At 30.9% G+C, this 57671-nt stretch carries 41 protein-coding genes, 15 pseudogenes and 1 other annotated feature (1 of these 57 only partly in view); all 56 genes and pseudogenes read right to left on the reverse strand.

Annotation, left to right across the window (positions count from 1 at the left end; translation table 11 throughout):
• Positions 1-237 precede the first annotated feature (237 nt).
• Positions 238-1220 (reverse strand): annotated as a pseudogene (locus AGR56_RS03795) (D-isomer specific 2-hydroxyacid dehydrogenase family protein).
• A gap of 137 nt (positions 1221-1357) precedes the next feature.
• Complete coding sequence (locus AGR56_RS03800; RefSeq protein ID WP_053241196.1) at positions 1358-2092, reverse strand: ABC transporter permease; 735 nt, start codon at positions 2090-2092, stop codon at positions 1358-1360.
• Entirely contained in the window at positions 2085-3005 is a 921-nt protein-coding gene (locus AGR56_RS03805) for an ABC transporter ATP-binding protein (RefSeq protein ID WP_053241197.1), read from the reverse strand. Before AGR56_RS03805 ends, AGR56_RS03800 begins: the two co-directional genes overlap by 8 nt.
• A 102-nt stretch (positions 3006-3107) precedes the next feature.
• Positions 3108-4022 carry a HAMP domain-containing sensor histidine kinase gene (locus AGR56_RS03810; RefSeq protein ID WP_084756858.1) on the reverse strand — a complete coding sequence of 305 codons (915 nt, stop codon included), beginning with the start codon at positions 4020-4022 and terminating at the stop codon, positions 3108-3110.
• A gap of 18 nt (positions 4023-4040) precedes the next feature.
• Positions 4041-4736, reverse strand: coding sequence for a response regulator transcription factor (locus AGR56_RS03815; RefSeq protein ID WP_053241198.1), 696 nt, complete (start codon positions 4734-4736; stop codon positions 4041-4043).
• 144 nt (positions 4737-4880) lie between these two features.
• A pseudogene (locus tag AGR56_RS03820) lies at positions 4881-5968 on the reverse strand (dipeptide epimerase).
• 13 nt (positions 5969-5981) lie between these two features.
• Entirely contained in the window at positions 5982-6833 is an 852-nt protein-coding gene (locus tag AGR56_RS03825; protein WP_053241199.1) for a MurR/RpiR family transcriptional regulator, read from the reverse strand.
• A gap of 153 nt (positions 6834-6986) precedes the next feature.
• Positions 6987-7708, reverse strand: a pseudogene (locus AGR56_RS03830) (serine hydrolase).
• A gap of 84 nt (positions 7709-7792) precedes the next feature.
• A complete protein-coding gene (locus AGR56_RS03835) occupies positions 7793-8938 on the reverse strand; it encodes a DUF1343 domain-containing protein (RefSeq protein ID WP_053241200.1) in 1146 nt (381 codons plus the stop codon).
• Positions 8939-9346, reverse strand: a complete 408-nt coding sequence (locus AGR56_RS21290) for a GNAT family N-acetyltransferase (protein WP_242851299.1) — start codon at positions 9344-9346, stop codon at positions 8939-8941.
• Positions 9347-9479: 133 nt separating this feature from the next.
• Complete coding sequence (locus AGR56_RS21295) at positions 9480-9890, reverse strand: GNAT family N-acetyltransferase (protein ID WP_242851300.1); 411 nt, start codon at positions 9888-9890, stop codon at positions 9480-9482.
• Complete coding sequence (locus AGR56_RS03845) at positions 9891-10811, reverse strand: N-acetylglucosamine kinase (RefSeq protein WP_053241201.1); 921 nt, start codon at positions 10809-10811, stop codon at positions 9891-9893. It lies immediately after the preceding gene.
• A gap of 17 nt (positions 10812-10828) precedes the next feature.
• Positions 10829-11131, reverse strand: a complete 303-nt coding sequence (locus tag AGR56_RS21300) for a hypothetical protein (RefSeq protein WP_242851301.1) — start codon at positions 11129-11131, stop codon at positions 10829-10831.
• A gap of 35 nt (positions 11132-11166) precedes the next feature.
• Positions 11167-12270: a glycoside hydrolase family 3 protein gene (locus tag AGR56_RS03850; RefSeq protein WP_347460512.1), complete on the reverse strand. Its 1104-nt coding sequence runs from the start codon at positions 12268-12270 to the stop codon at positions 11167-11169.
• A gap of 255 nt (positions 12271-12525) precedes the next feature.
• Positions 12526-12951, reverse strand: a complete 426-nt coding sequence (locus tag AGR56_RS21305; protein WP_242851302.1) for a serine hydrolase — start codon at positions 12949-12951, stop codon at positions 12526-12528.
• Positions 12882-13505 (reverse strand): serine hydrolase domain-containing protein, encoded by a 624-nt coding sequence (locus AGR56_RS21310; protein WP_242851303.1) that lies wholly within the window; start codon positions 13503-13505, stop codon positions 12882-12884. Before AGR56_RS21310 ends, AGR56_RS21305 begins: the two co-directional genes overlap by 70 nt.
• Positions 13506-13709: 204 nt before the next feature.
• Positions 13710-14675 (reverse strand): oligopeptide/dipeptide ABC transporter ATP-binding protein, encoded by a 966-nt coding sequence (locus AGR56_RS03865; RefSeq protein WP_053241203.1) that lies wholly within the window; start codon positions 14673-14675, stop codon positions 13710-13712.
• A pseudogene (locus AGR56_RS03870) lies at positions 14676-15652 on the reverse strand (ABC transporter ATP-binding protein).
• Between the two features lie 11 nt (positions 15653-15663).
• Positions 15664-16584 (reverse strand): oligopeptide ABC transporter permease, encoded by a 921-nt coding sequence (opp4C, locus tag AGR56_RS03875; protein ID WP_053241204.1) that lies wholly within the window; start codon positions 16582-16584, stop codon positions 15664-15666.
• Positions 16585-16596: 12 nt separating this feature from the next.
• Positions 16597-17565 (reverse strand): ABC transporter permease, encoded by a 969-nt coding sequence (locus AGR56_RS03880; protein WP_053241205.1) that lies wholly within the window; start codon positions 17563-17565, stop codon positions 16597-16599.
• Positions 17566-17702: 137 nt separating this feature from the next.
• Complete coding sequence (locus AGR56_RS03885) at positions 17703-19412, reverse strand: ABC transporter substrate-binding protein (protein ID WP_053241206.1); 1710 nt, start codon at positions 19410-19412, stop codon at positions 17703-17705.
• A gap of 45 nt (positions 19413-19457) precedes the next feature.
• A pseudogene (locus AGR56_RS03890) lies at positions 19458-20000 on the reverse strand (N-acetylmuramic acid 6-phosphate etherase); the annotation flags it as partial.
• Complete coding sequence (locus AGR56_RS03895) at positions 19897-20739, reverse strand: cache domain-containing protein (RefSeq protein WP_084756860.1); 843 nt, start codon at positions 20737-20739, stop codon at positions 19897-19899. The gene AGR56_RS03895 and the pseudogene AGR56_RS03890, both read right to left, overlap by 104 nt.
• Before the next feature lie 154 nt (positions 20740-20893).
• Positions 20894-22594, reverse strand: coding sequence for an ATP-binding protein (locus AGR56_RS03900; protein WP_053241208.1), 1701 nt, complete (start codon positions 22592-22594; stop codon positions 20894-20896).
• A 1-nt stretch (position 22595) separates the two neighbouring features.
• Positions 22596-23294: a response regulator transcription factor gene (locus AGR56_RS03905; protein ID WP_053241209.1), complete on the reverse strand. Its 699-nt coding sequence runs from the start codon at positions 23292-23294 to the stop codon at positions 22596-22598.
• Between the two features lie 17 nt (positions 23295-23311).
• Entirely contained in the window at positions 23312-23779 is a 468-nt protein-coding gene (gene pgeF / locus AGR56_RS03910; protein WP_347460513.1) for a peptidoglycan editing factor PgeF, read from the reverse strand.
• The gene (locus AGR56_RS23235) at positions 23779-24015 is read right to left on the reverse strand and encodes a hypothetical protein (protein ID WP_347460387.1); all 237 of its coding nucleotides are present in this window, start codon (positions 24013-24015) and stop codon (positions 23779-23781) included. Before AGR56_RS23235 ends, pgeF begins: the two co-directional genes overlap by 1 nt.
• Before the next feature lie 154 nt (positions 24016-24169).
• Positions 24170-24634, reverse strand: a complete 465-nt coding sequence (gene nrdR, locus AGR56_RS03915; protein WP_053241210.1) for a transcriptional regulator NrdR — start codon at positions 24632-24634, stop codon at positions 24170-24172.
• A 61-nt stretch (positions 24635-24695) separates the two neighbouring features.
• Positions 24696-24948 (reverse strand): annotated as a pseudogene (locus tag AGR56_RS03920) (YlmC/YmxH family sporulation protein).
• 139 nt (positions 24949-25087) lie between these two features.
• Positions 25088-25862 (reverse strand): annotated as a pseudogene (gene sigG, locus AGR56_RS03925) (RNA polymerase sporulation sigma factor SigG).
• A 71-nt stretch (positions 25863-25933) separates the two neighbouring features.
• A pseudogene (sigE, locus tag AGR56_RS03930) lies at positions 25934-26641 on the reverse strand (RNA polymerase sporulation sigma factor SigE).
• 13 nt (positions 26642-26654) lie between these two features.
• Positions 26655-27453 (reverse strand): annotated as a pseudogene (gene spoIIGA / locus AGR56_RS23240) (sigma-E processing peptidase SpoIIGA).
• A 291-nt stretch (positions 27454-27744) separates the two neighbouring features.
• Positions 27745-28832: pseudogene (gene ftsZ, locus AGR56_RS03940) on the reverse strand (cell division protein FtsZ).
• A gap of 16 nt (positions 28833-28848) precedes the next feature.
• Positions 28849-30108 carry a cell division protein FtsA gene (gene ftsA / locus AGR56_RS03945; protein ID WP_053241211.1) on the reverse strand — a complete coding sequence of 420 codons (1260 nt, stop codon included), beginning with the start codon at positions 30106-30108 and terminating at the stop codon, positions 28849-28851.
• A 286-nt stretch (positions 30109-30394) separates the two neighbouring features.
• Positions 30395-31673 (reverse strand): annotated as a pseudogene (locus AGR56_RS03950) (glycosyltransferase family 2 protein).
• Between the two features lie 183 nt (positions 31674-31856).
• On the reverse strand, positions 31857-32915 hold the full coding sequence (locus AGR56_RS03955; RefSeq protein WP_053241212.1) for a type IV pilus twitching motility protein PilT: 1059 nt from the start codon (positions 32913-32915) through the stop codon (positions 31857-31859).
• Between the two features lie 156 nt (positions 32916-33071).
• Entirely contained in the window at positions 33072-33785 is a 714-nt protein-coding gene (gene sigK / locus AGR56_RS03960; protein ID WP_157055657.1) for an RNA polymerase sporulation sigma factor SigK, read from the reverse strand.
• An 88-nt stretch (positions 33786-33873) separates the two neighbouring features.
• The gene (locus AGR56_RS03965) at positions 33874-35487 is read right to left on the reverse strand and encodes a penicillin-binding transpeptidase domain-containing protein (protein WP_053241213.1); all 1614 of its coding nucleotides are present in this window, start codon (positions 35485-35487) and stop codon (positions 33874-33876) included.
• Positions 35488-35551: 64 nt separating this feature from the next.
• On the reverse strand, positions 35552-36769 hold the full coding sequence (locus AGR56_RS03970; RefSeq protein ID WP_053241214.1) for a U32 family peptidase: 1218 nt from the start codon (positions 36767-36769) through the stop codon (positions 35552-35554).
• Positions 36762-37413, reverse strand: a pseudogene (locus AGR56_RS03975) (O-methyltransferase). The gene AGR56_RS03970 and the pseudogene AGR56_RS03975 overlap by 8 nt, the downstream one beginning before the upstream one ends.
• 16 nt (positions 37414-37429) lie before the next feature.
• On the reverse strand, positions 37430-38449 hold the full coding sequence (mltG, locus tag AGR56_RS03980) for an endolytic transglycosylase MltG (protein ID WP_053241215.1): 1020 nt from the start codon (positions 38447-38449) through the stop codon (positions 37430-37432).
• Positions 38450-38476: 27 nt separating this feature from the next.
• Positions 38477-40297, reverse strand: a complete 1821-nt coding sequence (gene typA, locus AGR56_RS03985) for a translational GTPase TypA (RefSeq protein ID WP_053241216.1) — start codon at positions 40295-40297, stop codon at positions 38477-38479.
• A 135-nt stretch (positions 40298-40432) separates the two neighbouring features.
• Positions 40433-42124, reverse strand: coding sequence for a ribonuclease J (locus AGR56_RS03990; RefSeq protein WP_053241217.1), 1692 nt, complete (start codon positions 42122-42124; stop codon positions 40433-40435).
• Positions 42125-42154: 30 nt separating this feature from the next.
• Complete coding sequence (locus tag AGR56_RS03995) at positions 42155-42610, reverse strand: Fur family transcriptional regulator (RefSeq protein ID WP_053241218.1); 456 nt, start codon at positions 42608-42610, stop codon at positions 42155-42157.
• A gap of 37 nt (positions 42611-42647) precedes the next feature.
• Positions 42648-42911, reverse strand: a complete 264-nt coding sequence (locus AGR56_RS04000; RefSeq protein WP_053241219.1) for a DUF1292 domain-containing protein — start codon at positions 42909-42911, stop codon at positions 42648-42650.
• 53 nt (positions 42912-42964) lie between these two features.
• On the reverse strand, positions 42965-43387 hold the full coding sequence (gene ruvX / locus AGR56_RS04005) for a Holliday junction resolvase RuvX (protein ID WP_053241220.1): 423 nt from the start codon (positions 43385-43387) through the stop codon (positions 42965-42967).
• A gap of 111 nt (positions 43388-43498) precedes the next feature.
• Positions 43499-43756: an IreB family regulatory phosphoprotein gene (locus tag AGR56_RS04010; RefSeq protein ID WP_053241221.1), complete on the reverse strand. Its 258-nt coding sequence runs from the start codon at positions 43754-43756 to the stop codon at positions 43499-43501.
• A 79-nt stretch (positions 43757-43835) separates the two neighbouring features.
• Positions 43836-46476, reverse strand: a pseudogene (alaS, locus tag AGR56_RS04015) (alanine--tRNA ligase).
• A 63-nt stretch (positions 46477-46539) separates the two neighbouring features.
• Positions 46540-46709, reverse strand: a binding site (T-box leader).
• 67 nt (positions 46710-46776) lie between these two features.
• Positions 46777-47673: pseudogene (locus tag AGR56_RS21325) on the reverse strand (AI-2E family transporter).
• 34 nt (positions 47674-47707) lie between these two features.
• Positions 47708-48286, reverse strand: a complete 579-nt coding sequence (locus AGR56_RS20660) for a PRC-barrel domain-containing protein (RefSeq protein WP_198149930.1) — start codon at positions 48284-48286, stop codon at positions 47708-47710.
• Positions 48287-48620: 334 nt separating this feature from the next.
• Positions 48621-49052 carry an Rrf2 family transcriptional regulator gene (locus AGR56_RS04030; RefSeq protein ID WP_053241222.1) on the reverse strand — a complete coding sequence of 144 codons (432 nt, stop codon included), beginning with the start codon at positions 49050-49052 and terminating at the stop codon, positions 48621-48623.
• A gap of 329 nt (positions 49053-49381) precedes the next feature.
• Positions 49382-50818: a glutamate synthase subunit beta gene (locus tag AGR56_RS04035; protein WP_053241223.1), complete on the reverse strand. Its 1437-nt coding sequence runs from the start codon at positions 50816-50818 to the stop codon at positions 49382-49384.
• Between the two features lie 14 nt (positions 50819-50832).
• A pseudogene (gene gltB / locus AGR56_RS04040) lies at positions 50833-55353 on the reverse strand (glutamate synthase large subunit).
• A 191-nt stretch (positions 55354-55544) separates the two neighbouring features.
• Positions 55545-56015, reverse strand: a complete 471-nt coding sequence (locus AGR56_RS21330; protein ID WP_242851305.1) for a helicase C-terminal domain-containing protein — start codon at positions 56013-56015, stop codon at positions 55545-55547.
• Positions 56012-56236, reverse strand: coding sequence for a hypothetical protein (locus tag AGR56_RS21335; protein WP_347460388.1), 225 nt, complete (start codon positions 56234-56236; stop codon positions 56012-56014). The genes AGR56_RS21330 and AGR56_RS21335 overlap by 4 nt, the downstream gene beginning before the upstream one ends.
• Positions 56223-57671 carry the 3' portion of a PD-(D/E)XK nuclease family protein gene (locus AGR56_RS04045; protein WP_242851306.1) on the reverse strand. It continues 210 nt past the right edge of the window, so the window shows 1449 of its 1659 coding nt (coding positions 211-1659); its start codon lies off the right edge, out of view; the stop codon is at positions 56223-56225. The genes AGR56_RS21335 and AGR56_RS04045 overlap by 14 nt, the downstream gene beginning before the upstream one ends.

Raw genomic sequence — 57671 nt, forward strand, 5'->3', positions numbered from 1 at the left:
GTATTCTTGTAACAAAGGTATCCTAATATGTAAATAAAAGCATATAAGCATAACTAAAAAGAGGCTGTCGCACTAAAAAAATTTCGAAGCAATCATAATAGTGAAGTTAAAACCCTTCACTTTAATTAGTTCGCAATTTTTTATATTCAGTGCAACAGCCTCTTTTATATTGGATAAACAACCCAGAACTCAAAAATTGTAAATTTCAAATTCCACATTGTCTATCTATACAATATGCTAATACCTTATTTCCCAAGGGTTTTCTTTACCCTCAATAAATGAAATACAACTTAGTATAGAGTTTTCTACCATATCACTTACTGCCTGATCTGTATAAAATGCAGTATGTGGAGTGACAATTACATTAGGATAAGATTTCAAAATCGCAAGCTGTCTGTTGTCAAGTATCTCGCATTTTAAATCATTATAATAAAGATTTGTTTCATGCTCAATAACATCTAAAGCTGCACCACCAATCTTTTTACTTTCAATGGCATCGATAAAATCATCTGTATTTATAAGTGAACCTCTAGCTGTATTTATAATAAATACACTATCTTTCATTTTCTTTATTGACTCTTTATTTATAAGATGATAATTATCCTCTGTTGCTGGGGCATGCATAGTAATAACATCGCTATTTTTAAACAATTCATCTAAAGAAACATAATCCACATATTTCTTCATTTTTTCGTTTTCATATATGTCGTAAGCTATTATTTTACAATCAAATCCACTTAAATTTTTAATTACAGTTTGTCCAATTCTTCCTGTTCCAATAACCCCTATAGTTAAATTATGTAATTCTTTGCCTTGAACGCCTATTAAAGAATAATCCTGTACTCTACTTCTCTCCATAATAGGTTTCATTTTTCTTGTAGCCATAAGAATAAGCATAGTGGTGTAATCAGCAACACTCCTTGGAGAATATGTAACATTTCCAATATGCATCCCCAATTCCTTAGCTTTCTTAATATCAATATGATCGTATCCTATTGTTCTTGTTGATATGAATTTAACCCCAATTTCATAAAATTTTTGCATTAATTCAGCATTAATAGGTGTAGTTATAATACTTAAAGCATCAAACCCCTTTGCCAAATTTACAGTTTCTAAATTTGGTGCTTCCTCCGTAAGTGTTAAATCTACATTATACTTTTCTTTAAATTTGTTAAAATATTCTGTCTCATCTGACCTATGCTATATGCCAATATTTTCATGGTCTAAGCCCCCTTCTTATAAATATAACTAATACGTAATAGTTGTCAATTCTATTATATCACCTTTTTAATGAATAAATCTTAATTTATTCTATTAAAGCCAAGGTTTTAAATAAGCTTCTCTGTTTTAATGCACATCATTTTTTACACTTTTTTATACTCAAAATTATGCCTAAAATAAAGGTTATAATTAAAACAATTTCTCCAAGTGAATAATTAGTGTAAGTTCGTCCATCTAAGTGAGGACCCAATATAGTTGGAACTGTCCATGGAAATAAAGTATTAAACGGAGTATTTAATATTAAAAGATTAACACAAATTGAAGCAACTCCAAGTATTAAAGAAGGAATCATGCTTTTATTGTAAATGCTTAAAAATGCCATTATAGGAACCAATGCAAAATGCATGATAATCATAAGCACATATGCTTTGCCATATGCAAGTAAAATATTTGCAGTAAGCGGTTCATGTTTTATAATAATTCCCGAAGTCATCAATAAAACAAATGAAGTTATAGTAGTAATTGAAATCAAAATTAACATTACAATCAATTTTCCAATAAAAAATTGAACTCGGCTTATTGGATATGTGAACATAACATTCACTGTATTTTCGCCATATTCTCTTGAAAATATAAATCCAGCTATTAAAGCAAAAAATCCAACTGCCATAAGTAAATTAAAAAATGTAGCAGCATTTGAAACATATTCATTCCAATCAACTATTGGATATTTTTTATTAAATGCATACATAGAAAATATTAAAGCATCTGGCAAAATAGCACACAATGGAATGCACCATAAAATCTTACACTTTTTTAATTTTATAAATTCTGTACTGATAACAGCTGGCAAACTCCAAACCTTATTCATTTTTGTCACCTCCAACCAAGTTAAGGAAATAACTTTCAAGACTATCTCTCATTAATAATATTTCTTTAACCTCAATGCCATTTTGTATAAGCGTTTTATTTATATTGGAAGTTTCATTAAGCTTCTCATAAATTTTAATTTCTCCAGCCTTTGATATTAAATAATCTTTTATACCTAGCTTTTGCTCCAATATAACAACAGTTTCCCTATCATTAGCAACTTTTAAATCTATATAATGCCTGTTCTTCTTCTTTAAAGTTTCCGAATCCACCTCTTCTAAAAGTTTCCCTTTATGCATTATGCCAAGTCTTGTGGCAAGCTGCTGGACTTCACTTAAAATATGACTTGATATTAAAACAGTTATGTGCCTTTTTTTAGATAAATCAAGTATAAGATTTCGTATTTCCATTATTCCCATTGGATCTAATCCATTGGTAGGTTCATCCAATACTAAAAATTCTGGATTATGCAAAAGTGCTCTTGCAATTCCAAGCCTTTGCTTCATTCCAAGTGAAAAATCCTTTGCCCTTTTATTTGCCGCTTCTGTAAGCCCTACAATTTCAAGCACTTCTTTTATGCAGTTTTCCTCTGGAATACCCATAAGCTTTCTATGAATATTTAAATTTTCTACAGCAGTTAAATTACCATAAAAACCAGGGAACTCTATTATTGATCCAACTCTTGCTAAAATATGCTTTTTGCCTTCCGTTAATTTCTCACCAAATAGTTCAACGCTCCCGTTTGTTGGTTTTATAAGTCCCAAAATCATTCTCATTATAGTTGTTTTGCCTGCACCATTTTCACCCAAAAGTCCATAAATATCACCCTTTAATATATTCATGTTTAAATTATCAGCTGCTGTATTTTCTTTATACTGCTTAGTTAAATTACACGTTTTAAGTACACTCTCCAACTTTAAAGCCTCCCAACTTTAATTCTTTTGCCTTATTACATAAAAGATAATATAACTTAACTTTTAAGCAGCTTTTACAAAAACCTTACAAAAGTCTTAAATCTAATATAACGGCAGTGAAAAGGAAAAGGTAGTTTTCTCATTGCTGCAAACCGAAACTTCTCCATTTAACTTTTCTACAAGACTTTTAACTATAGCAAGCCCCAGTCCACTTCCTTTAACTTCTTCGTTTCTTGAAGGTTCTGCTGTGTAAAGCCTATCAAAAACATATGATATATCCTTTTGTGGAATGTTTTTCCCCATATTCCATATCTCAATCCAGGCATTAAGTTTTTCCTTCCGCATTCTTATGCCAATAACTTTTCCATCTGCTCCGTATCTAAATGCATTGTTCAAAAGATTAGAAAGTATTCTATCAACAGCCTTTACATCCGCTAAAACAAATAAATCCTCTTTAGGCAGCTCAATACTAGGCTCAATCCCCCTATTTACAAATTCTTGATAAAAGCTAGCTATAGCTTCTTTAACTGTATCTGTTAAATTAACTTTTTCTTTCTTAATAGCTATGTCTCCAGCATCCAGCTTTGACATTTGAAAAAAATCTTCAAGAAGCAAATATAATTTTTTAGCTTTTGAGTATGCTATCCCCCAATATTTGTTTTTTTCTTCTAAGCTTAAGTTCTCATCTTTTTTTACAGCCTCTAAATATCCTAGTACCGAAGTTAATGGTGTTCTTAAATCATGTGATATATTAGCTATCATTCTTTTTCTTGATTCTTCAAGATATTCTTTCTTATCATAAATTTCTTGAAATTCTTCCATAATTGCATTCATATTAATTCCTAGTTCTTTTATCCTCCTGTCACCTGAATAAAAACGCAGCCTGGCATTAAAATTTCCTTTTCTTATAAGGCTCAAAGTTTTATTAATCTCGTTTATTTGACTTGAAATATAAATATCTCTTAAAATTAAAATCATACAAATAATTCCTATCAAAATTGATATACATATATTCAAAATTTAAGCTTCCCCCTTTTAATCACTTAATTTATATCCTATACCCCAAACAGTTTTTATATATTCATGCTTCTCTGTATTTTTATTTATTTTATTTCTAAGACGGCTTATATGAACCATAACCGTATTTTCATCAGTCATATATTCTTCCTGCCAAACAACATTAAAAATTTGTGATTTAGTAAATACTTTATCTGGATATTGCATAAAAAGCTTCAATATTTCAAATTCTTTTGCAGTAAGCGTAATATCTATACCCTTGACTGTTAACTTATATGTACTTAAATTCAATATAAGTTCTTCATACTCCAAAATTTCATTTTCTTTAACTTCACCCTTATTAAATTCTATATACCTTCTTAACTGTGCTTTAACCCGGGCTAACAATTCTCCTATTTCAAATGGTTTAGTCATATAATCATCGGCTCCAAGTTCTAAACCAAATATTTTATCAGTTTGTTCATCCTTTGCTGAAAGTATAATAACCGGAATTGTATACTTATTTCTTATTTTTAAAAGAACCTCTCCGCCACTTAACTTTGGCAGCATTAAGTCTAAAATTACTAATTGATATTCTTCATTTTCTAATTTTTCCACAGCTTGTACCCCATCGAAACTGCATTCTACATTGTAGCCTTCTTTTTTTAAATAACTTGAAATCAGATAATTGATTTCCTTATCATCCTCAGCAACCAAAATATTAACTTTAATCACGTTATCCCTTCATTTCTTAAGTAAAATATTATATTTTATATTCTATTCTTACTTTGTATTACATTCAATATAAAAATATCGCAGAATAATAATATCTTCTAATACTATTATCCTGCGATTACTGTTATTATTAAAAAACTAAAGTTAAAAACTACTATCACTCAGCAATTTTTCAATTCCAAGTCCAGGTCCTTCATTTAACGTAATGCCGCTGTTATTATAAATTGCTCCTCCCACAACATCATCTCTGCTGCATAAAACCGGGCCATCAAGATCAATTTTTGTTATTACTTTTTTAGCCGCTGCAAGATGAACCGCAGCAGTAACACTGACTTTTCCCTCAAGCATGCATCCAAGCATACATTCCATTCCATAAACTTCTGCTAATGAACATATCTTTAATGCATTGTATATTCCACCAGTCTTCATAAGCTTTATATTTATTAAATCTGATGCTCTCATTTCCATTACCTTTGCTGCATCCTTTGGCGAAAATACACTCTCATCCGCCATAACTGGAGTATCTACATTATCTGTAACCAGCTTTAGTCCCTCTAAATTTGAAGCTATCACGGGCTGTTCTACAAGTTCTATATCCACAGCTGCATCTTCAATTTTTCTAAGTGTCCTTACAGCTTCTTTAGGCTCCCAGCTTGATTTGCATCTATTCTAAGCTTAACATCATAGCCAACAGCTTTTCTTATAGCCTTCATTCTTTCTATATCAAGCTTTGAATCCTTTCCAACTTTTATTTTCAAAGTTTTATATCCAAGTTTTACAGCTTCTATGCTATCCCTAGTCATTTCTTCTGGGGAATTAACACTTATTGTAATATCAGTTTCAAGCTTATTTCTGCAGCCCCCAAGAAGCTTATATAATGGTGCTTTATAAAGTTGTCCATATAAATCATAAAGTGCAATATCTACTGCTGCTTTGGCACTCGTGTTTCTTACAATGCAGGAATTTAATTTTAAAAGTATACCTTCTAAATTTTCAATATCCATTCCAACTATAGCTTTTTTTATATAACTTTTTATGGCACCTTCTATGGATTCTGTTGTGTCGCCAGTTACAAGTGCTGTAGATGCTGCACTTCCAAAACCAATGTTTCCTGTATCTGTAATTATCTTAATAATGACATCATCTACGCTATTTACACTTCTAATAGCCGTTTTAAATGGCTTTTTTAACGGCACAGACATATGTCCTATAACTATATCTTTAATAATCACACTACGCACTTCCTTATCGTATTCTTTTCATTCTTGTCGACATCCTTGTATTTTCAAGAAACTCTTTTACATCCTCAAACATACATCCAGCTACTGAAGTAAATAATATGTCTATAACATTTAATTGAGCTATTCTTGAAGACATGGCTCCACTTCTAAATGTGATTTCTGGAGACAAGACAAATAAATTTATGTCACATAAATTACTTATAGAATTGCTTCCAAACTTAGTTACACTTATTGTAGTTGCCCCTGCATTTTTAGCAACCTCAATAGATTCAAAAGTATCCCTTGTTTCACCAGAATATGAAATAGCAACAGCAACATCATCTTTTTTAAGGTTCGATGCAAATTCCATTTGTAGATGTGTATCAGAAGTGGCTCTCACATTTTTGTTTATTCTTGTGAACTTTTGAAATGCGTCTAAAGCTACTATATAAGATGCACCTACACCATAAAAATCTATTTTATCAGCTTTTGAAATAACTCTAATAGCTTCTTCTAAAGATTTCTTCGATAAAACCTCCATAGTATTATCTATAGATTTTTTATTATTATAGCTTATGTTTTTTATTATAGTATCTATGCTGTCTTGCGGATTTATATCAGTATACATATCTTCATCTTTATTAACTGTTACAGTATCTTTCGCTATAGTTATCCTAAACTCTTTATAACCCTTGTAGCCTAAAATTTTACAAAGCCTTACTACGGCCGATTGAGAAGAATTACTTTTATCAGCAAGATCTTTTATTGATAGATCAGATATTTCCTTGGGATTAGTTAAAATATAATTAGCTATTTTCTTTTCTGATGGATTTAAATCGTTAATTATCTCTTTTACACGAATTAGACTCCCGTACATCAAATTATCCTCACTTTTGCTCTTATTTTTAGTCTTTATTTTAAATAAGCATTGGTTTCTACTCTTGTTTAAAACAAAGTTTCATCATAAATCTTTATTAAAATTCTTTTAAAAAATAGTTTGCTTTTTACAACAATAATATCATGTTTTAATTCACAATGCACTATAAAAAAAGCCATATACAAGCTTTGAAAGCTTTCCTATAATATCCTTTGAAATATAATTAAATTCCGAATTTCGTACAAATATACCTAGTATATATTCGTTATCATTAATATTAAAAATTCCAATGTCATGATTCAAATTATCTAAATCTCCAGTTTTGTGAGCACACTTAACATCACTTGGTAAATACCTTAGCAGCATTTCATGATCAGTATTTTCACTCAAAATTTTTATCATTAAGTTGCACATCTCTCTGTCTAATATTTCATGGTTATAAATTTTTTGAAATAAAATCAGCATATCAGAAGCACTTGTAAGGTTTTCTCTACCACTTTTTACTGCAACTACATCCATCATTTTTCTTTTTAAAATAGTAGTTTTTAATCCTATCTTTTTAGCGTAGTCATTTATTTTTTCCATTCCAAGCAAATCTATGAGTATATTTGAAGCAGTGTTATCACTGGATATTATCATGAGAGTTAAAATATCAATAAATTCATAAGTACTGTTTTCAAGACATGTTATTATACTATAAGGAGTTCTATCAGAAGCTTTTACCCTAATTTTCTCATGTAAATCATGTACACCGTTAATAACTTGATTTAAGCTTCTGCCATTATAATTACTTTTATTGTGCTTGCAGAGGGAAAAGTTTCATTTTCATTAATGTATACGTAATTTGAAGTATTTTTGAGATCTAAAAAAACCACAGAAACATTTTCTTTTCTTAAATTTATAAACCTTTGTATACTCTCCTTTAAGCTTTTAATTTCATACAACTTACATCACTCTCTCTAATATAAATGATACCTTTTCTTTAATTTTTTGAACTTTACAACTTCTTCCTGCCACTGCTTATATATCTTATTAACATCTATTTCATTTTTCCTAAGAATGCTATCTCCAGCTAACAAATCAATTCCATATACTAGTTTTTTTCCTTCAAATGTAATAAACTGAAACTTATTTTTGCTTTCCTGTTTTATAATCTTATAAAGAAAAAGTGCTGTTTTAACAGGCTTATATGTTTTTCTGTCCGTCACATGAATTTGCACTCCTTCACAAAGTTTACCTGCATATTTTGAAAAAGTTGGGGTAAAAAATATTGGTCTAAATTTAACACCGTCAAGTTTTAATTCATTCATTATATTTGCAATTTTAAAGCCATCAAGCCATGGTGTTCCAATAATTTCAAAGGGTCTAGTTGTTCCCCTTCCTTCTGAAATATTTGTTCCTTCAAAAATGCAAGTTCCAGGGTAAACTACAGCTGTATCAACAGTTGGCATATTAGGTGATGGCATTATAAAACTTAGTCCAGTAGCTTCATAATACATTTCCCTTCTCCAATTCTTCATAGGAATAACCTTTAATTTACAGCCTATTAAAAACTCTTCGTTAAAAAGCTTAGCTGTTTCTCCTATTGTAAGACCATATCTTTGAGGAATTGGATATCGACCAACAAAAGAGCTGTAATTTTTATTCAAAATATTACCTTCAACATCATTTCCATTGATTGGGTTGGGTCTATCAAATACAACAAATTCCTTATTAAACTCCTCACAGCTTTCCATAGCATACGACATAGTATAAAGGTATGTGTAAAATCTTGCGCCCACATCTTGAATATCAAAAGTAAGTACATCAACATTTTTAAGTATTTCTTTAGATGGCCTTTTGTTTTTTCCATACAAGCTGTACACCTTTATTCCAGTTTTTAAATCAATATAACTTTCAACTTCTTTTCCTGCCTGTATATCCCCTCTTATCCCATGTTCTGGTGAATAAAGTGTTGTTAAATTTGTACTTTTCCTTAAAATATCTATTGTGCTTTTAAATTCACTATTATATCCGGTATTATTAGTAATGAGACCAATTCTTTTATCTTTAAAAATGCCTATATACTCATTTATATTATCTATACCAGTTTTAACTTTTTCCATTTACAATACCTCTTTAGATGCCTTTTTATATTGCTTCCAGGGCATAAAATTAAACTTTCCATAAAAATCAAGCAAATCTCTATCAACCCAATCTATAACCATTTTATTTACATGCCTTTTTTGTAATATTTCAAGTGATTTGCAGAGTATAAGCATACCAAGCCCACGTTTTCTATAATCCTTATCTACTCCTATAGGGCCTAATCCACCATAATTTCCACCAAGAAGTCCTCTCCAGTATATAGACGGTCCAATAAATTTGCTTTTGTTGTCATATATATGTGCAAAGCCAATTACAGTGTTTTTGTCTTTTAAGACCACTACATCCCTATCTTCCATTCCTATATCAAAGAATTCCATAAATTCCTCATACCATCTTCCAGAAAAATTTTTTTCTAAAAGAGCCATAAGACTTTTTCTATCATCAAATTTTAAAATATTTACTTTGTAACCTTCAAAATCGCTTAAAGCTTTAAATTTTATTTTAGATATATCACATATTAAATCATAAAAACTATCTTCTATTTTATAATTTCTTTTCTTAAAAAACTCTTCCGAAACTAAACATTCTAGAGGAATTCCAGGAAAAAAAGTGATAAGTATCGCTGCCTAAACGTATTATTTTAACTCCTAAATTAATTAAATCTCTTTCTGCCATATCCAAAAGTTTGGTTCCTATTCCTCGATTTCTATAATTTATATCTACAATTATCGAATTTATATATCCTATTTCATCATTTGGATTTAATTTGCCGCTTTTATAGCTCCACTGTTTATATATTACAAAACCTATTAAAATTTCATTTTCAAAAACACCTAATATATTTTTGCTTTGTTTGTCATTTTCATAGTTCTGCTGAAAAAGTTTTAAATCCATGGGATATATAGCTTCCATATTTGTATTCCACAATTTTACAACATTCCTTAAATCATGAACTTTTTCAAACTCCATTTAATCACTCTCACCTCTTGCTATAAGTACAGCTCCAAAAGCAGAATCATTTTTCATAGGTATTACACTAATTTTAGGATAAAATTCATTTACGTTGTTTTTAAATTCGTCATATAAATATTTAATATTGTTAATAGCTCCTCCTGCCGTTGTCAAAAATATACTTGTATTACCCATATTAAGCCTATTTATAACTGCTTTCACACTTAAAAATAGTTCCTTTGCCGCATATTTAAGTATTTTTTTAGCCACCTCATCTCCTAACTCATATGTGTTAGCTACGACCTTTGTAAGACTGGCTATTTCCTTCTTTCCAGCACCACTTCTATATATATAGTCTATTAAATCCTCATGATATTTTAAATTGAAATGCTCTAATACGCTGCTTTCAAGAATAGTTTTTGGTCCTCTGCCATCATAACTTTTAAGTGCTGACTTTATTGCATTTATCCCTATATCATATCCGCTTCCTTCATCACCTATAATATGTCCCCAACCGCCTGAACGGCAGCTCTTTCCTTCTTCTGTTCTACCATAACAAATAGACCCTGTTCCGCTTATAACTATAATACCACTTCTTTTGCCAATACCGCCTGCCAACGCCACTTCAGCATCATTAACTACTATAACCTTTCCGTTATATCTCATATCTTTTATCATATTTTCTATTATGATTTTATCTTCATCTCTATCAGCTCCTGCAGCACCAATACAAATTGCACTGCATTCACCCAAAGATGCTCCTATGCTTCTTATTCCTTCATATATTAAATCCCGAAATGCTTTTTTAACCTCTTCCTCCGCTGCAGAATTTATATTTGATGGTCCTTTAGTACCTTCTGCAAGAATATTTCCATTCAAATCAGAAAGTTTCATATGAGTTTTAGTTCCTCCACCATCTATTCCTATTACATATTTCATAAACTCACCTCAATCACTTATAGTTTAACTGGCGATACACCTTCTGCCTTTATTTTACCTGTTAAAACTTTAATAGTGCTTTCTATTGATAATTCAGTATATTCATAGGCATTTATATAAGTAGAAATTTCTTTAAAACACAAAATGTCATATGGATTTCTGAGAGAAACCAACACTACGTTAGGATTTATTTCGTTAACTCTTCCCACAAGTTCTATCTGATTTTTATTTAAATGTGCATTGTAACACCCTATTACGACTCTATCGGCATGCGGGCATTCTCCCATTATAGTATCAATTAAACTCTCATCTGGATTCATTGGAATTTGAAATTCAACGCCTTTACATATGCTGTTTAATTTATGGCAAAAGAAGCAGCAACTTTAATCTTATCATCGGCTCCTGTAAGTGCAATTGCTCTTGGTGATATAGAAACCACTTTTCCTTTAAGAGGTATTAATTTTCTATGATCCTTTAGAACAGTTATGCTCTTACTGCTTATTCTCTCTGCAAAATTTCTATTTTTTTCACTGCATGAATTTTGCTTCAAATTACAGGAAATATTATATTTATCCTTTATTTTCAATATCTTTTTTACAGATTCATTTATTCTTTCTTCTAAAATCTCTCCACCTAATACAGCTTTTTTAATAGCAGCAATACATTTTTTCTGAACATCTTTACTATGAGATATACAAATCAAATCGGCTCCAGCAATAATTGCCTTAACGGCTGCATTATCACTCCCATAAAAATCTGCTATTGCCTTCATTTCCATACAATCTGTAATTATAAGCCCTTTAAACCCCATTTTATTCCTTAGTAGTTCTGTAAGAACGTTATACGAGAGAGTAGCAGGAAGTTTTTTCGGCTCTACCTTAGGTAAAAGAACATGAGCCGACATTATAGCATCAACTCCTACATTGATTGCATTTTTAAACGGCAAAAGTTCAACTTCCTGAAGCCTTTTAATATTATGATTAACTACAGGTAAACTAAGATGGGAATCTACAGAGGTATCTCCATGTCCAGGGAAATGCTTTGCTACCGCAATTACCTTTTTTTCTTTAAGTCCTTTTATGATATCAATTCCAAGCTTAGAAACATTCTCAGCATCGTCCCCATAAGAACGACATCCAATAACGGGATTTTCAGGATTGCAATTAACGTCCATAACAGGAGCTATGTTCATGTTTATGCCAAGGCTTCTAAGCTCTTCTCCTTCTATCTTTCCCTGAATAAAAGTACTTCCTTCTTCTTTTGCCGCTGCAAAAGCCATATTAGAAGGAAATATTGTAACCCCTTGATGTATCCTTGTTACCATTCCACCTTCTTGATCAGTAGAAATAATTCCAGGTATTCCAATGTATCTTTCAAGGCTTTTTTGAATATTGTCTGTAAGTTTTATAATTTCATCTTTATTTCCTATATTATCTGCAAATAATATGAAATTCCCTATTTTTTTTCATCTCTAATTAACTCTTCTATATTAGCATCATAATACTTCGAAGAAAAACCAGCTATTATCATTTGGCCTATTCTCACATTCAAGGGAAGCTTTTTTACATCCATCATATAAACTCCTCCTTAACATATATATAGTAAAACTTTGTACTCTAACCAAGTGTGGCCAGCACAGCATTACTAAAAAGCCTTCTAAATCTTATTATATTAAGATTATCCCTCGTAGGATGAACTCTATTTGTTAAGAGTATTATATATATATCATTTTTACATCAACCCAAAGTGAAGTCCCCGTAAACCCAGTATGTCCAAAAGCTTCTGGAAATGCTATATCTCCTGCTGAAGAATTTTTATCTCCTTTGATAGACCAACCATATCCCCTATTGTCTTCAAGGCCAAAAGTATGATTAGTGGTCATAGCCCTAAAAGAGGCATAAGATATAAAATTATTTCCCTTATTTATAAGCATATTTGAAAATTTACATAAATCATCTATGTTAGAAAATAATCCAGCATGACCTGATATACCATCAAAAAATCTTCCATTTTCATCGTGACAGATGCCAATAAAAGGCTTTTTAGTGCTGCCATCTATTTCTGTTGCAGCTATATTATCCCCTTTAGGATTAAAGGCTGTATCTCCCATTTGAAGAGGTTCAAAAATATATTTTTGCATAAAACATTAAGCCTTGCACCGCCTATCTTTTCAAGTATATAGCCAAGTAAAATGTAGCTAAAATCGCTATATATGCATCTTGTACCAGGCTTATAATCAAGTTCAAGCCAACATATATAGCCTATAGCATCCTCGTAATTACTGCAGAGCTCATAAAGTGGCTTAAATGGTACAAAACCAGCAGTATGCGTTAACAAATTAAATATAGTTACATTCTCCTTATAGGTTCCTTTAAATTCACTTAAATAATAATCTACACTATCATAAACCGAAATAAGTCCTTTTTCTAAAAAAATCATAAATAAAGTATTCGTAGCCACAACCTTAGTCAAAGAAGCTAAATCAAACAGAGTGTCTTTGCTCATAGGCAATTTTTCTGGGTATAAGCACCTGCTTCCAAAGTTCTCCACTTTTATTATACCTTCTTTATTTCCTACAGCTGCTACTGCACCTGGAAAATCTCCTTTTAAAACTCCATCGTTTATAAGCTCAAAAGCTTTATTAAGCTTATCCATATTGATAAACATAAAATTCACTTCTTTCTTTAAAGTCACTCTTTATTTCACCCAAAATTTCATAAGCAAAAAGGCCAATAATACGAATACCGCAAAAATAGCTAAAAAAATAGGTACCAACACTTGGATTGACGCAATAGTCAATGCTAAAAAATCTTTAAAATGAATTTTTATTTTATTAATGGGTATATCCTCATTACTCATACTTTTTTCAGCGTTTTGAATTTTAATAACAAACACCTCCTAATATAAATGGCATGCTACAAAATGATTTTTATCAATTTTCCTATATTCAGGAATTTCCTTTGAGCATCTATTAGTAGCATAATTGCATCTTGTGTGAAATTTACACCCAGAGGGAGGGTTTGCTGGACTTGGTATATCACCTTTAAGAATTATTCTATTTCTTTTAAATTTAGGATCTGGAACTGGAACTGCTGAAAGAAGAGCTTTAGTATACGGATGCAGTGGATTTTTAAATAATTCTTCATTTTCTGCAAGTTCAACCATATTTCCTAAATACATAACTCCAACCTTTTGGCATATATACTCCACAACACTAAGATCATGTGATATAAAAAGACACGAAAATCCCTTTTCCCTTTGAAGTTTAATAAGTAAATTTATAATCTGCGCCTGTATAGAAACATCTAAAGCCGATACTGGTTCGTCTGCAACTATAAATTTAGGATTTAGTATAAGTGCACGAGCTATTCCTATTCTTTGTCTTTGACCACCAGAAAATTGATGTGGAAATCTTTTTATATGATATGGAGCAAGGCCACATGCTGTTATTATTTCTTTAACTCTTTCATCAACTTCACTTTTTGAACAAAGTCCATGATCTAAAAGTGCCTCTCCAACAGTTTCTCCTACAGTCATTCTTGGATTTAATGAGCTGTATGGATCTTGAAATATCATTTGCATTTCAGGTCTCAATTTTAGTATACTCTTTTTATCCATACTAAAAATATCCTTGCCATTATATAAAACTTCTCCCCCTGTTTTTTCCATGAGCCTTAGTATAGTTCTACCTGTAGTTGTCTTGCCGCAGCCCGATTCACCAACTAAACCCATAATCTCATTTTTTCCAATATCAAAAGATATATCATCAACACTCTTCACATATCCCGTAGTTTTTCTAAAAAATCCACTCTTGATTGGAAAATATTTTTTTAAGTGTCTAACTTTTAAAACAGCCTCTTCCAATTATTTTCCCTCCCCATAAAGCCAGCATGAAACGCTGTGTCCTTCTCCAACTTCCTTTAAACTTGGTCTCTTCTTTCTACATATGTCTTTTGCCATTTTACATCTTGGATTAAAATAACAGCCTTCAGGCATTTCCAGCGGATTAGGTACTTGGCCTTTAATAGAATATAGTTCACTTTGTAATTTATTTATCACAGGTTTCGACTTTAAAAGTCCTATAGTATAAGGATGCTTTGGATTTTCGTAAAGTTCAATAACGGGTGCCTCTTCAACTATTTTTCCAGAATACATTACAACTACATAATCTGCCATTTCAGCAACTACTCCAAGATCATGAGTTATTAACATAATAGATGTATTTATTTTTTCTTTAAGTTCCCTCATAATATCTAATATTTGTGCTTGAATGGTAACATCCAATGCTGTAGTAGGTTCATCTGCTATTAAAAGTTTAGGATTGCAAGCTATTGCCATAGCTATTACCACTCTTTGTCTCATTCCACCGCTTAACTCGTAAGGATAACAATCTACTATTTCCTCAGCCTTGGTACCCTTACCATTGAAAGTAATTTTATGGTCTCCTCTCTTGCTTCTTTTTTTGTAAGCCTTTTATGTAATATGAGTACTTCTTCAATTTGGTATCCTATAGTAAAAACTGGGTTTAATGAAGTCATTGGTTCCTGAAATATTAAAGATATTTGATTTCCTCTTACATCTCTTATATCATTTTTATCCATAGTAAGTATATCTTTACCTTCAAATATTATTTCTCCGCTCTCTATTTTACCTATAGGCTTTGGAACTAATCGCATTATAGACATTGCAGTAATACTTTTACCACATCCTGATTCTCCGACCACTGCTAAAGTCTCTTTTTTCTTGATTTTAAAACTTACATCATCAACAGCCTTTACTATACCTTCTTCTGTATGAAAATATGTTTTAAGATTTTTAACCTCAAGTAAATCTTTTGACATTCTATCTCCTCCTATCTTTTTAGTTTTGGATCTAAAGCATCTCTAAGCCCATCACCAAAAAGATTTATAGCTATAACAGTAAATAATATACATATACCTGCCGGCATCCAAAGCCATGGATAATGTTGAAGCTTATATAAATCACTTACTGATTGAACCATATTTCCCCAAGATGGTGTTGGTGGAACAACTCCTAAGCCCAAAAAGCTAAGAGAAGATTCTGTTAAAATTGCACTACCAATATTAAGTGTAGCTGATACAATAATTGATGGAATTGTATTTGGAAGAAGATGTTTAAATATTTTCTTTCTATCCTTAAGTCCTAAACAGTTTGTGGCAAGCATAAATTCTTGTTCTCTTAAGGTAAGTATTTGCCCTCTTACAATACGACTTAATCCAGGCCAAGAAAGTATTCCTATTATAAACATTAAAAAAGGAACTTTATATTGAGATTGAATCTTTAAATCACTAAAAAGCGCCGCTAGAGTAATTAATATTGGGAAAAATGGAACACACATAAAAATATCCGCTATTCTCATAATTATGTTATCTATTATTCCGCCGTAAAATCCAGAAATAGCGCCAAGCGCACTTCCAACAACTATTTCAACAACAACAGCCGCTGCACCAACTGCCAATGATATTCTTCCTGCATACATAAGTCTTGTAAGCACATCTCTCCCAAGTTCATCTGTTCCAAGTAAATGTTTAAAACCTGGACCCACAGTTGGATTATTATAATCCATAGTTTCAGTAGTATATGGAGATATTATAGGACCTACAACTGCAAATAAAATCATAAATATAATTATAAACAACCCTACTAACGCAAGTTTATTCTTTTTTAATCTATTCCATGCCATTCTTGCAGGGCTTATAATTTTATCATCAACGTTTACTGTTTTTATATTAGCATTTACCTTACTTTCCACTACAATACCCCCTTATTCTTCAAGCCTAATTCTAGGATCAACAATGGCATAAGTAACATCTGCAACTAAATTTCCAAGAAGAGTAAGTACTGCAATCAGCATATTAAAACCCATGAGAAGAGGATAATCTCTATGACTTACTGCCTGAAGTGCCACTCTACCGATGCCCGGCCATGAAAATATTTGTTCTGTTATTATAGCTCCACAAAATAATCCTGGAATCCACATTCCAAGTATTGTTATTACAGGAATCAAACTATTTTTAAGAGCATGTTTATATATAACAATGCTTTCCTTCAATCCCTTTGCTCTAGCCGTCACTATATAGTCCTGTCTTATAACCTCAAGCATACTTGTTCTCATATATCTCATAAGACTTGCAACGCTTTCAAAGGTAAGTACTATAAATGGTAAAAACATATGGTAAGCTATATCTCCTAATCTTTTTATACCTACAGCATTGCTGCCAGAGGTTGTCATCCCTGATACTGGAAATAAATTAACATCAATACACAACCATTTTATAAGAAGTAAACCTGTAAAAAATGCTGGTATTGATATTCCTATAAGGGCTATAACTGTAAAAACAGAATCAAAAATTGAGTACTGCTTAGTAGCAGATATGATTCCTATAGGTATTGCAATAAGTATAGCTGCTATAAAAGCTGCAAAGGAAAGAGCAAATGAATTCCATATATAGCTTTTTATAACTGTACTTACAGGTTGTCTATAATCAAGCGAATATCCGAAATTTCCGGTTAAAGCCTCCTTTAGCCAATACAAATACTGCATAGGTTTTGACTGATCAAGATGATACAAATGCCTTAATTGAGCTGCTTTAGCTGTAGTCATATGACTATTTACACCCATATTATCAACTATGTCTCCTGGTGCAAGTGAGAATACTAAAAATATAAGTATTGAAACTCCTATAAGTATAGGAATCATTTGAAGCAGCCTTTTCACTATATATCGTAACATTTATAATCCTCCTTTTTATTCTACGTCGTATTTTAATATGTAAAAATCTATGTAATTTCATCCTAAATAATAAATATGTTTAAGCAGCAAGCAATAGAATGTTTATAAATTTTATTACTTGCTACTTAAAAAAGGTTCTATTTTACTTCTGCTTTAAAGAGGCTATGAGGGTAAGATTTATAAGGTAAAAATTTAATTCCACTTACTCTTGAATTACATGCCCATACGGTTTGTGGTTGATAAGTAAATATAAATGGTAAATCCTCGTTAATAGTCTTGAATATCTTTTGTTCAATAGCAGTTCTTTTAGTTTCATTATTTTCTTCATAATCCTGCCCGATAAGTTCATCTACTTTTGAGTTTGAATAGGACATATTGTTACTTGGAGCACCTGTTTTAAAGTTCGCAGCTAAATTTGAAGATAAAGCATCAGCTCCCAAGGAAGTTCCCATTAAGTATGCTTCAAAATCTTTTTTATCTGTTTTGCTTAAAAGTGTATTAAGATCCATAAGCTGAGGCTCAACATCTATACCGAGCTTTTTATAATTATCCTTTATAATTGGTATTTCTAGTTTGTGCGCAGCATTAGTTGATGAAGACATCAAATGAATTACAAATTTTTTGCCATTTTTTTCTCTTATACCATCGGAACCTTTTTTCCATCCTGCTTCATCAAGAAGTTTATTTGCCTTATCAACATTATAATTGTAGTTATTAACATCTTTTGTGTAAGATGGATTTGCTTTAGACTGTGGTTCATTTATTATATAAGCATTTCCTTTGAAAACTGTCTTAGCCATTTGTTCTCTATTCAATCCATATTCAAGTGCTTGACGTACTTTTTTGTCACTAAACTTTGGATCTTTACAATTTACACCTATATAAAAAATACTTGAAGAAGGAAAAGTTGTTAAATCAACAAATCCCATTGATTTTAACTGACTTATATTTTCAGGAGTACCATCGAATGTATCTATATCAGTTTCCCCAGAAGCTAAATTCTGCATTTTGTTTTCTTCAGTTGTGGCTTTAAATATCAAATTTTTAATTTTAGGTGTACCTTTCCAATAATACTTATTAGCTGTAAGATCAACTTCCTGTCCAGGTACATATTTAGTAACTTCATATGCGCCACAGCCTACAGGATTTTGAAGTTTTGCTTCAACTCCTTTAGTATTTCCTGGTGTATAATCTTTGCCAAAATAATCCTTTGAAATAATGGTTGTACCTATGAGATATAGTATTGATGAATTAGGTTTTTCAAGTGTAACCGATATTGTATATGGATCTTTAACTTTTATCCCTTCAAGATCCTTGGCAGTTCCTTTATTAAAGACTTCTCCACCCTTAATTGGTATCGCTGTGTGATCTACTGCCCCTGAGAAACTAGGATCAAATACTAATTGTAAGGAAAACTTAACATCTTCAGCTGTAAGTGGTTTACCATCACTAAATTTAACATCATCTCTTAAATGAAAAGTATAAGTAAGCCCATCACTTGATATATCCCATTTTTTAGCTATACCTGGAATTGGTTTTCCATTATCATCCCAATCTACCAAACCATCAGTAACAGCATCACTAATATAAGCATCAGTAAGCGTTTGAGCATAAAAGCTTACAAAATTTCCTCCTGGCACTCCATTTCCTATTATTAAAGTATCCTTTCTTTTCTTGGCTGCTTCAGGAATTTTACTCTTATCTGAAGCTTTAGTTACTTTTATAACATTTTCCACCTTAGGTTCAGCACTATCCTTTACAATAGTAGTCTTGCTTCCACATCCGGTAAGTGCTATCGAAGAAATCACAGCTGCAATCACGGAAAAGGCAATTAATTTATTTTTCATATTTTTCCCCCTTAATTTAATTGTTTTAGTATTTATATAAATGCCTTATTTAAAATATGCTTCTATGGCTTTTGTCACAAATCCATTTTCTTTTTGTAGTAATTCTTTAGACTTATCCTTCTCTTCACCAGTCTTTAACATTACAATGGCAATTTTAGGATTAAAATCTGACTTTTCTAAATATTCTTTAGCCTTCTCGCTTTTTACATTTGCAGCGTATTCAATTATTCTGACTGCTCTATCCAACAACTTTTTATTGGTAAGTTGAAGATCAATCATAAGATTTCCATATACTTTTCCAAGTTTCACCATTGAGGCGGTAGTTATCATATTAAGAATAAGCTTTTGTGAAGTTCCAGCTTTCATTCTTGTGGAACCCATAATAACCTCTGGTCCTACAATAGGATTAATTTTAATGTCCACTTCTTCATTTATCATGGAATTTTTATTATTACTTATTCCTATAGTTGTAATTCCATTTCTTTTAGCCGCTTTCATAGCTCCAATTACAAAAGGAGTTCGTCCACTTGCTGTTATTCCTATTACAACATCTTTTGAATTTATGCCTCTTTCTTTTATAATACTTTTCTGGGTGATATACTATGTTATTTTTTGAATCAATAATATAAACATATCCTTGTTTCATGTATTTAAAATTATCAAATCTTTTAGAGAAATAATCTATGAACATTGTTTTGCCAATAATTCCTATTGTATTTCCATCTCCATTTTTTACTGGGCTTACAAAGGTTATAACTGGTTTACTGGTTATAACTGAAATATATACTGAACTTACTGCTGAATTTCCCTTAAGGGCTTCTTTTACATATTCATAATGTGAATTATCATACCCCTCATAATCACTATTAGTACATATAGTTGTTATGCCGTCATTGCCTGTAAAAAATACATTTTCCGTATTTTCTTTATTCATAACATTTAAGTTAAATTTATTTTTGATTAAATCTATTTCATCACTTTCCTTGCTTAAAACTTCTTGTCTTGAACTTTTACTTTCTTCTACTGCAATTTTCTGAAGTTCTAGATCTTTTGACATTTTTTCGACATCACTTATTTGAACCTTCATCATGCTTTCAAAATTATTTCTCATTTCAGAAGTTACAGCTCCCATATTACTAGTGCTCATATCATAAATTTTGTAATAAGTTAAATAGTAAATTATAATATTTGTTGCAAGCATTAAAACTATAATCAAAATTGAAACAGCAAACATTATTCTAAATGCAATTGAATTTCTTTTAATTTTTGATTGCTTAAAAACATCTTTTAGAGTTGAAGCTTTCATATACAGTCTCCTTTTCTTCATAGAATTAAAAATTTATATTTTTAATTGTCTAATTATAATGTTATTAAATTAATGTTAAATCTGTATAAGAAATTGTTATTTTTAAGTTAAAAAATGAAGAAGGTGTTAAACCTTCTTCATTTTCAAAATAGTTCCAATGATTAAATTTGTATTTCTATGATATCGGTAAAGTAACTGTAAATTTACTTCCACGATTAAGTGCACTTTCAATTTCTATTGTCCCCTTAAAATTCATAACTATATGCTTTACTATAGCAAGACCAAGCCCTGTTCCCCCCTTAGCTCTAGAACGTGCCTTATCCACTCTATAGAAAGTTTCAAAAAGCCTAGGTATATCCTTTTCTGGTATACCGACACCGGTATCTTCCACCCATATAATGCATTTATTATTTTCATACTTACTTCCAATAAAAACCTTATCGCCACTTTCACTATATTTTATAGCATTATCGGTAAGATTAATAATAATCTGTTTAAATTTATCAATATCGCCTGTTATCATTGGGCCTTCTGCACACTCAATTTTAATCTCAATATTTTTTTTACCAGCAGTATCCTTAAGCAAATTGTATACTTCTGTAATGCAAACTTTTACGTCTATTTTTTCCTTTTGTATATCTGTATTGATTTCTATATCTGAAAGTACAAGTATATCTCCTATAAGCCTTGTTAATCTATCTACTTCATTATCTATTATATCTAAAAATTCATTTCTCTCTTTATCATCATCAACATACCTTATGGTTTCAGCAAATCCTTTTATTGAAGTAAGTGGAGTTTTAAGTTCATGAGAAACATTTGCAACAAATTGAGTTCTCATATTTTCAAGTTTTTTCATATCCGTAATATCCTGAAATACAGCAACGATTCCTATACATTCATATCCATTTATTATATCAGCAGTCTTAACTCTAAGAATTCTTTCCGTTGGCCACACAATTTTAAGTTCTTTGTATTTTTTTGACTTCTCTCTAAATATATTTTCAAGATCATAATTTCTTATGTTATCAATAAGCTTTAAACCTATTATATTTTTTTCAATTCCAAATATCTTTTCAGCATAAGGATTTATCATTATTACATTATTTTTTCTATCCACAGCTATAACTCCACTATCCATACTTTCAAGTATAGCCTCAAGCTTATTCTGTTTTTCCATAGAATCGATGATTGTACTCTGAAGTTTATCTGCCATATTATTGAAAGTCCTGCCCAGATCACTTATTTCATCATTAGATGACACTTTAACCCTTCCTTCAAGCTCCCCTTTTGCTATTGCAGAAGTTATAAATTCCAAATCTTTTATAGGACTTGTAATTCGATTCGAAAGTTTAAATGATAAAAGCATAGCTACAAGACCGCTTACTGCGACAACTCCCATGTAATATTTCAAGTAAATACGTTTAAAACTATTAACATATGAAATTTGCATAGCACTTCTAATTATAGTACCGTCGTTTCTACTATATGCATAATATATTATATTCTTTTTTAAGGAATCACTGTACCTTATACTATAGCCCTCTCCATTTTTCCTCGCTTCAATTACCTCAGTTCTTTTATTATGATTATCAAGTTTTTTAGGATCTACATCATTATCATATAACACTACTCCATTTTTATTTATATATGTAATTCTAAAATCACAGTTTTTGAACTCTTCTTTTAATATATCAATTGTCTTATCTTCATGATTAAAATTCAGCAAATTTGAAACTAGAATGCTGTTTCTTTTCAAATTCTGTTTTAAATTTTCTTCATACTCCTTGTTTACAATCTTCATAAATAAAAATGTTACAATAAAAAGAGTAAAAACAAGGATAATTATATTATATAAAAATAACTTTTTCCTCATCTTACTCACCTTCAAAATTAAATCTATAACCTATTCCTCTTATAGTTTCTATATACTTTGGATTTTTATCATCCTGTTCAATTTTTTGTCTTAAATGTCTTATATGTACATCAACTGTACGTGTTTCTCCAACATACTCGTAACCCCAAATTTTATCAAGAAGAAAATCTCTTGTCATAACTCTTCCTTTATTTTTTACTAAAACTTCAAGCAATTCAAATTCTTTTAATGTGAGCTCTATCTTTTCATTATTTTTAATAACTTCATGCTTTTGAAAATCAATTGATATATCACTAAATTTATAGATTTTATCGTTATACTCAACTTTAGTTCTTCTTAAAACAGCTTTAACTCTTGCTATAAGTTCTCTTACTGAAAAAGGCTTTGTAATGTAATCATCAGCACCAAGTTCAAGCCCTAAAATCTTATCAAGTTCCTCACTTTTTGCCGTAAGCATAATAACAGGCATATTTGATATATTATTATCACGTCTTATTTCTCTGCACACATCATACCCGTCTAATTCAGGAAGCATGAGATCAAGAAGTACTAATTGTGGTAATTCTTGTTTTGCCATTTTTAATCCATCAACTCCATTATTTGCACTTATTACTTTATACCCGTTCTTTTCGAGATTGAAAGTAATAAGTTGCACAATATGAGGTTCGTCATCTACTACTAAAATTTTTTCTCCAGCCATATTTTATACCTCCAGTTCTATTTTAGAAAAATAAAGGAAAACATTCTTCCGGCCTTATTTCCATCTCTTCTATAAGAATAAAATTCATATTTGGTGCTGCAATTAGTACACTGATTTAAGCTTTTAAAACTTTTTACTCCACTATTCTCAAGCTGCTTCTCTATGCATTTTTGCAAATTTAGCCTTCCATTTAAGTATATTTTTTCCCTCTTATATATTGATACCTCTTTAAATTTTTCTGCAGTATCATATCCAAATTCATAACAGCACTCCATATTATGTGGACCTATAACTGCATTTATATCTTCAACTTTACATCCAAATTCCTCTTTCATCTTGATAACTGTTTTTTCTACTATGCAAGCTAATGTACCCTTCCAGCCACTGTGAACAGCCGCAAAGACTTGATTTTTTTTATCATAAATTAGGATAGGAACACAATCAGCAGTAAAAACTCCTATTGCTATATTTTTTTTATCTGAAATTAAGCATCGCCATTGTAAGTTTTTTCATCATATATATAAATATCATCACTATGAATCTGATTTAGATATCCAACTTCATCTACACCGAACCATTTTTTAATATTATTAATGTTATTTAATCCAATATCAGATTTTAAATTAAAGTCTAAATTATTTTTAGCAGTTGAGAAATATAAATGAGCGTTACCATCTTTTATTTCTATAAAATCATAATCTCCTATGCTTTTTATTTTCATAGATAATTATCCTCCCAATAATATATTAGCATACTTTATTTTTTTGTGTTAATACAAACAATATTTTAACATAATTAACAATATCTTAATATAAAAAAAATTGATAGGTTTAACCCTATCAATTTTAAATTTTTAAGAGACAAATCAAATAAAATTATTCCTCACACTTCTTGTTTATTAAATTTGACAATTCCTTCATAAAAGTGTTTATGTCCTTAAATTGTCTATACACGGAAGCAAATCTAACATAAGATATTTCGTCAATATCCTTAAGTTTATCCATAGCCATTTCTCCAATGGTATTTGATTTTATTTCCGTCAGCATTTGATTACTTATAGTCTTTTCGATCTCAGACGCTATATCTTCAATTTGCTTTCTCGAAACTGGTCTTTTCTCACAAGATTTTATGAGTCCATTAACTATTTTAGATTTATCAAAAAATTCTCTACTGGAATCCTTTTTTACAACTAATATTGGTATATCTTCAACTTTTTCATATGTAGTATATCTTTTAGAACATCCAAGACATTCTCTTCTTCTTCTTATTGCCATATTATCTTCTGTTGATCTTGAGTCTACTACTTTACTTTCATCATATCCGCAAAATGGACATTTCAATACTTTCACGTCCTTTGTTATAAAACTTTAACATAATTATACACTTTATGTAACACATTATTCAATCCCTATTTTCAAATAAGTTATCTCCATCTAAGAGTATTACATCTACCCCTATAACTTTTATTTTATCCCATCCTATTTCTATATCATCACTTTTTGGAAAACCAATGTGAACTTTTAGAATTTGGAATTGTTAAAGATAGAACTTTATAATTTTCAGTATCAACTTTTAAATCCTTTATAAAGCCAAGCTTTGTTCCAGTATTTATATCTATAAGCTCCATTGATTTTAAACCATTCAAAGAATGCATATAGCTCCCTCCAAAAAATTAATTTATACATTATATGAATCTCAAACGTAAATTAGACTTATGAGCATGCACCTTCTAACGGAAATAATAAAAAGTAATAGTTTTGAATTATCAACTATTACTTTTTATTATGATTAAATTAAACATATTTCCTCATATGCTTTAGCGCAGTTTTTTCAAGTCTGGAGACCTGAGCCTGAGAAATCCCTATTTCATCCGCAACCTCCATTTGAGTTCTTCCATCGAAAAAACGCATATTGAGTATCATTTTTTCTCTACTGCTCAATTTTTTCATAGCTTCCTTAATAGATATGTCCTGAACCCAAGTTTGATCATGACTTTTATTGTCACTTATCTGATCCATAACATATATTGCATCTCCATCATCGTGATATATTGGTTCATATAGTGACATTGGTTCTTGTATAGCATCTAGTGCAAATATTACTTCTTCCCTTGGCACCTTGAGCTCCTTTGCAATTTGAGATACAGTTGGTTCTTTATTATTTTTTGCTACAAATTTATCTCTTACTTGAAGAGCTCTATATGCAATATCCCTAAGTGATCTGCTTACCCTTATTGAATTATTATCTCTTAAATACCTTCTTATTTCACCTATGATCATAGGAACTGCATATGTCGAAAACTTTACATTTTTGACTCAAATCAAAATTGTCTATTGACTTTATAAGCCCTATACAGCCAACTTGAAATAAATCATCAGCATTTTCACCCCTATTATTAAATCTTTGTATTACACTTAACACTAATCTCAAATTTCCCTTGATGAACTTTTCTCTTGAACTCTCATTGCCATTTCTCATACTTATCAAAAGTTCCCGCATTTCCTTCTCCTTTAAAACAGGAAGTTTTGATGTATTAACTCCACATATTTCCACCTTATTTATAATCACTTTATCAGCCCCTTCGGAATAATAGCATTAAAATTATTCCCCTTAAAAACTGATTTTATACGATAGACAGCCTATAGCATTTTATTTATCTCTCGCTTTAAACGTTTTAATTATTCTTTTCTCAAGCCTTGAAATATATGACTGAGAAATGCCTAACATGTCTGCAACCTCCTTCTGAGTTTTTTCACCATAACCCGTAAGACCATATCTTAATTCAACTATCTCCTTCTCTCTGCTATTTAATTTTTGAAGAGCTACTACAAGAAGTTGCTTATCCACTTCATCTTCAATGAAATTATACACACAATCGTTATCTGTACCTAATATATCCGATAACAATAATTCATTTCCATCCCAATCTACATTTAATGGTTCATAAAAAGATATTTCAGATTTCACCTTGCTGTTTCTTCTAAGATACATAAGTATTTCATTTTCTATACATCTTGATGCATATGTAGCTAATTTGATTTTTTCCTTGGATCAAAAGTGTTTACGGCTTTAATTAATCCTATAGTTCCTACTGATATTAAATCTTCAACTCCAACACCGGTGTTTTCAAACTTCCTAGCAATATACACAACAAGCCTTAAATTTCTCTCTATTAAAATTGACCTTACACTTTCATCACCTTCAATTAGTCTATTTACTAAATCATCTTCTTCATCTTTTGACAATGGAGGAGGAAGAGCATCATTTCCACCTATATAATAAAGTTTTCCCGAAAATAATTTAATTTTGCTTAATAACCTATTTATCAATACTAATAATCGCCTCATAAAACCCCTCCATTCATATACATCCTCTAGGCAAAAGTGCTGTATAGTCATTATATTCACTTAATTTATTATCACTTAAAGCTATTATCATATCCTTATTTTTTATTTTGTTTCCCACATATATTTTTACATAGGATGGCTTAAAAGCTCCAAGTTTCCAATCTTACCATTTACAACTTTATATTTTATGTAATATTTGTACCTATCATCTACTACAATATTATCTAATGAATTTCTTTCAATAATCATTACTGGAAGATTAGTTACTGGTTCTCTTAATTCATTTCCAGTATCTAAAAATGCTTTTACAAATTTTTTGGTATTATCTACGCCAATCTCAACAGAATATATTAAATTGTATATATCCTTCCTATCCTTTACAAAAGTAATTATTCTAAATATGAGCATATACAAAATCATTATCCCAATTATCAGATATCTATAAGATATATTTTTAAAATTAAAATCAAAAATGTAAATTGTGACTGTGAAAAATCTAGAAACATACATATACCTGCTAAAGTCATTGAGTAAATTATAAGTATAGCTAAAGCTTTTATATTAAACAATATGTTTTTACTTCTAAACGTAATATAAATCATAATCTCAGCAGCAATTATTTTAAATGCAAAACCAGATAAAAATCTAATTTTAGGAAAAATCAATGTACAAATATATAGGCCGCCTATTGTTCCTGCTATAAATAAATATCTAAATTTAACTTTTTTCATTAGTGTTTGAGATGTTATGTAAAGCAAAAATGTATTTACAATGGCATTTTCAATTATCAGTACATCAAGGTATATTACCAATGCTACTCACCTCTTTTATGATAATTATATTACTAACATCTTCAAAATTTTGTCATTTTATATTAATTGAATAATTTTTTTAATTCTTAATTTTTGATAATAAGTTTTTTATAATGCTATATAATATCTTTTTTATGGATAATCTGCCCTGAATATAAAAATGAACTAAAAATATTGGGTATTATATGATTAGTGAGAGTAGAAAATAAGAATGGCATTTTAGTTAAATAATTATAAAAAAAAGTGCCTATAAAAGCACTTTTTAAAATCTATTTTTATTATGTTGTCTTCTTAAAAAGCAGGTATATCAAGATCATCCTTTTTTACAGTAAATGAACCCGTATTGTCTAAAGCACTAGCAGCTTCATCTTCTGGCTTGTTAGCTGATGAAACTATATTTTCATCTTCATCTTTTTGTTCCTCTTTATCATTTTCAAATCCTGTTGCTATTACTGTTATTCTTATTTCGTCTTTTAAATTTTCATCTATTACAGCACCAAATATTATATTAGCATCTGGATCTGCTGCTTCTTGCACTACCTGGCTGCTTCGTTTATTTCAAGAAGACCAAGATCTGCCCCACCAGTAACATTTAGAAGAACACCAGTAGCCCCAACAATTGAAGTTTCCAAAAGAGGACTTGATATTGCTTGTTTCGCTGCATCAGCTGCTCTTGTATCTCCTGCCCCTCTTCCAACACCCATATGCGCAAGACCTTTATCAATCATAACAGTTCTTACATCTGCAAAATCTAAATTTACAAGTCCTGGAATAGTGATCAAATCAGAAATACCTTGAACACCTTGTCTTAAAACATCATCTGCAAGTTTAAATGCTTCAACAAGTGTAGTTTTTTTATCTACAATAGCAAGCAATCTTTCATTAGGAATAGTTACAAGTGTATCCACTCCCTCTTTTAAGTTTTTGATTCCTGCTTCAGCATGAAGCATTCTTTTTCTGCCTTCAAATGGGAAAGGCTTTGTAACTACACCTACAGTTAAAATCCCCATAGATTTTGCAACTTCCGCAACAACTGGAGCTGCACCTGTTCCTGTACCGCCTCCCATACCAGCTGTTATAAATACCATATCCGCGCCCTTTATAGCTTGGGCAATTTCATCTTTACTTTCTTCTGCTGCCTTTTTACCAATTTCCGGATTCGCCCCTGCACCTAAACCTTTAGTAAGTTTATCACCTATTTGTATTTTTTGTGAAGCTTTAGAAAGAGCTAAAGCCTGCTTGTCCGTATTTATTGCAATAAATTCTACATTTTTAAGTCCTTCTACAATCATTCTGTTTACGGCATTATTTCCACCACCGCCGCAACCTATTACCTTTATCTGAGCAAATTGCTGAACATCAACATCAAAATCAAGCACAATAATACCTCCCTCATTAGAAAAGATCTGTAAAAAAATCCTTAACCCTTGAAAAAACATTTATATTTTCCTGGCTTTTTTTACTGCTTTTATTCCATATACTTTTTATTTCATCTTCATTGCTAAAACTTGAAAAATCATCATTTTCAATATTCACACTATTGCATATATCATATGTAATGCCTACCGCACCTGCATACATTGGATTAGACGCTCCTACATAATTAGGTGAACCTATTTCTACACTTTTGCCTAAAATATTATTACCAAGCTCATCTGCTCCTCTTATTAACGCTATACCACCACCAACTATTACCACATTTGATATTTCATTGTAGTATCCACTATCAACTATTTTCTTTTTTATAAACTCATATAATTCTTCTACTCTTGACTTTATTATTAGTTTTAAAAATTTACAATCAACACTAGTAACTTCATTATTGGATAATTTTACACTGACCTTTTCAGCATATCCGGAATTACCATTCCTTATATCTGCAAACTTGAACTTTAATTTTTCCGCCTCGTTAAACGGTATTTTTAGTCCAATTGAAATGTCATTAGTTATATTGTTACCGCCTAAAGGAATAAAATCTTCATAACAAATATTATCATTTTTTATAATAGTTATGTCTATTGTTTCTGCTCCAACGTCTATTAAGGCACATCCAAGTTCTCTATCTTCTGATGATAATACAACATTTGAAACAACTTTAGGTGCAAAACAAATCCCTTTCACATTATATCCAGCTTTAGCTACACTCTTTATAAAATTATTTACAATTGCAGATTGCGCCGTAATAACATGAACATCAGCCTCTAATCTCATTCCACTCATTCCAATAGGATCCTTAATGTTATCATATCCATCAACAATAAACTGCTGAGGTTCAACTCCTATAATTTCATTGTTTGCTGGCACAGATATAAGCTTAGCAGATTCCAAAAGCCTTTCAACATCCTTATTTTTTATTTCTCTGTCATCTGACGAAACGGCAATTACAGCCTTGTTATGTACCAATCCACATATACTTCCTGGAAGCGATATATAGATATTGTCTATCGTAATATCAATTATCATTTGTAATTTTTCAATACACTCTCTTATTGATTCAGCAGTTTTATCTATATTAACAATAATTGATTTCTTCAATCCCTTACAATCGGAAGAAGTTATTCCAAGTATTTCAATTGTCCCTCTTTTTGTAATTTTTCCTGCTGCTGCACAAATTTTTGATGATCCTATGTCTAAACCTACAATGTAACTATCCATTTACTTCCCTCCCTCTATGAGAACTCACATGTAGGAGAATATGCTTAAGATTTAACATATTTTGTATGAAAATCCCCTTAAATATTAATTTATTTCAACTTAATATTTAATTAATAATTTAAATTCCCTATATTAAATTATATTCAACATAAATACAAATTTTCCTTTAATAATTTTAATAAAAATATAAGTCTGCTTAAACAGCATATATAATTATAGTATATACAAAAATAAGAGATATACAAGATATCTCTTCTAATTTTTATCATGATTATATAAAATATTCTTAATTAACCTTTTCCAGTTCAGATATATCTACACTTCTTGTATGTACTGTATGATTCCATTTTTTGTCATTTTTTATTAACAATTCCAATTAAAGCAATTGGTGCCCATGTCAATAAATAAATAGGATAAAATATTACATAGTATATTAGTATTTTAAAATTTAATTTTTTATCTATAAGTATTATTAAAGGTGTATACAAATACTGAGCTACAGCAATGATAATGGCACAAATTTTAAACAGATTAAAATCTATATATAATCCTACAGAGCTAATCATATACACAAAGTCAGAAACTTGTGATAATAACTGTGAAAAATTCAATATTGTAGCCACTCCTAAAAGTACCGTAATAATAGGTTGAATTGTATATATTGCGCAATCAAAAGCTGTAAAACTCCTCTTTAAAATAGCTCTTTTCATAAGTTTAAAGAAGTATCTACTATAAACATCTGCAAATCCCTGCATCCATCTCTTTCTTTGATTCCAAGACTGCTTTAATTTTAATGGTTTCTCATCATATACAATGGCGTCATGTGCCCAACCAACCTTATAGCCATTCAATATAAGTTTACACGTAAACTCTAAATCCTCTGTTAGACAAGTTGCTCCCCATCCAAGGTTCCTTAAAATCTCAACATCAATACAAAGACCTGTTCCTCCTAATTGAGCTGAAAGTCCTAGATTAGTTTTTGCTAATTGAACCATTCTGTCAGTTGACCAAAAAGCTATTGAATAACTTCCAGTAATCCATGAATCAACTGGATTTTTACTATCAAGATATCCTTGAACAACCTTATACCCTTCACATAACTTTTTATTCATCTCATTCAAAAAATTTCTAGAGGCCAAATTGTCCGCATCGAATATTATAACTGCATCATACTTCTTATCCATTTTAAATATTTTACCAAACATCCACTCTAATGCATAACCCTTACCACGTTTTTCCTTATCTTTTCTTTCGTACACAATAGCTCCCTTTTCACTAGCTCTCATTGTTGTATTGTCATTAGAGTTGTCAGAAATAACATATATATCATATAATTCCTTAGGATAATCTAATTTATTAAGACTATCAACCATTTCACCAATTACAGCTTCTTCATTGTGTGCAGCAACTATGATTGCAAATCTCTTTTCTGGTTTAAACTTTTTGTTATCTTTTTTTCTATAGAGTCCAAAAAAGGATATAAACAAATAATATATAGCGATAATTAAAACTGTATCCATAAATACACGTGAAATTCCATGTATTATGGTATTTACTATGTTCACTATGTATCCCCCCTAGTCAAAAATATTTTAGCACAAATATGCGTCAAATACTATACTTTTGATGATTTTATAACATTTTATTGGAAATACGAGTTTTAAAAGCTCTGAAAATTCAGAGCTTTTGTTTTTAATTCAATATTATGATTTTCCATTTTAATAAAATATATACATAATTTTAAAAAACTATAAAACCAACATTTTTGTCATAAATTCTCTATCAACGCATGAAGCTATAGCAACATCATATGAAATAATTCCTTGCTTATATAAATCCTCAATAGACATGTCCATTGTTTTCATTCCATATTTAGATCCTGTTTGTACTAATGACTGAATTTGATGAGTTTTTCCTTCCCTTATAAGGTTCTGTATTCCTGGAGTAGCAGTCATTATTTCAAGTGCAGCAACTCTACCCTTTCCATCTTTTTTTGAAAGAAGTTGTTGAGATATAATTCCCTGCAGTACTCCTGAAAGTTGAATCTTTATTTGCTGCTGTTGATGATCTGGAAAAACATCTACAATTCTATCTATTGTTTTTGCAGCTCCTATAGTATGAAGCGTTGAAAGCACCAAATGCCCTGTTTCGGCTGCTGTAATAGCTGTAGATATAGTTTCAAGATCTCTCATTTCTCCAATTAATATAACATCTGGGTCCTCTCTTAAAATAGATTTTAAAGCATCCTTATAAGAAGAACAATCTTTTCCTATTTCCCTTTGATTTATTATACTTTTATTGTGTTTATGTACATACTCTATTGGATCCTCTAAAGTAATAATATGTTCAGATCTAGTTTCATTTATCTCATTAATCATAGACGCAAGAGTTGTACTTTTACCAGAACCTGTTGGTCCTGTTACAAGTATAAGTCCCCTTTTATTTTCTAATAAATCTTTTATAACCATAGGAAGATTAAGTTCTTTAAGTGATGGAATTTTTAATTCAACAACCCTTATTGCTATTGCATCGCTACCCCTTTGTCTATACACATTTACTCTAAAACGTCCAACTCCAGAAATTGAATAAGATTTATCATATTCCCCTATTTTTAAATATTTTTCGTAATCATCATCCAGTATCTTTTTAGCATATTTACTACTGTCCTCAGGCAAAATTATTTCTTCTTTATTTAAAATGTTTAATTTACCATTTATTCTTAAAATTGGTGGCAACCCAACTGTAATATGTAAATCGGAAGCTTTTTTTTCTACGGTTAATTTCAATAATTCATTAAGTGTCTTCAATGCTATTCCTCCCTCGTATATCATTTATATAATATGGTCATTTTTACATGAGGTACTTTTTTATGCTAGTTTTAACTGTAATTATACTACATTTTAATTTTAATTAAAATAGAAAGATTTATTCCTTTGTATTTTAAAATCCACCTTATATGTTAGTTATTTGTTATATTTTGCAACATTATTGTCAAGTTGTTTACACAACTTTTTTAGTGCTCTTTTCTCTATTCTTGATACATACGATCTTGATATACCCAAAATTTTAGCAATTTCTCTTTGATTTTTAGGCTTTCCATCACCAAGTCCATATCGCATCTTTATTATAATCTTTTCTCTTCCTTTAAGTGAATTTTCAATTTCTATATACAGTTTACTTATTTGTATCCTATTTTCAACAATTTCAATAACCGAATCCTCATCACTGCTTAATATATCCATAAGAGATATTTCATTGCCCTCCTTGTCAACTCCTATTGGGTCCTGCAGATACACTTCATTTTTTATCTTCTTGTTATTTCTTATAAGCATCAATATCTCATTTTCGATACATCTTGCAGCATAAGTAGCAAGCCTTGTGCCTTTTAAGCTATTATAGGAATCTATTGCCTTTATAAGTCCTATAGTACCTATTGATATTAAATCATCAACTTCTTTTCCGTAATAGGAATATTTTTTTACAATATGAGCAACTAATCTTAAATTCCTTTCAATAAGTACACTTTTTGCTTGAGGATTACCTTCTTCTAATTTTTTAATATACTCTTTTTCTTCACTTTCAGTTAAAGGTTTAGGAAACGATGTTCCATTGCCAATGTACGCCGTAAAAAAAGACATTCCACCCATTATATTTAATAAATAATATATTGATAACAAAGGTTTTCCTCCTAATAGTGCTTATTAATATATTATTTAAATAGCTTGTATAATGTTCCTAAAAAACAAATATTTTTTTAAATAGTTTTTAATTTTTATTATTTAAAGACTCAACTATTTTTTTAAATATAGGTGCTGTTGTGATAGCGGCACTCATATTCTTATCTATATTTGGTGCAAATATAACTGCAGAATAATTAATACCATTAGCGTTAAAAAATCCAGCAAACCATGCATCTACATTTTCAATCGTCTTATCTTTATTTTCTCCTCTTTGCGCAGTTCCTGTTTTGCCTCCAATGCATGGATTAGGAGTATAGGCAAGAAGTCCAGTTCCATGTTTATCAGTAAGAACTTCTTTAAAAAGCTCAAGCATCGTATTGGCTGTATTCTCACTTATAACTCTATTGCTATATATTTTCTCTTTTTCTACTTTACCAGTAATTCCATTAATATATGAATCAACAATATGAGGCTTAACATAGATACCTTTATTAACTACAGTATTAGGAATAGCTAAGGCTTCCACTGGAGTTATTCTAAGACTTTGCCCATATGATAGTAAACTTAGATTTCCTGTATCATTAGAATCCATACTATCCATAGAACCATTGCTTTCCCCGTCAATATTTAGCACTTTATCAAACAATCCCTGGTTTTTAGCTGTGTTATATATATTATAAAAACCTGTCTTTTGACCTATATTTATGAAAACATCATTAGACGAAACAACAAATGCCTGCTTTGGTGTACAATAATCATAAACTTTTTCCTGACTAAACTTTCCTGTATCTTTTATAGGTGTATTTAGATCTACGCTTTTACTTTCAATAGCTGCTTCTTCAACTATAGTTTTAAATATAGAACCTGGATAATAAATTCCCTTTAGTCCAAAATTTATATTAGCATCGTATAAATCCTTTTGAGCAGCTGCTCTTATAGCTCCGTTTTCACTTTCCATGACAATTGCAGAAGCCTGCTTAAGATCACTGTCATCTAATATGTTTTGAACCTTATCATTTATTGTTTTATCTATAGTAAGCTTAACTTTTGAAAGATTTTTATTATTTATTTCATTTGAAGAAATAATATTACCATTGCTGTCATTCTTAAATACTTTTTCAGGATATTCATCATTTTTAAACCTGTCATATATTGTTTTTTCAAGCGAATTATTTGCTTTGAATTTTTTATTATTTTTATCCTTAGGATTAGTTATAATATTGAATATATCTGCTGCTTCACTTCTGTCTACTTTATTAACATAGTAAGTGTATATACCATTTACATCCTTGAACTTTTGAAGATTATTATAAATAGTTTCATCTATCTTCCAATATAGCTTATTAGTTGAACTTTCTATGGATACCTGACTTAAATCATAATTCTTATTATAATTTTTCAAAATATAATTCAATGCAGTTAATTTTCTTATATTGGTGTCACTATTATTTCTACTAAAAATATATGGATTTATTACAACATAGTAATCCTTATTAAATGGCAAAAGATCTTTTCCATTACAATCTATAACTTCATAATTTAAATCAGAAGTTTTTTCAAAAGATGACATTTGCGCTGCATAATTAACCTCTAACTCCTCATTGTAATTCATAATAATGTACAATCTATATATTAAAAAAGAAAAAGCAATAACTAGTATAACAAGTATAGACATGCATCTGATTTTTGATTTATACATAAAAACACCTCACCATAGTCTAAATCTTTGACTAAAATGAGGCATTTTATTCAATCTTAAATTATTATTTCTGCTTAATTAGCATATTACCCTTTTCTAAAACCATATCACATTTTATTGTATAAATCATTTGTGCAACAGGTGTACTTTCTATTTCTTCACCTTTTTCATTTCTAATATCTGTTAGCATAATTTCGAAATTTTCGCCTTTAGGTCTTAAAACTTCTACAATATCTCCAGAATACACCTTATTCTTCTGCTCTATAGTTGCAGTATTTGTTTCTTTATCATAGTCTTTTACTATTCCAGCTATATCAAAATCTCTTATATATGATGAAGATCCATAATACTGTCTATTGTCTTCTCCATAATAAAATCCTGTACAATATCCTCTGTGACTTGGTTTCATTAAATAATCCATCCATTTAGGATCAAATTTATACTCAGAAGGATTTTCAAAATACTTGTCTAAAGCTTCCCTGTATGCTTTCACAACAGAGGCAACATAATATGCACTTTTCATTCTTCCTTCAATTTTTAAAGAATTTATACCTGACTCAACTAAATCGGGAATATGTTCAATCATGCAAAGATCCTTTGAATTCATTATATATGTCCCTTTATCATCTTCCATTATAGGGAAATACTGTCCAGGCCTTTTTTCCTCAACAAGAGCGTATTTATATCTGCATGGTTGAGCGCATTGTCCTCTATTTGAATCTCTTCCCGTCATATAATTAGATAAAAGACATCTTCCTGAATAAGAAATACACATAGAGCCATGAACAAAAGCTTCAATTTCACAAGTTTCTGGAAGATTTCTTCTAATTTCTTTTATTTCCTCAAGAGACATTTCTCTTGCAAGAACTATTCTTTTAACTCCTTGTTTGTGCCAAAATAATGCTGATTTCCAATTTACATTATTTGCCTGAGTGCTTAAATGTAATTCAAGTTCTGGAACAACTTCTTTTGCAGTCATTATTATTCCAGGATCTGAAACTAAAATTGCATCAACTTTTAAATTATACAGTTCTTTCAAATAATCTTCTAGTCCAATTAAATCTTCATTATGAGGAAAAACATTTAAAGTTACATATACTTTTTTTCCTAATGAATGTGCAAAATCAATTCCCTGTTTTAATTCATCCGAACCAAAGTTATCTGCAAATGCTCTTAAATTAAGCTTACTTCCCCCAAGATAAACTGCATCTGCTCCATACTCAATGGCAGTCTTTAATTTTTCTAAGTTTCCAGCTGGTGCTAATATCTCCGGTTTATTCACAATCCTGCCTCCTTGTTGTAACTGCAATTCCATCTCCCATTGGAATTACAGAAGTAATTAAACTTTTATTATTAGAAACCATATCAAGATAATTTTTCATTCTTTTAACTATGGTGATTTTTCTTCTTTGTAATAATTCTCTATTCGCTACCATACCTCTAAATAGTACATTGTCGGCTATTACAATTCCATCCTTTTTTAACATTCTAAGACATTCATTAAAAAAAATCCTCATAATGCCCTTTTCCAGCATCTATAAATATAATGTCATATTCATCATTAAGCTTTTTTAAACACTCCATACAATCACCCAATATAACATCTATTCTTTTGTCCAATCCATATTTATGTATATTTTCGAGTGCTATATTTACCATATCTTCACTTCTATCTACAGATGTTATATGAGCCTCTGAATTAATAGCCATTAAAATTGCAGAATACCCTATGGCGGTTCCAAGTTCAAGTATTTTAAGCGGCCTTTTTATTTTTACCATTAATTCAAGAAATTTAGCAGTCTCCTTTTGAACTATTGGCACGTTATTACTTTCAGCGTATTCTTCTAACTCTTTAAGTAAACCCTGTCTTTCAGGAATTAATTCTCTTATATAATTTTCAATGTAATCGTACATTATTTTGCTCATTAGAATTCCTCCAAAATTAAAATCCCTGAGTTTTTTCTTTAATCTTTAAAAATTCTTTGTAATCTTTTGTGAAAAAATGTGTTCCATCATTTTGGGATACAAAATAAATATAATCTGTATTTTTAGGATTAATTGCTGCAATTATTGAAGCCTTACCTGGAGAACATATAGGCCCTTCTGGCATACCATCTACAAGATATGTATTATAAGTAGAATTTATTTTAAGATCATTATATGTAAGTTTATCTTTATGATAGCCAAGAGCATATTCTACAGTAGCACAGGATTGAAGCTTCATATTGAGCCTCATTCTATTATAGAAAACCGATGAAATTACTGCTCTTTCTTTCTGAACCTCTGCTTCACGTTCTACAATTGAAGCCATTGTTATTATCCTATCAATATCATTTATTTTAGTTCCAGACTCCTTTTTAATACCAGTAATCACTGATTTAAATCTTTCAAGCATAATGTCTATTATTTCTTTTCCTGTCATGTTTTTTTTGAATTCATAAGTATCCGGGAAAAGATAGCCTTCAAGTTTATACTTTCTTTTATTATCATTTTTTATGTAACTAGGAATAGTATATTCTTGACATGCTTTTAAAAACTTATCACTTGATATTACTCCCTTTTTCTCTAGCAAACTTGCCATCTGCGTTATTTGAAATCCTTCCGGCATTGTCACCCTTATATATGTGTCATCAAAAATTCCATTTTTCATGTCATTTACAAGCGAATCTATATTTTCTCCAGCTTTTATTGAATAAAATCCCGGTTTAATTTCACCGGGAAATTTTTTGTATTTAACATATGCCTTAAGAAAGAACTTGTTTTTAATTAAATTATTCTTATCCAACGAATCTATTATTTTATATAAGTTATCATCTTTTTTAACTTCAAATCTATACTTATTATTTATCTTAAACGGATTTCGTATTACAGAATTTAAATATGATAATAAAACTAAAATAACAATCAGACAACAAATTAAAATAGAAATTTTTCTTTTAATAAATAATTTCTTATTTTCCATAAACCCATTCCCCTTAATTATGGTTCTCTATTTTCCTCTGTTTTTTCTTCTAAGATTAGTATCCAATATCTTCTTTCTCATTCTAATACTTTTAGGTGTAACTTCTACAAATTCATCTGCTGCAATGAATTCAAGGCATTTCTCCAAAGTCATATCTGGTGGTGGTACAAGCTTTAAGGATTCATCTGCACCTGATGATCTACAGTTTGAAAGATGTTTCTTCTTACATACATTAACTTCCAAATCTTCTGCCCTTGAACATTCTCCAACTATCATTCCTTCATACGTTTCAACGCCTGCTCCTATAAATAGCTTTCCTCTGTCCTGAGCACTAAACAATCCATAAGCTACTGATGTTCCTGTATCGAAGGAAACAATTGATCCTCTTGATCTTCCAGGAATATCTCCTTTATATGGCTCATAATCGTCTAAAACCGAGTTCATTATACCATTTCCTTTAGTGTCTGTCATAAACTCATTTTTAAAACCAATTAAACCTCTTGATGGTATTTTAAATTCAAGTCTTGTATAACCATTTATTGCAGATGTCATATTAACAAGTTCTGCTTTTCTAGGTCCAAGCTTTTCCATTACAACACCCATAAATTCTTCTGGCACATCTATTGTAAGATATTCTATTGGCTCAAGCTTCTTTCCATTTTCTTCTTTGTATATTACCATTGGTTTTGAAACTTGAAACTCAAATCCTTCTCTTCTCATAGTTTCTATTAATATTGAAAGATGAAGTTCTCCTCTTCCACTGACTTTAAATTTATCAGGCGAATCAGTTTCTTCAACTCTTAAGCTTACATTTGTTTCAAGCTCTTTTGTTAGTCTATCTCTTATATGTCTAGAAGTTATAAATTCACCTTCCTTGCCTGCAAAAGGAGAATCATTTACCATAAAATACATACTAAGTGTAGGTTCATCAATATCTATAAAAGGTAGTGCTTCAGGTCTTGAAGTATCCGCAATTGTTTCTCCTATATTAACATCTGGTATTCCCGAAACAACAGCTATATCTCCAAGTTTTACTTCTGATGCTTCCACTCTTTTTAAACCTTCATAAACAAATAAGCTAGAAATTTTTACATTTTCTTGTGCCCCATCTCTTCTTATTAAGACAGCCTGTTGATTCTTTTTAATAGTACCTCTTTCAACTTTTCCTATAGCTATTCTTCCAACATATTCATTTGAATCGATTGTTGAAACAAGCATCTGCATAGGTTCATCCAAATATCCTTCAGGTGGAGCTACATGTTTTATTATTGTTTCAAATATTGGCTCCATTGTATTATTATCATCCTCAAGCTCATACTTTGCAATTCCAGCCTTTGCTGATGCATAAACAATAGGGAATTCAAGCTGTTCATCATTTGCTCCAAGTTCTACAAATAAATCAAATATCTCATCTAAAACTTGAGCTGGTCTTGCATTTGGCTTATCAATTTTATTAACTACAACAATTGGCTTTAATCCAAGTTCTAATGCTTTCTTTAATACAAATTTTGTCTGTGGCATAGGACCTTCAAAAGCATCTACTAATAAAAGTACGCTGTCCACCATCTTAAGAACACGTTCAACTTCTCCACCAAAATCAGCATGACCTGGAGTATCAACTATATTTATTTTAACTCCTTTATGCATTACAGATGTATTCTTAGAAAGTATTGTTATTCCTCTTTCCTTTTCAAGATCATTAGAATCCATAACTCTTTCCTGAACTTTTTCATTACTTCTAAATATATGACTTTGTCTCAATAATGCATCTACAAGAGTTGTTTTACCGTGGTCAACGTGCGCGATTATTGCAACATTTCTTATATCTTCTCTGGTAAACTTTTCCATTTCTTTTCCTCCATATATTGATAAAATATTAACTTTAAATATCATAAAAATAAATTGGCTACTTAATAGTACCCAATTTATTTTAATATTACTATGCTAAAATGTCAAATTCATAATATTATTTAACTCAAAGGGTTATATTTCCATTATAATAGGTAATATCATTGGTTTCCTCTTAGTTTTTTCATACAAGAAACCTCTTAAAACTTCTTTAACATTTGACTTAATTGTAGCCCATTCTTTAATGTGGTTATCTTCACACTCTTTAAGAGCATTTTTTACAAGTTCTCTTGCCTGATCCATTAAATCTTCAGATTCTCTTACATAAACAAATCCTCTTGAAATGATATCTGGTCCAGCAATAACACTTCCACTTTCCTTTTCTATGGTAACCACAACAGTCAATATGCCATCCTGAGATAAATGCTTTCTATCTCTCAAAACAATATTACCAACATCTCCAACGCCGAGCCCATCTACAAAAACTTGACCTGAAACTACTGTACCACTTTTCTTTATACTGTCTCTTGTTACCTCTATAACATCACCATTATCTGAAAGTACAATATTTTGTCTTGGCATACCTAAACTTACTGCAAGTTCTGCATGCTGCTTAAGGTGTCTATACTCACCATGAACAGGAATAAAAAATCTTGGTTTTATAAGCGTATGCATCATTTTCAATTCTTCTTGACATGCATGACCAGAAACATGTACATCTGCAAGTCCTTCATAAATAACATCTGCACCTTTTTTAAACAGCTGATTTATAACCCTTGAAACTAACTTTTCATTTCCAGGAATAGGGTTAGCAGATATTATTACAGTATCCCCGTCTTGAATAGTTACCTTCTTATGTTCTGAAGCTGCCATTCTTGAAAGTGCTGACATTGGCTCTCCCTGACTTCCTGTTGTTATAATCACAATTTTATCATCTGGATATCTATTTATTGCCTCAACTCCTATAACAACACCTTCATTAACTTTGAGGTATCCAAGTTCTATAGCAACTGCTACAATATTTTCCATACTTCTTCCTGAAACAGCAACTTTTCTGTCAAACTTTTCAGCAGCTTCAACTATTTGCTGTATTCTATGAATATTTGAAGCAAACGTAGCAATAATAATTCTGCCCTTAGTTTTTGCAAATATATTATTGAATGTCTCCCCCACCGTACGTTCAGTTCTCGTATATCCTGGCCTTTCAACATTTGTACTGTCGCACATCATTGCTAATACTCCTTTTTTGCCAAGTTCTGCAAAACGTGCAAAATCAGCAACACATCCATCTATAGGAGTATAATCGATTTTAAAATCCCCAGTGTGAAGAACGACCCCCATTGGTGTGTGAATAGCTATGGCTACAGAATCAGCAATACTATGGCTTTGCCTTATAAATTCAACGGACATATTATCAAGCTTAACTATATCTCTAGCCTTAATAACCTTTAAATCTACACTGCCGAGCAAGTTATGTTCCTTAAGTTTTGTTTCAACTATTCCTATAGTAAGCTTTGTACCATATACCGGAACATTTAAATCTCTTAACACATATGGAAGCGCACCAATATGATCTTCATGCCCATGTGTTAAAAATATCCCCTTTACTTTTTCTGCATTTTTAATCAAATAACTGATATCTGGTATTACAATATCTATACCAAACATCTCTTCATCTGGAAACTTAAGGCCGCAGTCTATAACGACTATTTCATTTCTATATTCAATAACCGTTAAGTTCTTACCTATTTCATTTACACCACCAAGGGGAATTATTTTTATTTTATCTTTTTCTCTTCGCGTGGTTCTCCCCTCCTTCTTTTTTATATTTTATATCAACTATAAATTGTTTAAAATTTACAGCTTCTTTCTGCAATCACTACATAAACCATAAAATTTAACACTGTGGTTTTTAACAAGGAAATCATATTGCTTTTCTATTTTTTCTTCTAAGCTTTCTAATAAATCTCCTTGCACTTCCATTACCTTGCCACAATTAGTACAAATTAAATGGTGGTGTTGATGAATTTCACTTCCATGAACCAGTTCATATCTACTGCATCCGTCATTTAGCTCAAGTTTAGAAACAACTCCTATATCTTCCAGAAGTTGTATGGTTCTATAAACAGTTGCAAGACCAATTTCAGGACACTCAACTTTAACTAGATCATATAATTCCTCAACTGTAAGGTGTTTACCTTCATTCTTTATTATTATATCTAAAACCGCTCTCCTTTGAGGAGTTAGTTTATAGCCTTTATCTTTAAGATTGTTCTTAAGCTTTTCAATCTCTGTTGGAGACATTACATTCATTTTTATCACCCATTTCAAAAAGTTAAATAAACATACACTATTCTGAATCTCCAGAAAATAAAGCTTCATATGCTTCTGATACTATTTTAAATTCATCATCATCTTCAACTGTAAATAAAATATCATCGCCATTTTCATCTTTATCTATTTTTAGTATTATAGCTTCTGAATCTTCAGGAGCATTTTCAGGGATAACAATTACATATTCATTATCTTCAATATCCATTTTAGTTACAACTTCAAAGGTGTTTTCTTTTCCATCTTCATCCAAAAGAGTTATTTTATCTACATCATTTTCCATATGATTAAATCCTCCAGTATAATATTATATTTTAGATTTCAAATAAGATTTTGTCAAATTTGACTTTTATATATGCTATCTAAATATCCTTGTAAAATATATGTAGCTGCGACCTTATCAACTATTTTTTTTCTTTTAGCCCTTGATAAATCTGCTTCAAGCATAGCCCTATTGGCTGCAACAGTTGTAAGTCTTTCATCCCACATTTTTATTGGAAGCTTAATAACTTCCTTTATTATTTCACAAAATGCTAATACCTTTTCGCTTTGTGGTCCTACAGTACCATTCATGTTTTTAGGGAGTCCACATACTATGGTATCAACATTATAATTATCACAAACTTTTTTTAGTTCATCAATATCGTATTGTTCATTTTTCCTTCTTATTGTTCCTATACCTTGAGCGGTAAAACCAAGTGGATCACTTATTGCCATACCTATTGTTCTATCTCCAACATCTATTCCAAGTATCCTCATTTAATAACTCCTTAAATTATAATAACGTAACAAAATTAACTCTACTTTGATGCATTTTTAGACAAATCAACTTAATCATAAAACAAAAATGCCCTAAAAGGGCACTTTTATTTAAACATCAAGATAAGATTTCAAAACTTCTTCTAGTATTTCATCTCTCTCTAATTTTCTAACTAAAGCACGTGCACCATTGTAGTTAGTTATGTAAGTAGGGTCACCGGATATCAAATATCCAACCAATTGGTCTACCGGATTGTATCCTTTTTCTTTTAATGCTTTATATACTTCACTTAAAATTGCTTTTGTGAGATCCTTTTTATTTTTTAGTACATCAAATTCTATAGTATCGTCGTTATTTATATTCCCCATTTTACATATTCACCCCTTTTTAATTAGTAATAAACTTGTGCTTTAATATTATTATAAATCATATTATAGTAATTGTATACTACTTTACTAATTTTTCCAGTACTTTTTTTGCTTCACTAAGTGCAAAATTCTAATTTTTCAGGGGATTTTCCACCTGCTTGAGCCATATCAGGTCTTCCTCCTCCATTTCCACCACAAATATTTGCAACTTCTTTTATGAGTTTACCACAGTGAACTCCTTTCGATACTGCTCCTTTACTAGCCATAGCTACTAATTGAACCTTATTCTCGCTTGAAGTTCCGAGAAGAACTACACCTTCTCCGATCTTGCTTCTAACCTTATCACATAGTTCTCTTAATGAATTTGAATCAATATCTTTTACATAATAAGCAGCATATTTAACATCTTTGACATTATCTAAGGCTTTAAGTATTTCATCTTCAGCTCCACCAGCAAGTTTTGATTTAAGTGCAGCTATTTCTTTTTCTTTTGCCTTAATTTCTGATACTTGCTGCTCTATTTTATTTATTATATCCTTATCTGAACATTTAAATTCATTTTCTATGCTTCTTATTAAATTTTCTTTTTCTTCTACGTATTCAACAGCAGTAATTCCAGTCACAGCCTCTATTCTTCTTATGCCTGCTGCAACTCCACTTTCAGATACTATTTTAAATAATCCTATTTCCCCACTATTTTTTACATGAGTACCACCACAAAATTCCTTGCTGAAATCGCCAACTGAAACAACCCTTACACTTTCACCATATTTATCATCAAATAAAGCAGTTGCACCAGTTTTCTTAGCTTCTTCAAGAGTCATTACATCAGTATTAACATCGTAAATTTTCATTATTTCTTTATTTACTATTCTCTCTACTTCTACAAGTTCTTTATCGGTAACCCCTGTAAAATGAGTAAAATCAAATCTTAATTTTTCATCATCAACATAAGAACCTGATTGATGTACATGATCTCCAAGCACTGACTTTAAAGCCCCCTGAAGCATATGAGTTGCTGTATGGTTCTTTGCTATATTTTCTCTTCTATCTTTATTAACTTTTAATTGAACCTCTTCACCTTTTTCGATATATCCACTTAAAATTTCAACAAATTGAATTGTTTTACCAGATATATTTTTCCTACAGTCAACAACTTTTGCTTCACCATGCTTTCCTATAATTGCTCCTGTGTCACCTATTTGACCACCCATTTCAGCATAAAAAGGCGTTTTGGAAACAACTACTGCTCCTGTTTCTCCTGCATTCAATATTTCAACCATTTCTTCATCTTTTATTAAGATATCAGCCTTTGAAGTGCTCTCCAAAGAATCATATCCTGTAAAAACAGTCTCTACAGTAGAATCTATCTTATCTATAGTTTTTATGTCCTTACCCATATAGTTTGATTCTTCTCTTGCTTCTCTTGCTCTTTTTCTTTGAAGCTGCATTTCTCTATCAAAACCATCTCTATCGACTTTGATTCCTTTTTCTTCAAGTATTTCTTCTGTAAGTTCAACTGGGAAACCGTAAGTATCATAAAGCTTAAATGCCTTAGCTCCATCTAAAACTTTATCTTCTTTTCCAATCTCATCTACATATTCCTTAAGTATTTGAATACCACTATCTATAGTTTGAGAGAATCTTTCTTCTTCAAGTTGTATTACTTTCTTTATATAATCCTTCTTTTCTGCAAGTTCAGGATAAGCACCTTTTGAATCCTCTATTACAACTTTACAAATATCACATAAAAATGCTTTATTAATTCCAAGTGCTTTACCATGTCTTGAAGCTCTTCTTAAAAGTCTTCTAAGAACATATCCTCTTCCTTCATTTGATGGCAATATTCCATCGCTTATCATGAATGTAACACTTCTAACATGATCAGTTATAATCCTGATTGAAAGATCTTTCTTGTCATCTTCACCATATTTTGCATTTGATACTTTTGCAACTTCATTTAATATATTTTTCATAGTATCAACTTCAAATATAGTGCTTGTTCCCTGCATTATAGTTGCCATTCTTTCAAGTCCCATACCTGTATCTATATTAGGGTTTAAAAGTTTATTATAGTTTCCTTCTTCATCCTTATCAAATTGTGTAAAAACAAGATTCCAAAATTCTATTATTCTATCTTCGTCTTGTGCCTTTACAAATTCTTCAATAGTTTCTACAGTTTTTCCGCCTTTTCTATCAAAATGTATTTCAGAGCAAGGTCCGCATGGGCCGGAACCATGTTCCCAAAAGTTATCTTCTTTTCCAAGTCTAAATATTCTCTTAGGATCTACTCCTGCTTTTTCAGTCCATATTTTAAAAGCTTCATCATCATCAAGATAAATAGTTATATATAATCTATCCTTTGGCAATTCCAAGACTTCAGTTATAAACTCCCAAGCCCATGGAATAACTTCATTTTTAAAATAGTCTCCAAAAGAAAAATTACCTAACATCTCAAAGAAAGTAGCATGTCTTGCAGTCTTTCCTACATTTTCTATATCCCCTGTTCTTACGCACTTTTGGCAAGTGGTTACTCTTTTTCTAGGTGGAACTTGAAGTCCTGTAAAATATGGCTTTAAAGGTGTCATTCCTGCATTAATTAGTAATAAACTTTTATCGTTATTAGGAACAAGTGAAAAACTTGGAAGCCTTAGATGTCCTTTACTTTCAAAAAAACTTAAATATGCTTCTCTAATATCATTTAACCCCATATATTTCATTATGTATCTCCTCCAAATATTTTTTAAAATTCTATGTAAAACAAAAAGCCTTCATCCTTCAAACGAAGGGACGAAAGCCAAATTTCCGCGGTACCACCCTAATTACACATATGTGCCACTTATATTAACAAATAGCTCAAAGACAGCTTCAAAATGCCAAATAAAAAGTTTTCACCAACCACTTTTTCTCTAAATATTAAGACATATTTACTAATTCTTATCATCGCTTCACTATATTTAAAAAGACAAATAAATTATAGTTAATATTTAATGCATTGTCAAGCAAAATAGTTTTAACAGCTAAAATAAATAATAATTTAAGTCCTCATAAATCACCCTTACTATAACTGCTGCTGGAATAACTAAAACCATTCCAACAAAACCTCCAAGTTTTTCTCCAATTATTAGTAGTATTATTACAACAAGTGGATGCATATCAACTGAGTCTCCTGTCATTTTAGGAGAAATAATATTTCCCTCTATAATTTGAATTAAATAAAGTGCTATTGCTGTATAAATTGCCTTTCTAGGTGAAATCAAAAGCGCTACTATTATGGAGGGTATTGCACCAAATATAGGTCCAAAATACGGTATTATATTGAATAGTCCATTTATTATAGATAGTAAAATAGGATAATTTACCTTCAGAATACTCAGTATAATAAATGTAAGTATACCTATAAATGTGCACAAATGCAAGTTGACATATAGTATATTTGCTTAAAATAATATCAACATCATAGGCTATTTTTTTACTACATTTCTATATTTATAAGGGACAATTTTTATTACTCCTTTTCTTATTTCATCCCAATCAGCTAAAAAGTAATATGATATTATTGGGAATATTGTAGCATCCAATGCATTTTGACAAATTATAAGAACTAAATTTACTATTTTATTTATTATAATTTTAAGTTCATAATTAAATTTGTCATATATACTTATGACTAAATTGTCTCCAGGTGAACTTTTAGACAATGGCTTCACAAAATTCTGTATTTTTTCAATGTAATTTTTTATCTCTGATCTCGTAACATCAACAGTTAGCGTCTCTTTCAATATTGATGGAATAAGAAAAACTATAAAGCCTAAAATGGTAATTATCATAACACTTACAAGAAACAGTGCAGAAACTTTTTTATTTACCCCTCTATTTATTAAAATTAAGTGTATTGGTTTTAATAAATATGCCATAATAAAACTTAGAAGAACTAAATAAAATACTGTTTTAAATATTTTTAATTTTACTAAGTACAATTAAAATAATTATAATTAATACTATCGCTATTATGTATTTATATATTTTTTCATTTTTATCAACTTCCATTGCAATATTATGAAATATCCTTACAAAATTAAATTTTTCTTGTTTAGCAAGACAAAGTAAATTATTTTTCCCTATTATATAGTTTCCTTGCAAAATAATTTTCTTACCAGATATTATATTGTCAAAAATGCCTTTTGATATAATAAGACCTTTGATTTTAAGATTCATTTCATCAAATATTATTTCCTCTACAACCCCAAGTATAAGCCCATCAACATTTATAGTCTCCATACCCTTTATATTTTTAAACTCAACAAATTCTCCTCTAAATTCTTCTTCCCTAACTATAAGTTTTGAGCTAATGCATATAACATTATCTTTACTAATACAAATACTTTTGTTAAATATACTACCCTTATTTATTCTAAATCCCTCAATAGTACCGTCATTAAAATTTAGCAATAAGTCTTCTATTCTCCCTATCCTTTTACCGTCTACAGAGTATGCATTTGCAAACATAAAATCTCTACTTCTCATCATAAAAATCACCCTAATTGTAGGTTAACCCCTTTTTTTTAAGGATATACTTGTAATTTAATTTTTCCGCTTAAAAATATTACAAATAGAGTACAAAGTACAGAGCACAGAGTACAATGAATGTGGATTTACCTTTCGTTTCTCTCAGGTAAATCTTAGAACTTAATAGTTTCATCTGCGCTGAACACTATATTTTACCCCATGCGCAAGCATTAAATTTTAGATTTTTTGCAGCATAGCGGAGAAAAGTCATCCTTCACTGTACTCTGTACTTTGTACTCTGTTCTCTGTTTTAATTGCATTCAAAAAAGCAGAGACCCTTCTAAGTCTCTGCTTTTTATTTTTCCTCATTCGTTTTTATACCATTATAATCATCTATCATATCTTGTAAACTAATAGTATTAGTAACATGATCTATGCTTTCTTTAATTTTGACCCATAACAACCTTGTAGGACATGAATTGCTGTTACCACATATTCCTTCTTCCTCAACGCATTCTGATACTTCTATAGGTCCCTCTAAGACATCTAAAATATCAGAAATAAATATATCTTTAGGATCTTTTCCAAGCACATAGCCTCCTTGAGCACCTCTTATACTTTTAATCAACTTTGCCTTTCTTAAAGGGGCAAAAAGTTGCTCTAAGTAAGCCTCTGATATAGCTTGTCTTTCTGAAATACTTTTTATTGAAACTGGTTCGCTGTTACAGTGAAGTGCCAAATCTACCATCGCTTTAACACCATATCGTCCTTTAGTAGACAGTTTCATTAACTCACTTCCTTTAAAACGGGAAAATTTTCTATAATATAATTTATAATATCAAATCCGAGTGTTTTTGTCAACTATAAAAACAGAGTACAATGAAGGTGGATTTACCTTTCGTTTCTCTTAGGTAAATCTTAGAACTTAATAATGTCCGCTTCGCTGACATTATATTTTATGCCATGCACAGCATTAAGTTTAAGATTTTTCAAAGCGATAGCGGAGAAAAATCATCCTTCACTGTACTCTGTCATCTGTACTCTGTACTCTAAAATAATCTTTTCCTCCACATTAAAAAACTTAGGAGAGCCTAACTTACCGCTCTCCTAAATTTCCTATCCCATAAGTGAAGTCTCACCCATTAGATATTCATCTATAGCTTTTGCTGCCTGTCTACCATCGTGCATTGCACGAACTACAAGTGATTGTCCAGTTCTCATATCACCAGCAGAAAATACTTTTTTTACACTAGTCATATGATTTTCATCTGTAAGGACATTTCCTCTTCCATCAAGCTTTAAGCTAAGGTCATTTATAATTCCTTCATGTTGAGGATGTACAAAGCCCATTGCTATGAGTATTAAATCAACATGCTCTGAAAATTCACTGCCAGGTACTTCTGTCATAGTCATTCTTCCAGTATCATCTTTCTTCCATTCTACCCTAATGCCATGCAGAGTATCGATATGTCCATCCTTGCCCTCAACCTTTTTAGTTGAAACACAAAATTCCCTTACACAGCCTTCTTCATGAGAAGATGTTGTTTTAAAGGTTCTAGGGAAAAGCGGCCATGGCATAGTTTTGTCTCTTTTAATTGGTGCCTTAGGCATTATTTCATACTGTAATACCTTTTTAGCTCCCTGCCTTATAGCTGTTCCTATACAGTCAGAACCTGTATCTCCACCACCTACAACTACAACAACCTTGTCCTTTGCATTAATTTCTTCACCATCTATTTTAATTCCTGCGTTTCGCATATTCTGCTGCTTTAAGTAATCTACAGCAAAGTGAATTCCATCAAGTTCTCTTCCTTCAACTTTTAAATTTCTTGGTATAGTAGAACCTCCAGTTAAAAGCACACTATCAAATTTATCAAATATATCTTTTATGTCCACATCAAGTCCAACATTCACAGATGTTTTAAACTCTATACCAGACTTCTCCATTATATCTATTCTTCTATCTATAACATGCTTTTCAAGCTTAAAATCTGGAATACCATATCTTAAAAGTCCTCCAATTTGGTCAGCTCTTTCAAATACAGTTACAGAATGGCCAACAGAATTAAGTTCTGCTGCTGCTGCAAGTCCTGCTGGGCCTGAACCTATAACAGCTACCTTCTTTCCAGTTCTAACCTTTGGCTGCTGCACCTTAACCCAACCTTCTTTATATGCTCTTTCAATTATTGCATACTCTATTTCTTCAATGGAAACAGAGTCAGAATTTGAGCCAAGAGTACAAGAACCTTCACATAGTGCAGGGCAAACTCTTCCTGTAAATTCTGGGAAGTTGCTTGTGAGAGAAATTCTCTCATAAGCCTTTTTCCATTCATTTTTATATATCATATCATTAAAATCAGGTACTAAATTTCCAAGTGGACATCCCCATGAGCAAAAAGGTATACCGCAATCCATACATCTTGCTGCTTGAGTTTTAATGCCATCCTCATTTAGTCTTTCATATACTTCTTTATAATCCTTTATTCTTACATTTACAGGACGTTTAATAGAAACTTCTCTTTTATATTCTTTAAATCCAGTTAATTTTCCCATCTCTGCACCTCCCACTACATGTCTGCTGCCACAGATTTTTGTCTGTCCGCTTCTAAAATAAGCTTATAAGCTGTAGGTATGACTCTCTTGAACTTTGACTTATATTCATCCCAATTATCAAGAATATCTTTAGCTTTAACACTTTCAGTATAATCGTAATGTTCTTTTATAAAGTCATATAACATTTTCTCATCTTCAGCGTCATCTACAGGTGTAATTTCAATAATTTCATTAGTACATTTTGAAGCAAAGTCACCATCTTCATCAAGTATAAAAGCAAGTCCACCGCTCATACCAGCTGCAAAGTTTCTGCCAGTTTTACCTATAACAACAACTGCGCCGCCAGTCATGTATTCGCAGCCGTGATCTCCTACACCTTCAACAACAGCGTATGCTCCACTGTTTCTAACTGCAAAACGCTCTCCTACGAGTCCATTTATAAATACTTTTCCGCTTGTTGCACCATACATAATAGTGTTTCCAGCTATTACATTTTCATCCTGCTTATAAGTAGCAGCTTTAGGAGTTTTTATTATTATCTTTCCACCAGAAAGACCTTTTCCTACATAATCATTTGCATCTCCCTCAAGTTCAAGTGTAAGTCCCTTCATGCCAAATGCACCAAAGCTTTGACCTGCTGAACCTGTGAAGTGATATTTAATAGTATCCTCTTCTAGTCCTTCTTCACCATACAATTTTGCTATCTTGCCACTGAGCATTGCTCCAACTGATCTATCTACATTTTTTATTTCAAAATTTCCAACTACACTCTTCTTGTTATTAAGAGCTTCTTTTGCAACTTCTATAAGCTTGTAATCCATGCATTTATCAAGACCATGATCTTGAGCTACAGTGCAGTAAGGTTTAATTCTCTTAGGCATATCAGGTTTATATAGTATATTTGAGAAGTCTAATTTCTTTGCTTTCCAATGAGTTACAGCATCCTTAGTATCTAATTTATCTACTCTGCCTATCATCTCATTTATGCTTCTAAAACCAAGTCGAGCCATATACTCTCTTACTTCCTCTGCTATAAATGTAAGGAAGTTAATAATATATTCTGGTTTTCCTTTAAATCTCTTTCTAAGCTCAGGATCTTGAGTTGCTATTCCCATGTCACAAGTATTTGAATGACATTTTCTAAGCATTGTACATCCCATTACTACAAGAAGTGTTGTTGCAAATACATATTCTTCAGCTCCAAGAAGTGCTGCTACTACAACATCTCTTCCTGTTTTTAATTGTCCATCTGTTTGAAGTACAACTCTACTTCTAAGGCTGTTTAAAAGAAGTACCTGTTGAGTTTCAGATAATCCAAGTTCCCAAGGAATACCAGCATGTTTTACTGAAGATAATGGTGCTGCACCTGTTCCTCCATCATGACCGCTTATAAGTATTGAATCTGCATGTGCCTTTGCAACTCCAGCTGCAACTGTTCCAACTCCTACCTCTGAAACAAGCTTTACGCTTACTCTTGAAGAAGGATTTACACATTTAAGATCAAATATAAGCTGTGCCAAATCTTCAATTGAATATATATCATGGTGAGGTGGTGGTGAAATAAGATCTATGCCAGGTGTTGAGTGTCTAACTCTACCAATATTTTTATCTACTTTTTTCCCTGGAAGCTGACCGCCTTCTCCTGGTTTTGCACCCTGAGCCATTTTTATTTGAAGTTCATCTGCATTTACAAGATACTCTGTAGTAACTCCAAATCTACCAGAAGCTATCTGCTTAATAGCACTTCTTCTCCAGTCTCCATTAGGATCTTTCTTATATCTTTCGTTGTCTTCTCCGCCTTCTCCACAGTTGCTTTTTCCGCCAATTCTATTCATTGCAATAGCTATTGTTTCATGTGCCTCTTTGCTTATAGAACCAAAAGACATAGCTCCAGAACAAAATCTCTTTAATATTTCATTTACAGGTTCAACTTCATCAATTGGAATAGGATTTAAGTTCTTAAATTTAAATAATCCTCTTATAGTACATAATTCCTTGTCTTGATTATTTACGGCACCTGTATATTCTTTAAACAATTTGTAGTCTTTATTTCTAGCTGAAACCTGAAGTTTATATATTGTTTCAGGATTGAAAAGATGGAATTCACCACTTTTTCTCCATTTATACTGTCCTCCAACATCAAGTACAGAAACAGGCTTTCTTATTTTATTAAAGGCATTTTCGTGTCTTATAAGCACTTCTTTAGCAACTTCTTCTATGCCTATACCTTCAATTCTAGAAGGAGTTCCTTCAAAATATTTATTTGTAAATTCGCTGTTTAATCCAATTGCTTCAAAAATTTCTGCTCCATGATAACTTCTAAGTGTTGATATTCCCATTTTTGACAAAATCTTAAGAAGTCCATGATTTATTGCATTTAAGTAGTTAGCTACTGCTTTTTTCTCATCAACGCCTTCTATTTCATCTTCCTTAACTAGCTCACTTATAGTTTCAAAAGCAATGTAAGGATTAACTGCTGTAGCACCATAGCCTATTAAAAGTGCAAAGTGCATTGTTTCTCTTGCTTCTCCTGTTTCAACTATAATAGATACCTTTGTACGTGTTTTTTCTCTTATAAGATGATGCTGTACTGCTGAAACTGCAAGAAGACTAGGTATTGCTGCTTCATAGGAATCCATATTTTTATCACTTAAAACAATTATATTGAAGCCTTCTTTAATTCTAAGAGAAGCTCTTTCACATATTCCCTTAAGTGCTTCTTTAAAACCTTCAACACCTGTATCATATTTAAAAGTAATAGGTATAGTTGTAGTTCTAAAATCCTTGTTTCTAAGATTTTTTATTTTGCTTATTTCCGCATCGGAAAGTATTGGTTCTTCTATCTCTATAAATGGATTTTCAGAAGCTTCCTTATTGAGTATATTTCCTTGTGATCCAATATAATTTTTAAGTGAAGTTACAAGCTCTTCTCTTATAGGATCAATAGGTGGATTTGTAACCTGAGCAAAAAGCTGTTTAAAGTATGCAAAAAGAACTTGTGGTCTATTTGATAAAACTGCAAGAGGAGCATCATTACCCATTGAACCTACTGGCTCTTTTCCAGTCCTCGCCATAGGTCCTATAAGAATTTTTAAATCCTCCATAGTATATCCAAATGCCTGTTGCTTTTCTTTTAAAACATCTTCATTATTAGTTTTATTTACTTCAGCAGCAGCAAAATCTTTAAGTGTAAATTTATTTTTTTCTATTACTTCTTTATATTCTTTGCTGCAGCAGATTTTTTTCTTTATTTCAGAATCATCTATTATTCTTCCCTCTTTAGTATCAATGAGAAACATCTTTCCTGGTTGAAGTTTTCCCTTGCAAGCTATTTCCTCAGGTGCATACTTAAGAACTCCTGTTTCTGAAGCAAGTACAACTACCCCACCTTTAGTTATAACGTATCTAGCAGGTCTAAGTCCATTTCTGTCAAGAACTGCTCCAACTTGAACTCCATCAGTAAAGGAAACTGCTGCTGGTCCATCCCATGCTCTATTAAGGTACCTTGATATTCATAAAAGGCTTTTTCCAATCTTCCATTTTCTTATTGTTTTCCCATGCTTCAGGAATAAGCATCATAAGTGCTTCGGCTGGTGTTCTTCCATCGGCCACAAGAAGTTCAAATACATTATCAAGAGAAGTAGAATCACTGCCCTTTGGATTTATTATTGGAAACAGTTTTGAAATATCTTTACCTAAGGTAGTTGATTTCAAACTCCTTCTCTTGCATTCATCCAGTTTCTATTTCCTCTTATAGTGTTAATTTCACCATTATGAGCTAAAAATCTAAATGGCTGTGCAAGATCCCAGGTTGGGAAAGTATTTGTACTATATCTTTGATGAACTAAAGCTATAGCACTTTTAAAGTTTATATCATTTAAGTCCATATAAAAACTTTTTATTTGGTCTGCAAGTAAAAGTCCCTTGTACACTATTGTACGGCTTGAAAGACTGCAAATATAGAAGTATTCAGTACTTCTTTCAACAAGTCTCTTTACTTCGCTTTCAGATTTTTTTCTTATTATATAGAGTTTTCTTTCAAATTCTACTTGGCTTTCACAGTTGCTGCCTATAAAAACCTGTTTTATAATAGGTTCACTTCCCTTAGCTGTTTGTCCTATTGATCTATTGTCTCTTGGAACCTCTCTCCAGCCTAAAACTTTTTGTCCTTCTTCTTCAGCTGCTCTTTCTAAAATTCCTTCACATTGATTTGAGAGTGCTATTTCTTTAGGTAAAAATACCATTCCAACTGCATATTTTCCTTCTTCCGGAAGTTCTATACCTAAATTATCACAGGTAATTCTAAAAAATTCATCTGGAATTTGAAGCATTATTCCAGCACCATCACCTGTTTTTGTATCAGCCCCTACAGCACCTCTATGTGTAAGATTTACTAAAATCTCAATTCCTTTTTTTACAATACTGTGAGTTTTTTCACCTTTAATACTTGCTATGAATCCAATACCACAATTATCTCTTTCAAAGGCTGGATCATAGAGTCCTTGTTTTTCAGGTAACCCCGTACTTTTTATCATTTTCAAGCCCCCTAACTTACATATCTATATAATTTTATATTCTATTACGGAAAAAATTATAATATTTTATAACATAACCTGTATATTTATTAAGAAAAATGCTATAGTTTTTATTATAATCTTAAAATGAAATTTTTCAATACTAATCTTGCATTTTTAAATGTCTTCCCAGAATTTTTTCGTATTTTTTTCTATTTCCACTTTATTTTTAACATAATGATAAAAAAGTAGTCTTTTTTCAGCAAACTGATATACTCGTTGGTACCAAACCTTTCATCTAAAAACATAATAATCCCATTATCATTTTCAGTTCGTATTACCCTTCCTGCTGATTGAAGCACTTTATTTATCCCTGGATACATATATGCATATTTGTATCCGAAATTATTCTTTTTATTGAAATATTCTTTAATTAAATCTCTCTCCATACATATTTGTGGAAGACCGACTCCAACTATTACAGCCCCAATAAGTTTATCATGGGCAAGATCAATGCCTTCAGAAAAAACTCCTCCCATAACGCAAAAACCTATAACTTCTTCATCTTGCTTGTTGTTAAATTTATTAATAAAGTCTATTCTTGCTTCTTCATCCATAGTACTATCTTGAACTATAGCATTATGGCTATATTCTTCTGCAAATATGGAATACACTTCATTCATATATTTATAGGAAGGAAAAAAACCATATAGTTTCCAATTTTACTGCTTACCATTGCATCTATATATTGTGCAATAGTTTTACAACTTTTTTCCCTATTTACATATTTAGTTGAAATTCTATTTCCAATTAAGACACATTTATTTTCACTCGGAAAGGGAGACCTTAAGGATATAATATAATCTTCCTCCTCTGCTCCAAACATTTCTTTATAATATGGCAAGGGTTCTAGAGTTGCTGAAAAAAATACAGCACTTTTCCCTCTCTTTAAAGCCTCTGAAATAAGTTTTGAAGGATCTAAGCAAAAAAAGTTTTATTTTAAATTCATTTTTTAGATCATTTTCACCATAAAAAACAAATTTATCATCATAAAATTCTGCTATTCTAATAAATGAAATACAGTCAAAATAAAATTGAAGCATATCTTCATATATTTCATCACTAGAATTTTGAATAAGCCACTCTTCGCATACTACTGTAAATTTGTATACATACCTTAATAAATCATCAGGAATTTCCTTATTCACAACAGTGTTTTTTTCTTCTGCTGATTTCCTCACATTTATAAGCACTTTATTTATGTTATCAAGTACCTTATAAATTTTGCTTTTTTTACTCTTGAGATTCTTTTTTAAGCTCATAACCGTACTTTTTAAAAGCTCCTTTGAATACATATCTCTTGCCCTATCTACAAGGTTATGTGCCTCATCAATTAAAAATGTGTAATTTCCTCCATTTTCTGAAAAAAATCTCTTTAAATAAACAGCAGGATCAAATACATAGTTATAATCACATATTATAATGTCCGACCAAAGTGTTAAATCCAAAGAAAATTCAAAAGGACACAATTTATACTTTTTTGCATACTCTTCTATTACAACTCTTGTAAAATTATCTTCATTATTTATAATGTCTAAAATAGCTTCATTTACCCTGTCATAATGTCCTCTGGCAAATTCACAGCCTTCTGGATTACAGGAAACCTTATCATTAAAGCATATTTTTTCTTTTGAAGTTACTGTAATAGATTTAACCTTAAGTCCCTTACTCCTCATAAATTCTAGTGCATCCTCAGGTGCTTTTCCATTTGTGCCTTTAGCCGTCAAATAAAAAATTCTTTCATTTATTTCTTCTCCCATAGCTTTAACTGCTGGAAATATAACTGACATAGTTTTTCCAATACCCGTAGGAGCTTTTATAAATGCTTTTTTATCCTTTTGTATAGCTTTATATACCCGCACTGCCAGTTCTCTTTGACCATTTCTATACTCATCAAAGGGAAATTTAAATTCCTTCATAGATGCATTTCTTTTTGATGTCCAGTCTTGTATAAAATGAGCCCATACTATGTATTTATCTAAAATATTAAAAAAATATTCCTGGAGTTTAGAATGGGACATAATTTCTTCAAATTGTTTATTTTCGTAGCTGTCTGCATTTATATATGTAAGCCTTATATTCACATTATCTAGTTTATTTTCCTCAGAATACATATATCCATAGCATTTTGCCTGTGCCCAATGAAGTTCATTGTAATCAGAATCAATAAATTCAAGTGATCTTCCTGTACTTTTAATTTCATTTATAATAACTCTATTTTCCTCTTCTATTATCTCATCCGCACGGCCATCAATTAAAAACTCTACTCCTTTATACTC

This window comes from Clostridium sp. DMHC 10 (genome assembly GCF_001270375.1).
GTDB lineage: Bacteria > Bacillota > Clostridia > Clostridiales > Clostridiaceae > Clostridium_S > Clostridium_S guangxiense.

Coding starts and splice junctions, on each gene's coding strand:
- AGR56_RS03800 (WP_053241196.1), bottom strand. CDS start 2,092: ATGAATAAGGTTTGGAGTTTGCCAGCTGTTATCAGTACAGAATTTATA.
- AGR56_RS03825 (WP_053241199.1), bottom strand. CDS start 6,833: ATGTACGGGAGTCTAATTCGTGTAAAAGAGATAATTAACGATTTAAAT.
- AGR56_RS03835 (WP_053241200.1), bottom strand. CDS start 8,938: ATGGAAAAAGTTAAAACTGGTATAGATAATATAAATGAGTATATAGGC.
- AGR56_RS21290 (WP_242851299.1), bottom strand. CDS start 9,346: ATGGCTCTTTTAGAAAAAAATTTTTCTGGAAGATGGTATGAGGAATTT.
- AGR56_RS21295 (WP_242851300.1), bottom strand. CDS start 9,890: ATGGAGTTTGAAAAAGTTCATGATTTAAGGAATGTTGTAAAATTGTGG.
- AGR56_RS03845 (WP_053241201.1), bottom strand. CDS start 10,811: ATGAAATATGTAATAGGAATAGATGGTGGAGGAACTAAAACTCATATG.
- AGR56_RS21300 (WP_242851301.1), bottom strand. CDS start 11,131: ATGAATCCAGATGAGAGTTTAATTGATACTATAATGGGAGAATGCCCG.
- AGR56_RS21305 (WP_242851302.1), bottom strand. CDS start 12,951: ATGCAAAAATATATTTTTGAACCTCTTCAAATGGGAGATACAGCCTTT.
- AGR56_RS03880 (WP_053241205.1), bottom strand. CDS start 17,565: ATGTTACGATATATAGTGAAAAGGCTGCTTCAAATGATTCCTATACTT.
- AGR56_RS03885 (WP_053241206.1), bottom strand. CDS start 19,412: ATGAAAAATAAATTAATTGCCTTTTCCGTGATTGCAGCTGTGATTTCT.
- AGR56_RS03895 (WP_084756860.1), bottom strand. CDS start 20,739: ATGAAGAAAAGGAGACTGTATATGAAAGCTTCAACTCTAAAAGATGTT.
- AGR56_RS03900 (WP_053241208.1), bottom strand. CDS start 22,594: ATGAGGAAAAAGTTATTTTTATATAATATAATTATCCTTGTTTTTACT.
- AGR56_RS03905 (WP_053241209.1), bottom strand. CDS start 23,294: ATGGCTGGAGAAAAAATTTTAGTAGTAGATGACGAACCTCATATTGTG.
- AGR56_RS23235 (WP_347460387.1), bottom strand. CDS start 24,015: ATGAAAATAAAAAGCATAGGAGATTATGATTTTATAGAAATAAAAGAT.
- ftsA (WP_053241211.1), bottom strand. CDS start 30,108: ATGGATAGTTACATTGTAGGTTTAGACATAGGATCATCAAAAATTTGT.
- AGR56_RS03965 (WP_053241213.1), bottom strand. CDS start 35,487: ATGTATAAATCAAAAATCAGATGCATGTCTATACTTGTTATACTAGTT.
- mltG (WP_053241215.1), bottom strand. CDS start 38,449: ATGGAAAATAAGAAATTATTTATTAAAAGAAAAATTTCTATTTTAATT.
- typA (WP_053241216.1), bottom strand. CDS start 40,297: ATGGAAAAGTTTACCAGAGAAGATATAAGAAATGTTGCAATAATCGCG.
- AGR56_RS03995 (WP_053241218.1), bottom strand. CDS start 42,610: ATGAATGTAATGTCTCCAACAGAGATTGAAAAGCTTAAGAACAATCTT.
- AGR56_RS04000 (WP_053241219.1), bottom strand. CDS start 42,911: ATGGAAAATGATGTAGATAAAATAACTCTTTTGGATGAAGATGGAAAA.
- ruvX (WP_053241220.1), bottom strand. CDS start 43,387: ATGAGGATACTTGGAATAGATGTTGGAGATAGAACAATAGGTATGGCA.
- AGR56_RS04010 (WP_053241221.1), bottom strand. CDS start 43,756: ATGGGGAATATAAATAACGACGATACTATAGAATTTGATGTACTAAAA.
- AGR56_RS20660 (WP_198149930.1), bottom strand. CDS start 48,286: ATGATGAGAAGTAGAGATTTTATGTTTGCAAATGCATACTCTGTAGAC.
- AGR56_RS04030 (WP_053241222.1), bottom strand. CDS start 49,052: ATGAAACTGTCTACTAAAGGACGATATGGTGTTAAAGCGATGGTAGAT.
- AGR56_RS04035 (WP_053241223.1), bottom strand. CDS start 50,818: ATGGGAAAATTAACTGGATTTAAAGAATATAAAAGAGAAGTTTCTATT.
- AGR56_RS21330 (WP_242851305.1), bottom strand. CDS start 56,015: ATGAATGAAGTGTATTCCATATTTGCAGAAGAATATAGCCATAATGCT.